Origin of the sequence: Nocardia aobensis NBRC 100429, assembly GCF_000308375.1 — a bacterium.
Taxonomy (GTDB): domain Bacteria; phylum Actinomycetota; class Actinomycetes; order Mycobacteriales; family Mycobacteriaceae; genus Nocardia; species Nocardia aobensis.
Window position 1 is genome coordinate 1 of sequence record NZ_BAFQ01000056.1, and the last position, 49,993, is coordinate 49,993.

A 49,993-nucleotide genomic window follows, 5' to 3' on the forward strand; every position below is an offset into this window, starting at 1 on the left:
ATCGCCGCACGCGCGGAGATCGACGTCTACGCAACGACATTCAACCTAACCGAGGCCGAGACACCAGCTCGGCTCGCGCATGCGACCATCCCGATTCGCCAGTTCCTCGACGAGGTACTCAGCGGCCAACGTCGCTGGATCCCCCGAGGTCAGCCCGGCATGCCGACCAACCCCCACGGCCAGCACCGCCCCGGCTGGGTTCGCCCCCTCGACCTCGACGCTGTGCTACGAGCGAACCACAAGAAAGAAGAAGCGCCGACGTCAGCGCAGCCCGTGCAATCGCCGGTAGCCACACCACGAATCCCTGAGTCCCCTGCGGCGCCCCACCGAGCGCCGAAGCCGGCGGCGCAACCACAGCCGAACGACGGCGTCGGCTGCCTGCTGATCGTCGCGGTTGCGCTCGCGGCCGTGGCGATCATCGCCTGTCTCATCTGGATATTGATCTGACCGTCGATCCCCGGTGCTGAACTACGCCGCGAAGGGTTCCCGGCACAGTCCGCACAGGATCGGACCGGCGGCGACAATCTTCTTGTGTGCGCGGATACGGCGGGGTGGATCGCACTGGCACACAAGCGGCTGCCCGTTGCGATCACCCTTCCTGCCCGCGGCCACGCCGGCATCCGAGCCGTCTCGTTCGTCGGTCTCGGAGTCTGTGCCGGCGGTGTCGGTATCGCCCGGACCGTGTTCGGGGCGCCGATGCGCGACGATCGCACGACCGAGCAGCCCCAGTTCACGCGCGTACACCCGCGCTGTCGGATCGGGCACCGTGGTCAACGACCACCCCAATCGGTCGTGCCGGGCCACGACCAGCCCGAGTTCTTCGGCCAAGGTCTTGAACTTCTTGTTGTGATAGCGGCCGTTGTCACTGGCCTCCCCGATGTCTCGGGCCTTGGCCACACCGTGCACCGCTTCATGCAGCAGAGTGCCGAGCACATTACGAGGCCCCGCAGCCAATCCTTCTGCGCCGACGAACAATTCGGGCATCCAGACCCCGGCGCGCTCCCAGCGGTCCGCGCCGAAGTGCCCGCGCCGCACCGTGCGTCCGCGGCCTTGCGACCCGGATGCCACCGCGACCACGACATCAGGCACATCCGGATTCCGGGCGCGAATGGACTCCCACACCTCATCGATCGCCGTCGCCAACGGCCCACCGATAGCCATGTCACAGACCTCCATCTCACTGCGTAAGAAGGGAACCCGGCCGAATTGCTGCGTAAGAGGGGACCGAGAACCGGTCGAAGAAGACCCCTTCATTCTACCGCGATCCCCTCCTAAGAGGTAGGCGTAATCAGTTGGCGCGCCGCAGTTTTCAGCGTCTCGGAAGCGGAGTTCGAGAGTCTGGGTATGTCGGTGCTCAGGCATATGGTGAGCAGATGGCGGGGATAAGCGAGCACGAAACCACCGCGAGCGCATGGGAACAGCGCAACGTCGGCGCAGGCCGGCAGGGGATCGCAAGCCAGCAGGCAACGGCGCTCGAGCAAGTTTGGGATGAGATCCGGTCACGTCACCCAGAAGTGCCCGAAGTTGTCATCGTGGTGGGCAGCGGTTCCCGGGGAACTCCATCTCTTCGGTTGGGTCGATTCGAGCCGCACCGCTGGCGCCACCCTGGGCGGCTCGTGGCGGAACTCTTCGTCGGCGCTGAAATCCTGGCCACCGAGCCGCGCTACATACTCGGCACTCTCCTGCATCACGCGACCCACGCGATCGCGCATACGAGAGGAGTCGTCGACACCAGCCGCGGGAACACCTACCACAACGGGAAGTTCAAGGCCCTGGCCGAAGAACTCGGACTGAGTGTGACCAGGCATCCTGTCCAAGGATGGTCGATGACAACTTTGGACGCCGAGACACTGCTGGCCTATCAGCAGTCTGTGAATCTGCTGGCCGACATGCCGCACGTGCATACCCGCATCGCGGTCCACGAGGAAGAACTCGGGCGTAGCGGGCGTCGTGCCCCGCGCAACGGCCACACCCTGACCTGTAGATGCTCACCGCCCCGACGCCTGCGTGCTTCCGAGAGGTCCTCGAGTGTAGGCCCGATCCTGTGCGGAGTGTGCCGTCAACAGTTCTTCTCCGCCGGCAACGGCGGCGCGCGACAGCGATGAAGGGCCTAGTTGGTCGCTCGATGGCTCTCGCGACCACTAGCCATGAGTAGTCTTGCGCTGTAACGGCTTTCACGCCAGGAGGGTGAGGCGATTGTCCAGTAATGTGTGGTTGCGCGTCGAAGATCGCCAAGTTGCCGACAGGTGGGTCCGTGGAAGCGAAGTGATCGCGATGCAACTCACGAGTCGAGCTGCATACCGGGACCGGCCCGAAACATACGGCGTCGGAGCAACCTGCTTCGCTCACGACAGAACCACCTTGAACCTCGCCTCCGACCTGCAGTCACGAACCGAGGCCATGTCGGTGATCCGCCGCGTCCCTGAGCTCTTGGCTAGTCCTCCGGAAATCACCGGGCTGATTTCGGTGGACGGCGCTCAGGTCCGATTCGAGGCTTTTGCGGACTGAGGCCGCCGTTCGACGGGTCGTCGCTGGCTATGGAGGCAGTCAACCGCGTGGACGATGTGGGCATCGCTATCTGTCCGAGAATCCGAACTCGGACCGAGCTGTCCAAGCGTGAATGCAACCGACGGTGCCGATGGCTTACCGAATACTCATCGCAGGTTAGTTCGCGCGGGCGAGTGCGAGCAGTACCTCACGACAAGCGAACAAGCGTCTCTGCTGCCTACCAGTGACCTCTGCCAAAATTCCGTCTTCCACTAGGTTCTTCACAACGAGATTGGCTGCCTGCACTGTCACGTTGGTCAGAGTGGCCACCGTCTTCACATCGATAATCGGGTAGCCGATTAGATACTCTGCAACTTCGACCGCGGAGCCTTTTCGCTTCGCTCGAACGCGAGCGACCAGGTTGTCTCGGACCCTTAGAAGGTTGCGAATTTGGTCAAGGCCCTCGCGTGCCTCTGCTTCGACGCCGTTGGCAAAGAAGTGGATCCACGTGTTGAAGTCGCCTGTTGCGGTGACGCGAAGCAGTTGCTCCTGATACTCGGCGCGTCGCTTTTCAAAGTATGGCGCGATGTTGAGCGCGGCCCAACGGAGCTCCTTAGCCTGCATGGCTTGCAGGATCGCCACGAGGCGACCCAGACGACCATTACCATCGCCAAACGGATGCAGAGTCTCAAACTGGTAGTGAGCCAGAGCCATACTGGCGACAAGCGGCATTCGATCGTGATTGCTTATCCAGTCTGACCATGCTGCGACTCCTGCGACCAGTTGGTCGCCAGGAGGACATGGAACAAACCGGGCCTCCTCAATCGGGCGATACCGCGCACCGATTGCTACCTGGTATGGCCGAAGGTCACCTGCATCTGGGGTGTCGCCACTGGTGCCACGAACGATGATGCGCTGAAGTTCGCCGAGGAAAGTCCGCGTGATCTTTCGCTCGACGATGTCCTGTACCGCATACTCGGTCGCTTCGACATAGTTCCGGATCTCTCGTTGCTCGTCAGACATCTGGCCGACCTCAAGGAAGTCAGCTGCCAAGACCTCCTCAAAGGAGGCGTAGGTGCCTTCAAGGGCTGAGGTGCTGCGAGCCTCGCGTCGGATGATTGGTCGGACGATGATCTGAGGGAGGGGTAGTTGGGCCACCGCCTCATCTAGGCGTCCGATGGCTGTGCCGGCCTTTGCGCTGGCGTTGATCGCAGCTCCGGACATGGGGAGGTCGTCAGGGAGGTCATCGGGCAGATACGCCCAGTAGGACCACTCTCTGCTCGTCTGAGGGTCCAAGCCAGAGATTGGGACCAGCTGCCCAATCGGAGACTCCCTGATCACATCTACGTCCACCGTTAAAGACTAGCGGTCCAAACTTGAACGACTGAAGGCGATGTATAGACACCTTTAACGTGAGTGGCGTCTTTGAAAGGTTGGGGCCCCAAACTTGAATCACAACCCTGTGAGTTAAAGCTGCGTACGTTCCGTTGGCATCCTGCGGCCATAGGGCTCTAGCGACCGTCACACGGCCTCCGGAGGTGCAGGCCGACCTCTGACGTGCAGCCCTTCTGTCTGCACGCACGCAGGCCCGGGCGAAGAACTCAACAGGCTGCGGCGCTGACGAACTGCCCTGTCTCATGAGGCAGGGCAGTCAGGCGCCGAACATCGATCGCTCAGGCGGTTGCGTCAGGCGGTTGCGTCCCACCACGCAACTACCGACTCACGGCCCCACCCGCATGATCAGTCCCGCGAGACATCACTACACGGACTGCGAACCGCGCGGCGAGATGGGGAGCAGGTAGTGCGGCGTATTGACCAGCGGCCGGCGGTCTCGCTGACGAACGATCAGGTCCACTCGCCTTATGTCCAGCGGACCGTTCGTAGGCGAAAAGTTGGAAGGGATGTTGAAGCCCTCGAAGTGCTGGTCTGTGGGTGCGAACGTGCCATCGTCGTTGAGTTTGGGAAGTTCAGATACCAAGCGTTTCAGGTGCGCTTCGGCACCCAGGATGGGGCCGAACATGCTTGTCTGTACATCCTGCGCCGACATCACAATCACGCTCCCTGACTGACCTGTGAAGCGCCGCCGGCCGACGTTCCATATGGCAGAGATTCCGCGTGATGCCATGAATGCGGTCGCCAAGTCGAGGTCGGCCAGTGATGGGGCCAGGTTCAGGAACCATTCTTTGGAGGTACCTTGTCTCCTCGCACCTTCCAGAGCGTTCCTTTTGCTCAGGTAGGTAATGATTGGGCCGTTGTACAGAGGGATATCGTTCAATCCCACCTGTGTCTCATCGATGTCGAGATTGGCGAATCCGTGCTTGGCGGCATTGTATGCGAATGCCTCGTTGAGAAGTCGTTCCGCGCAGAACTTGACCACAAGTGCGTATGCGTCGACGGCGGCCTCGAAGTCGGCTACGGGCAGGTGCATACCAGCTTCGGAAGGGGACAATCCGCCGAAAAATGCCTCTGCGACGGGGGACCGCATGTCATCACTCCAATCGGTGAGCATACGGTCGATCTTTCTCTTAAATTCCGCGTAGTTGACCTCTCCCGCCACGGCCTTCCACGGGGACTTGCACTGCGGGTCGGCGTGCGCGAAGTACAACCGCAGCAACGTCTCTGCGGCATGATGGCAGACGACAAGGGCCTCAGACCGAAGCAAACGAGCCCGGTCCGCGGCACTTGGCCCCACCTGCCCGGATACCGAAGTGGATCCGATTGTTCGATGAGAAGCGTAGAGAGGCCTTAGGTCGTCATCGGAGCAAGCCAGTAACGACAGATGTTCAAGTCGGGCAAAGAACTCGCCGGCAGGGTCTCGTGAGTAGAACAGTGCGTTCAGCTCGGACAAAACTTGCGGCGCAAGCCGGGGTGTGGAAGCTCCAGACACTGATCCCCCTTTAGACCTGTTGCCCTGGAATTTCCTGCGCTGAGTTCCTTTACCCACCCGGTCTCCTCCTGCTAGTCGCTAGTCTGCTATCGCGAGCCTCAGAAGGTCGTTACGCATACGGCCAGGCAACCACCAGCGTGAACAGCGGAGCCGACCTCGGATCATCGCTGACGAGCGGTATCCCGATGGCCGCGAAACAGGGCGCCCGGGACGCTACTGCTCGACAGCCTGCCGGATGCGGGCCCGCCGCGCTCGCATCGCCGCCAACGGCGGGCCAATGTCCATGGGCTAACCGCTCGCTCGAACGGAGTTGTCGGTGCCGGCTCGTAATGTGTGCCGTGGCCGACGGGGTCGGCTGCATGCATTCGCCTGAAGGAGGAACCGGTGCCGGCGTGGGCGTTGAAATCGGTTGGGGAAGACCGGGACTGGCTCAGCAACGACGGGTACCCAGACATACCGGGTGTGCAATACGTCTACACCAACACCGTGGGCAACCACCGTCGCGTCGCAGTCGGCGACCTGGTCGTCGTCCACGACCGTGATCTGGTCGACGGGGTTTCCGTCGTCGACCAGATAACAGCCGAACCCGACGTTCCAGTGCAGATCAAGCGCTGCCCCGAATGCGGGAAGGCATCGGTCGGGCGCCTGAAACGGGGCCCTCAACGGTTCCGCTGCGACCGGTGTTCAGCGAGGTTCGACGAATACGTCCTACGCGACGAGACGCGAACATTCTTCACCGCGCACATCGCCAACCACTGGCAGCCCATCGACGGCGCGTTGACGACCGAACGCCTCATGACCGCACGCTCGAACAACGACCGCCAAAGCTCGATCCGCCCCCTGGACGAACAAATAATTGCCCAACTCCTCGACGCGATCGCCGTCGCGCGACCCGACTTGTCGGAGACACCCCCGGTCGTTCCGGCCGCAGCGCCGACGATTATCGAGGGCGGCCGGCAGCTCACATTCGCGCGAGTTCGCAAAGGGCAGAACAAATTCCGCGACGGCTTGGTTCAACGCGACGGACTACGATGCGCCATTACCGGACGCTGTCACCCGCGGGCCTTGGAAGCAGCCCATCTGCGTCGATTCGCCGAACACGAAACCCACCGCCTCGATGAAGGCTTGCTGCTGCGAGCCGATATCCACAAACTGTTCGACGACGGTTTGATCGCCATCGATCCGACCACCATGCAGGTAGTCGTCGCGCCCGAGTTGGATACCTTCCCGGACTACAGCGCTCTGCGCGGCATCCAGGTGAAGGCACCAGAGGTCAGCAAGAAGGCGCTCACCGACCACTACAACGCTGCTGTCTCTAGCTGGGGTCTGACGGCGTAGGCCGGTGCTCAAACCTTGGGTCGGGGCCGGCGCGCCCGAGTTGGCACGCCTGATCCACAGAGGAGGAACGTATGCAGCGCAACATCTATGGGGACGATTGCGTCGATTGCAAGCGGTTCGTGGGACCGAAGCAGGGGTTCATCTACAGCCCGGGGAGCGCCAACATCGTTGTGTGCGAAGAGTGCGCGTACGCCGGCTACGGCATCCATAAGGGCTGGCTGGTGGAACTCGAACTACCTGGGCCGTCGGAGCCTCCGACTGCCTGAGATGTCCTCATCTTGGCGGGCAGATGCCCTGCGTCGGCGATATCGCGGACGCAGGGCACCATTGCGTCACGGGCAGCTTTCCGTGCCCGTTGCCGGTCCACAGGACCATCTCGACGAGACCGAGCCAGCTACCGTCGGCAACGCGAGCCCAGGCATGCAGCAAACCTGGCACGTCGTCGGTCAACCTCAAGCCGCCCGCCTTCACCTTCATTGTGATCTTGTTACGTCCGAATCCGGTGGGTGTGTCGGTAGTGATGGCTTGGCCTAGATGTACAACGACAGGTGCCGCCGGCACGACGGTGCGACGGAGCGATGGGCTGAACTCCTCCGGCCAATCTTCGAACATAGGTTCGAATACTAGACGGTCTGGCGCGCCTTTCATTGCAACCATCTTCACAGCAGATAGCCGCCAAAGGTCACGTGAGAGGGGCCCGGGTCATGGACTGGCATCGACGTGGCAGTTCGCCGGGCTAGTGCACTGTGGATGCGCAGTAGCCTTAGCCATCCGGTCGAGATCTCAGGAGGGACAGTGGGGAACAGGTCGCCGAGACCCGGCCAGTCGCTGGCGGAGAAATGCCCCGATGTCGCCGCTGAGTGGCACCCGACCCGGAATGGCTCCCTCCGCGCTATAGACCTCGCCGCCGGTTCGCACACAAAGGTGTGGTGGCTATGCTCCGACTGCGGTCATGAATGGCAAATGCCCCCGAAGGCTCGAGCCGCAGCACCGTTCAGCGGCTGTCCGCCGTGCTCGTACAAGCGAGCTGGCGACATCCTTCGCATGCCATACCCGGGGGAATCTCTGGCCGAACGACACCCCCAGGTTGCGGCCCAATGGCACCCCACAAGGAATGGCGAGCTTCAGCCCGGCGAGGTGTCGCAGGCGAGCGCTACCAAGGCGTGGTGGCTGTGTTCTGATCCCGATTGCAGGCATGAGTGGCGGACGGCAGTTGGAAACCGGACGAGCGGCAAACGCACCGGCTGCCCAAAGTGCAGTCGCCGTCGACGGAATCTGCCTGAGCCGGGCCAGTCGTTGGCCGACCTGCACCCAGATCTCGTCGCCGAGTGGCACTCGAGCAAGAATGGCGGCACTTCGCCGTCTCTGTTCAAGCCCGGGTCTATAACAAAAGTGTGGTGGCAGTGTCGCGATTGCGGCCACGAGTGGCCGGCCACCATTACGAGCCGGGCCGTGCAGGGCAGCGGGTGCAGGCCGTGCAGCTACAAGGTGCGAATTGCCCTGCGCGACAAGCCAAAACCGGGCCAAAGCTTCGTGGAGTTGCACCCGGAGATTGCCGCACAGTGGTGCGTGGAACGGAACGGTGACCTACGGCCAGAAGCTCTCAAACCTGGCAGCGACCGACTGGTCTGGTGGCGGTGCCCGGACCGAGGTCACGAATGGCAAGCGCGCATATATACGAGGACCGGCAAGGACAAGACCGGCTGTCCCGAGTGTCGAGATCTCCCCAGACCGGGGCAGTCGTTCGCCGAACGCTTCCCTGAGGTTGCAGCTCAGTGGCACCCGACGAAGAACGGAGATCGCACACCACGGGACTACAAGCACGCCAGCAAGTTCATGGCGTGGTGGAAATGTCCAGCCCAAGGGCACGTCTGGCAAGCATCGATAATCTACCGGCGGAACACTGGACCGACGAGCTGCCCCAAATGCACACTCTGGGGCAGCTCCGAGCAAGAGATCCGACTAGCGTACGAACTTCAGGCAGCGGGATGCCCGGTCGACCACGATCACCCACCGATCCCAGTTGCAGGTCGAGTCCCGGTCAGAGCCGACATTGTGATGCCCGACTACCGACTGGTCGTCGAGTACGACGGAAGTCACTATCATCACCGGCCCCAGGCACATCAGAGAGACACCAAACAGTCACAGGCCTTGATCGGTGCCGGCTGGACCGTCGTCCGCGTCCGCCACCACCCGCTCACCACGATCAACCCGTCAGATGTCGTGGTCGCCGCCGGAGCTTCGACCAAGAACATGGCTGTTGCGGTTCTTGAAAAGCTGGCGGAACTGGGTCATCGACCGGCGCACAGCGAACGCTACTGCGAAGCTTCGGAACTGTGGGCCGTAGCTGAAGCAGACGCGTGCATAACACGGCATCACGAAGTCAGCTTGTCGGCGCGATATCCAGCCGTCGCCGCTCAGTGGCACCCGACGAAGAACGGATCCGCGGATCCCGCGTTTACCAACCCCGCCTCAAAAGTCTCCGTTTGGTGGCAATGCGAGGTGTGCGACCACGAATGGCGAACGACCCCCAAACACCGAACTAACGCCGGTAGCGGCTGCCCTACGTGCGCCAGGCGGAAGCTCCGTAAGCCGGGCAGGTCGCTCGGTGACCTTCGCCCCGATCTGGTTGCCAAATTCCATCCGACCAAGAACGGCGACCTCTCGCTGTTCGACCTGAATCCCCGAGTCACAAATGTCGCGGTTTGGTGGCTTTGCGGCGACTGCGGAAACGAGTGGCAGACAAAGGATCCCCGCCGCGCAGGCTGCCGCCCCTGCGCGGCACGCCGGCGGGTCGCAGGAATAGTCAACCCCGAGCAAGGCCAGTCACTAGCCGACTTGCATCCCGTCTTAGCGCGGCAGTGGCACCCGACGAAAAACGCTGGCCTACTCCCGGCCGATGTCACTCCCCGGTCGACCAAACCGGTCTGGTGGATGTGCGAACAATGCGGAAACGAATGGAAGCGCAGCCCTGGTATCAGAGTGTCCACGGGGTCCGGGTGCCGCAAATGCTCCTCCAAAATTAGGATGCGCCGACGATCGCAGCCAGCGGCCGAGCACTCACTGGCCGCTACTCATTCCCACCTCCTGAAAGAGTGGCACCCGACGAAGAACGTCGACATCGACGCCGCCACGATCGGCGAAGGCAGTTCTCATCGCGTCTACTGGCTGTGCTCAACATGCGGCAACGAGTGGCAAGCGAGGGTCTGGACCCGAGCCAAGAAGGGATCCGGCTGCAAGCGGTGCGCCTCCCGCGCCTTGAGTGCTGCAAGGCGTGCCGTTCGCGAAGGAAACTCTCTGGCGGAGCTACATCCCGACCTTGCGGCTCAGTGGCACCCGGCCAGAAATGGAACGGTGACCCCCGAGACCATCAACGCGAGCACGCACACAAACTATTGGTGGTTGTGCGCCAGCTGTGGACATGAATGGTCGGCGAAACCGGGAAACCGTATCCGGAGCGCCTACCTCTGCCGCAATTGCAAGCAGACGCGTGCCTAGATCCAGGTGGGCCGCGCTGGTCGACTTCCTGAATCACTACAACCATGAACGGCCCCACGCCGAAGCGCCCGCGCAAGCTGGCGCCGCGCACGGTTTCAGCCGGTCAATCCGGGAGTCGGACTTCAAGGAAGTCTCGATCGGCGCGCAACCCCGACCAACTCGGGTGGCGCAGCGTCGTTGTGAACTCGCGGTAGAACACGGTGGCCACGAGGCCTGGTTCGACCCAGTACGCCGGCACCGACCCGAACTGCGGCGGCGACGCGAACGGGCTGGTCTGCCGGGCGATCTCGTCGAGGCGCGCCTGCAGGGCCCGCCGCTGCGCCATCGAGAATCCGGTGCCGACGTTGCCGACGTAGACGAGGTCCCCCGCCGGGGTGTGGGCACCGAGGATCAACGACCCGAAGACGCCGCTGCGGAGGCGGCTGCCCGGGATCCAGCCCGCGACAACGACATCCGCCGACCGGCGCAGCGGGGTCTTGATCCAGGATCGCGACCGCTGGCCGGGCCGGTAGATCGAGTCGAGGCGCTTGGACACGATGCCTTCGAGACCGTGCTCGGCCGCGGTGTCGAGCATCTGCGCGGGCGCGATGTCGGTCCAATACGGCGGAACCCGTATCAGAGTGCCGGCCAGATCCAGTTCGGCGAGCAGGTCGCGCCGCTGGACATAGGTCAGCACGGTGGTGTCGGTGTCGTCGATGACGAGGACATCGAAGACGAACAGCTGGACCGGGATCGAGGCGATCAACCCGGCCGGTGGCCGCGCGATGTGCATGCGGTGCTGCAACCGCCGGAATGACGGAATGCCGGTCGGCAACTCCGGGGCGACAATCTCTCCGTCGATGACGAGCCGTCGACCGGCCGCGGTGTCGGTCAGCGCGGCGGTCAGCTCCGGAAACGACGCCGTGGCCTCCCGTCCGTTGCGGGAATAGAGCCTGGCCTCCCCGTTGTCGAGGGTGGTAATGGCGCGCATCCCGTCCCATTTCATCTCGGTCGCCCACAGATCCGAGTTCTCGGGCGGCCGCCCCGCGGTCGCCAGCATCGGCGCCGGCACGCGTCCCACAGTCGTAGCGTACTTCCGGCAATCATCAAGCGACGGCGCGGCCCCTCCTCGTGGCACGCGGTTTGGCCAGCACTGCAGCCCCGCACGGGGTGCGTTTGCCGCATCAAGCAACCAGCTCCGCCCGCGAGGCGTCGTATCGGACATGACCACTCCGCAACCACACCCTGAGGTCGCCGAACGCTGGACTCAAGCCCGGATGCGCAACTTGCTGGCCCGTACCTTCGGGCGACCGCAGATCGCGCGCCGCAATCGGCTGCGCGCGCAGCGGGGCGGGAATCTCACTGCCCGGATGCAGTGTCCCCGGCGGGGATGAGCAGCCGCAGCGGCCACCAGTAGGGGTACGAACCCGGTGCGTCTGCGGTTTCCCCGGTCGGCGCGATGAGCGCCCGGGCATCGTCCTCGATCTCAACGATCTCGAAGACGTGATCGCTGTCTGCCAACTTCTTGACCCGGGAACCCACTTCCAGCACACGTCAAGAATACGAGACCAGACCGGACGGTCTTACAAGCGCGGGCTGGGGCGGAGTGTCTAGGAGGACGCCGCGGTGGGCCGGTGGAGCATGGGGTGCGCGGCCGTGGTGTACGTGCCGGCGACGCCGCTGCGGGACGTGGCGAGGTGCGCGACGACTTGTGTGTCATCGTCGGGTGGCGTTGGACGCTGGCGGCCGTGTCGATGTGCTTCCTCGCGTGCAGATCGCTGGGCTCGGCTGGGTCGCTGTGGTTGTCGCTCCACTCGCTCGATGCGATCACCGACCGCGAACACTTCGCGCATACCGCGACTATCCCAACAACACCGCGGCGTGAGTGTGGGGATGGATGTTCTCCGACGCTCCGGAAAGGTCATTCGTGGCTTTCTGCGACCATGGATCTGGCACGAATTTGGCACACAACGCCCCTAGGGTCTTCCGAAGGTGGTTCCATGGACTCGGCTAACCCGGTTGCTCTCGCAGACATGACCCCCGAGAATCGTCAGGTGTCGTATGAAACAGGGTTGGATCGCTACTTCCAAGCTTTGCCTCATCTTGCGATCTGGGGTCATGCTGTGATGAACCAACGAGACCGAATACTACAATCAGCAGCGGATAGTGTTAATGGTGATGACGAAAATTTCTCGTTGGTCGAATCTTTCCACAGGTCGGCAGATTCGGTGTTTTTCGTTTATGCTCTGCATCAATTGCGGGCAACAATAGTCCTCATTGCGAAATCGCTGCCTGACGAGAGAGTTAGTGAAGCTATCGGGCGTTCAGTTCAATCATTCGATGCGCAGCTGCCCTGGTTGAGGAGTGCGCGAAACATATTTGCGCACTTCGACGAGTACATTCAGGGTGCTGGTCGGATGCAGAAGGCGACGCCCGGCGCCGCGCTGAATTTTGTGCACAACACTCACCTGGGCCGAGAGAGAGGTAATCTAACTGCACGTGATTACATCCTGTCTGTAACAATTATTCCGGGAGGACCGGCGATCGAGGTCGGCGTCAATGAATCGGCACGTGCGGCGAGGGGGCTCGTAGTTGAGGTCGAGGGGATCTGTCGAGAGTTTCTTGCATCGGAATCGGTTACTAAAACTCGAAGATTCCCGGGAGAATCCCAAGACCGATAGTCGCAGCCTGGAGGATATGGCATCGGCAACCACCGTTCTGGCCGGCGTCGAGCTGCTCACCGCCGTTCGGTTCAGGCCCGGAAGCTACAGCTGGTCGCCGAGCCGTGCTCTTCGATGGGCGTCCCGAGCGCGTTCGTCTGCGACGGATGCTCCGTATCGACCGATCATCTGACGCGAGCGCCAACCTGCGAGCATCATCAGGTCCTGCTCTTGCCCGCCATTGGCGAGCCAGTTGTGTGCGAAGAAGTGCCGTAGCTGGTGTGGATGGATGTGATCGATGCCGGCAGCTTCGGCGCGGCGCTCCAGCATCTGCTGGACCCCAGACGCGGTCATCCGGCCACTTCGGCCGAGCCACAGCGCCGGATTATTTGCTGCATGTGGGTGCCGCGCTCGAATTCGCAGGTATCGGCGCAGTGCCGTCCTGGTCTTGTCGCTGAAGGGCAAAGTTCGCGGTCGCCTGCCCTTGCCGAGAACGAGGACGGTGTTCTCGGTGAAGTCGACCGCATCGAGATCGAGCGGAGCCACCTCTCCGATCCGTGGCCCGGCGTCTGTCAGAAGCCGGATGATGGCGGTATCGCGGCGGTCCTCGAAGCTGGATCCGTCGCACACCGCGAGCAGTTTCCGGAGCGCATCGATCGGCGGAACCGGAATGGGCTTTGTCGGCACGATCGGCGGGCTCAACTTCGCGTACGGATCGGTGTCGAGCAGTTCTTCGCGCAGTAGGTACTTGCAGAACTGCTGGAGGCTCCGATATTGGCGGTGCGCGAATTCGGGCGTGATTGGCTTGCCGGTGCGCTGGTTCTTCCGGGTCAGCGTGTGCTCAAGGTAGGCACCGAGGACCGAGCGGCTCAGCGACTCGGAAGTGGTCGCCAGGCCCTGGGCGACGAGGTACTCCCGGAAGTAGCGGATGTCGCGGCTGTAGGTGTCGATCGTTCCCTTGGACTTGTTCGTCTGGCGAAGCTCGCTCTGGAAGTCCTCCAGCAGTTCGTCGATGTCGTCGAAATCCGGCCCCATGAGGAGATTGTAGTTCGACAAAGTCCCTTGGTGTTTAAACGTTGTGCTGTTTGGGTACCTAGACTCTGACCCGGACTATGCGCAGGTCAGAGTGGTGAAGCGCCCCCGGCAGGAATCGAACCTGCGACCTAGGGATTAGAAGGCCCTTGCTCTATCCAACTGAGCTACGGAGGCATGGCAGCACCAAACACCATGCCCGGTTTGAGGCAGCGTGTCCAGCGAGTTGATTATAGCGAGCGTCCAGATCCATGCTGGTCGTCGACAGCGCCGTGTGCGACTGTCGGCCTCGTCACAGCGAGCGGGCCGATTCGGGGCCGGAAGGCTGTGAGGTGGGCCGCCAACTACGCTGAATAGTATGTCGTCACCGCAGGACCCGCCCGCCGATTCCGACCCCCAGGCCGTGCGGCCGGAGGCGACGGCGTTCCCGGTCCTCGCGGTGGTCGCTGTCGGTCTGACGGCCCTGGTCGCGCCGATCGTGGTCAGTCTGTCCGCGGCGCAGGCGCTGACGCTGCTCGGCATTCCCGACCCCGGACCGCTGACCACCTACGGCCTGCCCGCGGTGCGGGCGCTGGCCGATTTCTCGGCCGCGATCGCGGTCGGATCGCTGCTCTTCGCGGCGTTCCTGTGTCCGCCGCAGCGCGACGGCCTGCTGGATGTCGGCGGTTACCGGGCCCTTCGTCGCGCTGGTATCGCGGCGCTGGCCTGGGCGGTGACCTCGGCGCTGCTGGTGCCGTTGACGCTCTCGGACACCACCGGCCAGCCCGTGCGCTCGGTGTTGCGACCCGATCAGGTCTGGCATGCCATCGGCAAGGTCGACGTCGCGGGATCCTGGCGCGCCACGGCGATCATGGCGATTCTGCTCGCCATCGGCTGCCGGCTGGCGTTGCGCTGGGGCTGGACGCCCGTGTTGTTCGCCTGGTCGCTGCTGTGTCTGATTCCGGTTGCGCTGACCGGACATTCGTCGTCGGGTGGCGCCCACGACGTCGCGACGAACAGCCTGATTCTGCATCTGGTCGGCATGGCGGTGTGGGTCGGCGGCCTGTTCGCGGTACTCGCGTACGCCATGCGCGGCGGAAAATACACCGGTCTCGCCGCGCGGCGATTCTCCTCGGTGGCGACCTGTGCATTTGCGGTCGTCGCGGTCTCGGGCGTGCTCAATGCCTGGGTGCGGGTGCCGTGGGACGAACTGGTCACCACCACCTACGGCCGGCTGGTGATCGCGAAGACGGTCGCACTCTGCCTGCTCGGTGTCGCCGGATTCCTGCAGCGTCGCCGCGCCCTTCCGGCGCTGGCCGACAATCTCCGCGACCGCTCGGCCCTGATCAGTTACGCCGGCGTCGAGGTGCTGATCTTCGCGGCCACGATCGGCCTGGCCGTCGGGCTGGGCCGCACTCCGCCGCCGGATCTGAAACGGGTGCCCTCGCCCGCGGAGGTCGAACTCGGGTACAACCTCGCCGGGCAGCCGACCGCCGCCCGCATCCTGTTCGACTGGCGGTTCGACATCATGTTCGGCACGCTCGCCATTGTGCTGGCGGTGCTGTATCTGGTGGGCGTGCGGCGACTGCGCGCACGCGGCGACGCCTGGCCGATCGGCCGGACCGTGGCGTGGCTGTGCGGATGTGCGGTCCTGCTGATCGCCACCAGTTCCGGTGTGGGCCGCTACGCCCCGGCCATGTTCAGCGTGCACATGGCCCAGCACATGCTGCTGTCGATGCTGGCGCCGGTGCTGTTCGCACTGGGCGGCCCGGTGCTGCTGGCCTTGCGCGCCCTGCCCGCCGCCGGTCGCGACGCACCGCCCGGTCCGCGGGAATGGGTGCTGGCCGCGGTGCACAATCCGGTCTCTCGTTTCCTGACGCAGCCGGCCGTCGCTGCGGCGCTGTTCATCCTCGGCTTCTACGCGCTGTACCTGGGCGGCATCTTCGATGCGGTGGTCGGCGAGCACGGCGCCCACCTGGCGATGAATCTGCACTTCCTGATCTCGGGGTACCTGTTCTACTGGGTCGTTCTCGGTATCGACCCCAAACCGCGTCAGGTGCAGCCGCTCACGAAGGTCGGCATGGTGTTCGGATCGCTTCCGTTCCACGCGTTCTTCGGCGTCGCCCTGATGAGCATGACCACGGTGATGGGCGAGTGGTTCTATCGCGGACTCGGATTGAGCTGGAACACCGATCTGCTCGGCGATCAGCGCACCGGCGGCGGCCTGGCCTGGGCCAGCGGCGAGATTCCACTGGTCCTGGTGATGCTGGCCCTGCTGGTGCAGTGGTCGCGCAGCGACAACCGCACGGCCAAACGCTTCGACCGGGCCGCCGAGCGCGATCACGACGCCGCCCTCGCCGCGCACAACGCCATGTTCGCCGAACTGGCGAAACGCGACCGCGAGGTGAAACCGTGACCGAGGCGCCCGCGCGGATTCCGCGCCTTTTTCGCGCCGATATCCGGGCCGCCCGCGAGCGACTGGGTAACGACGTGCGGGTCACGCCCGTGTTCCACACCGAGGTGGCCGGTCCCGAGGGGCCGGTCAAGGTCACTCTGAAGCTCGAACATCTGCAACACGGCGGCACGTTCAAGGTGCGTGGCAGCCTGAACGCGTTGCTGCAGTCGGCGGACGACGGCCGCCCGGTGGTGATCGCCTCGGGTGGCAACGCCGGTATCGCCGCGGCGCTGGCCTGTGCGCTGCGCGGGCGCCCCTGCACCGTCGTCGTCCCGGAAACCGCACCGCACACCAAGGTCGCGGCGATGTGGGGATACGGCGCGGAAGTGCTGTGGCACGGAACGACCTATGCCGAATCCAAACGCCACGCCGACGCGGTGACCGCGGAGCGCAACGCGCTGCAACTGCACGCCTACGATCTGCCCGCGGTGGTCGCCGGGGCCGGCGTGGTCGGACTCGAGATCGAACGCCAGGTGCGCGGGCGGCCGCCGGTGCTGATGGCGGTAGGCGGCGGGGGATTGATGGCCGGTATCGCCATCGCACTCGGTCCAAGGTCGCGGGTGATCGGCGTCGAACCCAAGGGCGCGCCGACGCTGTACGCGGCGCTGTCGGCGGGGCGCCCGGTCGATGTGCCGGTCGACAGCATCGCGGCGGATGCGCTGGGTGCCACCAGGATCGGTGACATCGCACTCGACACCGCGATCCGCTATGGCGTCGGCTCGGTCCTGGTGGGCGACGATGCGATCGCGATGGCGCGTGAATATCTGTGGCGCGAATTCCGTCTGGTCGTGGAGCCGGCGGGCGCGGTGGCGCTGGCCGCCGTGCAGAGCGGGGCCTATGTCCCGGAACCCGGCGAGCGGCCGGTGATCGTGCTGTGCGGCGCCAATACGGACGTGAGCAACCTCTAGCGACGCGAATTTCGGAAACGGCGTCTGTTCACACCTGCGTGAGTTGTCCCCAGATCCGCATTCGGCACTGGTGGCGAACGGCGAAATCGGCGACGCTGAACGAGTCACGGCAGCCGAGGGCGCCACGGACGGGGACAGTCGAAACATGAAGGGGGACAACCATGTACGAGGCGAATACCGCCGTCATCGGCACCGTCGTCACACATCCGGTACGGCGGAGTCTGCCCGGTGGGGAGCAGGTGCTCAGCTTCCGGATGGCCAGCAATGCCCGCCGCTTCGATCGCGAGACCGGCGGCTGGGTGGACGGCGGCACCTTGTTCCTGACGGTGACCTGCTGGCGGCGCCTGGTGGAGGGGGTGGACGCCTCCATCCGTCGCGGCGATCCGGTCATCGCCTACGGCCAGCTGCGCACCAACGAGTACCGGACCAGGGAGGGTGTGCAACGCCACGATCTCGAGATGCGAGCCGCCGCGCTGGGTCCCGACCTGGGCCGTTGCACGGCTCCGGTGATGCGGCGGGGCGGCACGCGGAACTCCGGCCCGGACCTACACGTTGTCCCCGGAGGGGACGACGCGGTGCCCGAGGCGCCGCCGGGCGAGTCCGGCCCCGCGGCGGGCGCGGGATCGACTACCGTCGATCCGGTCTCCGCGGCGGCCGCCGACGCCGGATGACTACCGTTACCTCTGCTCCGCTCGCGCGGTCCTCCGTTTCGACCCACTGGTTCCGACACCGATAGGCTTTCCTACATGGCTGAGTTCATTTACCAGATGAAGAAAGTTCGCAAGGCGCATGGCGACAAGGTCGTCCTCGACGATGTGACCTTGAACTTCCTTCCGGGCGCCAAAATCGGCGTCGTCGGTCCGAACGGCGCCGGTAAATCGAGCGTGCTGAAGATCATGGCCGGACTGGACCAGCCCAACAACGGTGACGCGTTCCTGGCGCCCGGAGCGACGGTCGGCATCCTGCAGCAGGAGCCGCCGCTGAACGAGGAGAAGACCGTCCGCGGCAACGTGGAGGAGGGCCTCGGCGAGATCAAGGTGAAGCTGGACCGCTTCAACGAGATCGCCGAACTCATGGCCACCGACTACTCCGACGAGCTCATGGAGGAAATGGGCAAGCTGCAGGAGGACCTGGACCACGCCGACGCGTGGGATATCGACTCCCAGCTCGAGCAGGCCATGGACGCGCTGCGCTGCCCGCCGCCGGACGAGCCGGTCGGCAACCTCTCCGGTGGTGAGCGCCGCCGGGTGGCGCTGTGCAAGCTGTTGCTGAGCAAGCCGGACCTGCTGCTGCTCGACGAGCCCACCAACCACCTCGACGCCGAGAGCGTCAACTGGCTCGAACAGCATCTGGCCCAGTACCAGGGCGCGGTTCTCGCCGTCACGCACGACCGGTACTTCCTGGACAACGTCGCCGGCTGGATTCTCGAGCTCGACCGCGGCCGGGCCTACCCCTACGAGGGCAACTACTCCACCTATCTGGAGAAGAAGGCCGAACGGCTCGAGGTGCAGGGCAAGAAGGACCAGAAGCTGCAGAAGCGGCTCAAGGAGGAGCTGGCCTGGGTGCGTTCGGGCGCCAAGGCCCGCCAGGCCAAGAACAAGGCCCGTCTCGGTCGCTACGAGGAGATGGCCGCCGAAGCGGAGAAGATGCGCAAGCTGGACTTCGAGGAGATCCAGATTCCGCACGGTCCGCGCCTGGGCAACGTGGTCGTCGAGGTCGAGCATCTGGACAAGGGCTTCGGCGACCGGCAGCTGATCAAGGATCTGTCCTTCACCCTGCCGCGCAACGGCATCGTCGGCGTGATCGGGCCGAACGGTGTCGGTAAGTCGACGCTGTTCAAGACCATCGTCGGACTCGAGCAGCCCGACAGCGGCGAGGTCAAGGTCGGCGACACCGTGAAGCTGAGCTACGTCGACCAGAATCGCGCGGGTATCGATCCGAAGAAGACGGTCTGGCAGGTGGTGTCCGACGGACTCGATTACATCGAGGTCGGCAATCAGGAAATGCCGTCGCGCGCATACGTTTCCGCCTTCGGTTTCAAGGGCCCCGACCAGCAGAAGCCGGCCGGTGTGCTGTCCGGTGGTGAGCGCAACCGCTTGAACCTGGCGCTGACCCTCAAGCAGGGCGGCAACCTGATCCTGCTCGACGAGCCCACCAACGACCTCGATGTGGAAACCCTCGGCTCGCTGGAGAACGCGCTGGAGAACTTCCCCGGCTGCGCCGTGGTCATCTCCCACGACCGGTGGTTCCTCGACCGCACCTGCACCCACATCCTGGCGTGGGAAGGCGACGACTCGAATCCGGCCCAGTGGTTCTGGTTCGAGGGCAACTTCGAGGCCTACGAGGCCAACAAGGTCGAGCGCCTGGGCCCGGAGGCGGCCCGTCCGCATCGCGTTACTCACCGTAAGCTGACTCGCGACTGATCTTCCGGCTCGCGCAGTCGGCCGACCACCCGGGCGTGCGTCAATCATTCTGGGGCGCAACGTCATCGCGGCCTACCTCGGTCTCGGCGTAGGCTGCGAACACGGGCGTACCAACCGGCCCGTTCGAGGTAGCTGAGCGTCGCCGAGGGTTTAGAAGGAATCCACCCCGGCGCCTCGGCTGCCCAGCTACTCTCGACTCCGGCGTCACTTTGTTGCGGAACCGAATCCGAGGGAGTTGGCGAAAAAAATGACGGTCTCGTCCGAATTGTCCAGTAACGCGTGGGCGGAGAGTCTGCCGGAGCCGCTGCGAGGAGAACTCGCGACGCTCGAGTCGGCGTACTTCCGTCACGTGGATGCCGGCGATGTGGACTGTGCGATCACCGGAAGTTCGGCGCTGGTCTTCCGAAGGCATCTCGAACTGGGCCTGCAACGTCCCGCGGGCGCGGCGCGCGTGCGGGTCTACCACCCGGACGACGGCAGTGGCATCGGGGCGGCGGTGCAACTGGTCACCGACGATATGCGTCTGCTCGTCGAGTCGGTGGCGTCTGCCCTGACCCGCATCGGCGTCACCGTGAGCGAAGTGATCCACCCGATCTTCGAGGTGATGCGCGACGACGAGGGGCGGTTGCACTCCGCAGCACCGCACGAGGTCGACGGCAACGGCGTCACCGGCTTGCGGGAATCCTGGATTCACGTGCAGTTGCACCCGTCCACGAGCCGGGACGTGCTCGAACGTATCGAGTCCGAGGTACCCGATGTGCTCACCGACGTGCGACAGGTCATCGGCGATACCGAGGCGATGCGCGCGGTGCAGGATCGCCTCGCCCACGAGCTGATTCGTACGGCGGACGCGGGGACCTCGCCCTACCCGGTCGTCGATCTGATCGACTGTGCGCATCTGCTGGAGTGGCTGGCCGACGGGCATTTCACCCTCCTCGGCTATGCCCGCTTCCAGCGTCGCCCCGCGGCCGGAGCGGAGACGAAATCCGTTGTCGTGCCGGACAGTTGCCTCGGTGTACTGCGACCCAACGTCGGTACCGACTTCCAGGTTCCGGGCAACGGCGGCCGGCGCCCGCTGCTGATGCTCACCCAGGGGCTGGTGCCGGCGACCGTGCACCGCTCGGTCTACCCGTATTTCGTCGGCGTCGCGGAGTCCGACGCCTCGGGCACGGTCGTCGGTGAACATCTGTTCATCGGCGTGTTCACCGTCGCCGCCCTGCACGAGAACGTCCTCGACATCCCGGTGATCGCGCGGCGGGTCCGCACCGTGATCGAACAGTGCGGATTCGATCTGGAATCGTTCTCGGGCCAGGCGATGCTCGAGGTGATCCAGTCCTTCCCCCGCACCGAACTGTTCTCCTCCGATATCGACACGATGCGCCGCACCGCCAGCGCCGTGCTCAGTGTGGGGATTCGGCGACAGGTGCGGTTGTTCCTCCGCCAGGACTCCTACGGTCGCTTCGTGGCCGCCATGGTGTATCTGCCGCGCGACCGCTACACCACCCGGGTCCGACTCGAGATCCAGGACATCCTGGTGCGCGAACTGGGCGGTGAATCGATCGACTATTCGGCGCGGGTGTCCGAAAACGAGCTCGCCAGTGTGTATTTCACCGTGCATCTCCCCGAACCGGGGACACAGGTGGATACGTCCGAAACCAATCGGTTGCGGATTCAGAATCTGCTCGCCGAGGCCAGCCGCACCTGGGACGATCACCTGCGCGACGAGGTGGCCCGGTCGACGGTGCTGGATCCCGCTGTCGTGCAACGCTATGCGGCCGCGCTACCGGACGGGTACAAGGAGGATTTCGAGCCCTCCCGGGCGCTGGCCGACATCGTTCGGCTGGAGCGCCTCGGCGGCGAGGCCATCGATCAGCATCTGTATCGCAGGCCGGGTGCCGAACCCGGGTCATGGCGATTCACCCTGTACGTCGGCGGCGGTATCTCGCTGAGCCAGGTGCTGCCGCTGCTGCAGAGCCTGGGTGTGGAGGTGGTCGACGAACGGCCCTACGAGGTCGAGTTCGGCGACGGCAGGACGGCGTGGATCTACGATTTCGGCTTGCAGGCGCGTCCCGACCTGCTGCGAATGTCGTTGGACCGCAACATGGATGCCGAATTGGTGGAAACCGCCGACCGGCTCGATGTCCTCCATGCACAGGAACGCGGGCTGCGCGAGCGCTTCACCGAGGCGTTCGACGCCCTCTGGCACGGCAGGGCGGAAAGCGATCCGCTCAACGAGTTGGTGCTGCGTGCCGGACTGCAATGGCGGGCGGTATCGATTCTGCGCGCCTATTCGAAGTACTTGCAGCAGGCGGACTTTCCGTACAGTCAGGCCAATATCGCTCGCGTGCTGCTCGCCTCACCGGATATCGCGCAGCTGTTCGTCGGACTGTTCGAGGCGATGTTCGATCCGGATTCGGCCTCCTCGGACCGTGCGGACGAGTTGCGGGCCGCGGTGCGGAAACGGATCAACGAGGTCGTGAGCCTGGACGCCGACCGTATTCTGCGCGCCATTCTCGGTGTCGTCACCGCCACGCTGCGCACCAACTACTACGTGGTCGACGCCGATGGCCGGCCGCGTGACTATCTGTCGATGAAGGTTGAGCCACACGCGATTTCGGAGCTACCGCGGCCGCGGCCGCAGTTCGAGATCTTCGTGTATTCACCGCGGGTCGAGGGCGTGCACCTGCGCTTCGGCCCGGTGGCGCGCGGTGGGCTGCGGTGGTCGGATCGCCTGGAGGATTTCCGGACCGAGATTCTGGGTCTGGTGAAGGCGCAGGCGGTGAAGAACGCGGTGATCGTGCCCGTGGGCGCGAAGGGCGGATTCGTGGTGAAGCGCCCGCCCGCGCCCAGTGGCGATCCGGCGACCGACCGCCAGGCGTTGCAGAGTGAAGGGGTGGAGTGCTATCGCACCTTCATCAGCGGTCTGCTGGATGTGACCGACAATGTCGATCACGCCAGTGGCGAGGTGATTCCGCCGGCGCGGGTGGTGCGCCGCGACGGTGACGACACCTATCTCGTGGTCGCGGCGGACAAGGGGACGGCGACCTTCTCCGATATCGCAAACGACGTCGCCAAACAATACGGTTTCTGGTTGGGTGATGCGTTCGCGTCGGGTGGTTCGGCGGGGTATGACCACAAGGCGATGGGGATTACCGCGAAGGGTGCGTGGGAGAGTGTCAAGCGGCATTTCGCGGAGATGAATGTCGATACCCAGCGTGAGGAGTTCACGGTGGTGGGTGTCGGGGATATGTCGGGGGATGTGTTCGGTAACGGGATGTTGTTGTCGGAGCATATTCGGTTGGTGGCGGCGTTCGATCATCGGCATATTTTCATCGATCCGGATCCGGTGGCGGGGTCGTCGTTCGCGGAGCGGAAGCGGTTGTTCGGGTTGGCGCGGTCGTCGTGGGCGGACTACGACACCTCGCTGATCAGCGAAGGCGGCGGTATCTGGGATCGCACCGTGAAGGCCGTGCCGGTGAGCCCGCAGATCCGGCGCGCTCTGGGTCTCGACGAGGACGTCGTATCACTGTCGCCGCCGGACATGATCCGGGCCATTCTGCGGGCGCCGGTGCAATTGCTGTGGAACGGTGGAATCGGTACCTATATCAAGGCCAGTACCGAGTCGAACGGCGATGTCGGCGACAAGTCCAACGACGCTGTGCGCGTGAATGCGAGTGATCTGCGCGTGCGCGTCATCGGCGAGGGCGGCAACCTCGGCGTCACCGCATTGGGACGGATCGAATTCTGCAAACTCGGTGGCAAATGCAATACCGACGCCCTCGACAATTCCGCCGGCGTCGACTGCTCGGACCACGAGGTCAATATCAAGGTGCTGCTGGACGGGGTCGTCTCCGCCGGTGAACTGCCGGTCGGCGATCGCAACCCGCTGCTGTCCTCGATGACCGACGACGTTTCGGACATGGTGTTGCGGGACAACGTTTCCCAGAATTACCTGATGGGGATGTCGCGCACCGAGGCGCCGCGCATGCTCAACGTGCATATGCGGGTGATCGAGGATCTGGAACAGCGGCGGGGTCTGGATCGGGAACTGGAAGCCCTGCCCTCGACGAAGGAGCTCGCTCGTCGCGCGGAGGCCGGGACCGGTCTCACCTCGCCGGAACTGGCGAACCTCCTGGCACACGTGAAGTTGTCGCTGAAGGCCGATCTCCTCGACAGCGATCTGCCCGACAGCGCGTACTTCGCCGCGCGGCTGCCGAAATACTTCCCGTCGGCGTTGCGCCAGCGATTCGGCGGTGCCATCAAACGTCACCGGCTGCGCCGCGAGATCGTCACCACCATGGTGGTGAACGAGATGGTCGACCTCGGTGGCATCACCTACGCGCACCGGCTCAACGAGGAAATCGGCGCCAGCGCAACCGATGTGGTGCGCGCCTTCGCGGCCACCAGCCAGATCTTCGACCTGCATTCGCTGTGGCAGCGCATTCGCGCCGCCGACGTGCCGACGGCGGTGAAGGACGAATTGGAGCTGGAAACCAAGCGCACCCTGGACCGCGCGTCGCGCTGGTTGCTGAGCAACCGTCCGCAGCCGGTCGCGGTCGGCGCCGAAATCCACCGCTACAGCGGTCCGGTCCGCGAACTCGCGCCGAAGGTCCCGGGATGGTTGCGCGGCCATCACCTCGACACATTGACCGAAGCCTCCGCCGAGATCGTCTCGCGTGGCGTACCGGAGGATCTGGCCACCGAGGTCTTCGGTCTGCTCAACCTGTTCCCGCTGCTCGACGTCGTCGATATCGCGGATATCACCGACCGCAGTGGCGAAGAGGTCGGTGCGCTCTACTACGCGCTCAACGAGCACCTCAAGATCGATTGGCTGCTGCAGGCCGTGAGCCATCTGGAGCGCGGCGATCGCTGGCACGCCTTGGCCCGGCTCGCCCTGCGCGACGATATGTACGGGTCGCTGCGGTCGCTCACCCTCGACGTGCTGTCCGCGGGTGATCCGGAGGAGACCGCGGAGGAGAAGATCGCGTACTGGGAGTCGAAGAACCAGTCCCGGCTCGGCCGCGCGCGGGCGGCGCTGTCGGAACTGTTCGCCTCCGGAGCACACGATCTGGCGACGCTCTCGGTCGCGGCGCGGCAGGTCCGCAGCATGGTCAGCGGTGTGGGGGCGCAGTCGGAGGTGCCTCGCTGAACGGCGGTCGAGCCCCGAACCTGCATACTGGTTAGCCGAAGCGGTCCCGACATCGGAGTCGCACGCCGCTTCGGCTTGCTCGTCCGCCCGCGCAGGCACGCCGCACGATGCGCGCGGGCGGAATCCGATCGGAGGTGAACAGCGTGACCAGTGTCGGCTCGGTGAACGGGGCCCTGAAGGCAGGAGGCACCGTCGTCCTGCCCAAGCGTTTCCACGCGAAGGTCGATGTCCGGTGGTCGGATATGGACGTCTTCCAGCACATCAACCATGCCCGCATGGTGACATTGCTCGAGGAGGCGCGTATTCCGTGGCTGTTCGAGGGGGAGCGGCCCACCGCGGGGCTGCGTACCGGCTGTGTCCTGGCCGACCTGCACGTTCGCTACCGCGGCCAACTCCGGCACGAGGACACGCCGCTGGATGTGGCTATGTGGATCGAACAGCTGCGCGCGGTCGATTTCACCATCGGCTACGAGGTCCGCGCGAACGGCGTGGCACTGGATTCACCGCCGGCCGTGCTCGCCAGCACCCAGATCGCGGCCTTCGATATCGACACCCAGCGGCTGCGCCGGCTCACCGACGAGGAGCGCGAATATCTGAGCCTGTGGCGGGCCGAATAGCGGCGACGACACCCGAGGACGACATCGGTTCGATGCTGCGCATATCCGATCCCGCCGAGCGGGAGAACCTCGCGACCTTTCTCACCCACGCGATCCGGCTGGATCCGACTGCCGTCGTGCGGTTGCATCGCCGCGGCGACCGCTACGTCACCGCGTGGGCGGCAACCGGATTCGAGGTCTTGGCCGCGCGCACGGTGGTCGGCGAACTGGACGTCGTGGACGTCACGGTCGCCGGTGACGCCGCGTTGTCCGGACTCGAACGGCCCGCCGCCGACGGGCGCATCGAGGTGGGGTATTCGATGGATTCGGCCTGGCGCACCGCTTTGCCACCGGCTGTGGGTTTCGCGCATATCGACGATGTTCCGGCCCGGAGCCTGGTCGAACTCGCCGAACGCGGTGCCCGGGTGGCAGCCGAACACGGTGCCGGCCACGGTCCGCCGGCCTCGCTGCTGGAGCAGACGGTGCTGACCGTCACCGGCGGCGACGAGCGCGTCGAGGTCCCGATGCGCGTCGTCTTCGCGCTCACCGCAATGGATTTCATTCCGCACGCAGGCGGCGAAGCCGACTCTCGCCGCATCGCGCCCGCTGAGACCGTGCGGGTGCGGGCAACCCGCAGCTGGCTGCGGCTCGACGCGCGTTACGGCTCGGTCGCTCGTCGCCGCAGTGGGCCGCTGCTGGCCGGGTGATCGGCGCCCGGTAGTTCACTTCCCTTCCGCCACAGCGGTTTTCCACCACGCGACGGTGCCCGCCGCGACCTCCGGCAGTGGCGTCGGCGCCAGGCCGAGCAGTCGCTCACTGTGGGTGGAATCGAGTCTGAAGGGCCGCTCGAACTGGTAGTTCATCTCTGCCAGCTCCCGCATCATCGAGCTCACGATGCCGGCCGTGCGCAGTGTCCAGCCGGGCAGCGCAACAACTTTCGGCATCGGCATCCGAGCGGCCTCGGCCAGCGCGGCCACCAGTTCGCGCATCGTGACCGCCGGGGCGGTCGGGGCGTGCAGGAAGGTGTTCCACAGGGTGCTGTCGGCGGCCGCCCGGATCATGGCCGCGGCGAGATCGGGCATATAGGTGAACGAATGCGGTAGATCGGCCTTGCCGAAGATCTGAACGGTCTTGCCCGCCAGGATATTCGGCACCATCCGGTCACCGGCGTGCGAGGTGCGCACATGCGGCCCGATGAAATCGGAGGCGGCCACGCTGACCGTCGGCGTCGGCGATGCCTCGCGAGCGCGCAGGAGGTGCACCCGGATCGCCGGTTTGCCGAAATCCGCAGTGCGGGGCATTTTTTCGGTCATCGGCCGGTCGACCGGGCCGTAGGAGTACAGGCTCTCCGGAAACACGACGACTGCCCCGGTGCGCCCCGCGACGTCCAGGATCATCTGTTCGGCGCCGGGCAGTTCCGCCCGCCAGGTCCGCGCGGAGTATTGCGAGGCGTGGATGCAGTGGTAGATCGCGGCGGCACCGTCGACCGCGGCGGCAAGCTGGTGGCGATCGTTGACGTCCACCGAGCGTCGCTCGACGAGCGGATGGTCCGGACCGCTGCCCGACCGGGTCAGGATGCGGACCGTCGACCCGGTGGCGGCGAGTTGTTCGGCGATCGTGGTGCCGACGGGTCCGGCTCCGGTGACGACATGTAGATCCGACATAGTGGGCTCCAATCACTTTCGAGAGCACCGCTCTTGTGCTCGCAGACGAGTGTGCCTCACATCCGTGAATATTTCAAGAGCAGCGCTCACGATTGTGATCGGCGCGCTGTTTCAGGGTCAGGCAGCGCCCTCGCCCAGGTACTGCAACCACACCGGATCCAGATCCGAGGTGGTCGACAGCAATCGCCAATGCGGCCCGGTCGGCGAGACCAGGGGGTGCATGAGCGTCCAGCCCAACTCGCTCAGGAGTTTGTCGGCCTTGCGGTGATTACAGGGAGCGCAGGAGGCTACGCAGTTCTCCCAGGAATGCGCGCCCCCGCGACTGCGTGGAATGACATGGTCGATGGTTTCGGCCTTTCCGCCGCAGTACGCGCAGCGATAACGATCCCGGTGCATGAGAGCCGCGCGGGTCATGGGGACCCGGGCGCGGTAGGGGACTCGCACGTAGTTGCGCAGCCGGATCACCGACGGCAGCGCGACCGAGGCGCCGGCGGAGTGGACGACCGGGCCCTCGGGATTGTGATGAACGGTATCGGCCTTGTCGCAGACCAGTAGCACGATGGCCCGCCGGGCGGGCAGTGCTGTCAGTGGCTCGTAGGTGGCATTCAGAAGCAGTACCCGGCTCTTGGACCAGGCGGTAGCTGCGGATTCGGTGTTTCGGTGCGTGATCGCACCCGGGGACGAATGTCCCGGTGACGCGGACGGATGTCCCGGAGAGGAATATGCGGAGAGGATATGCAGCGGAGTAGCCCCCGACCCACGATTGTGGACATCGGCGGGCTGGAGTTGTCGGTGCGTTCTCGCCTCGTGTGACCGGGCGCCGTGCCGCTGCTTCATGGATGGACCCCGAATTCTGCTAGGTCGGTTCGTGTGCTGATCGGCAGACACTGTCACCAAGTTGACCACGGAACGTGCCCGTGTGCACAGTGATTTCGGTGCCGAAATTCGGGCCGGGTGCGCGGATCGCCGGTGGTCGACGCGGTGCGGCTCGGTATCCGCTGCCCGGATACCGGTGTCGGAGGCGATTATCTGCCGTGTGGCCGTCCCCGCGGCGACCGTCGTCTGAACGTCGCGTGATCCGCCGGTGACCGTCGGGCGGCTGCCGCACGGGTGGGCCGTCCGCGGGCGGTGCGGGCACAATGGTGGGCGGATACGGGCAGGCGAGCAGATCGAGAGGGTCGATGACTTCCGGCGAACAGACGGCGACATCGTTCTACGAGGCGGTCGGCGGGGCGGAAACGTTCCGGCGGATCGTCGCGGCGTTCTATCGGGAGGTGGCCGCCGACGAGATCCTGCGGCCGATGTATCCGGAGCAGGACCTCGGCCCGGCCGAGCGCCGGCTGCGCATGTTCCTCGAACAGTACTGGGGCGGCCCGCGCACCTATTCCGACGAACGCGGACATCCCCGGCTGCGCATGCGGCATATGCCGTTCAGTATCGGACCGCTCCAGCGTGATGCGTGGTTGCGCTGTATGCACATCGCGATTGCCGAGATCGAGCCGGACGTTCTCGACGACGAACATCGGCGTGCGTTGCTCGACTACTTGGAGATGGCCGCGAATTCGCTCATGAATTCCCCCATGTGAGCCGGGCCGGGATTCGACTGTGACAGCGTCATCGGCCGGCGGACGGGCTGAGCTCGCGGCAGTGGGGGACGCCGCGGGGCATACGGAGGAATCGGCGCCACCCTGGTGGCGTTCGGCGGTGTTCTATCAGATCTATCCGCGCTCGTTCGCCGATGCTTCCGGCGACGGTGTCGGTGATCTCGCCGGCGTGCGCGACCGGCTCGGCTATCTGGAACTGCTGGGCGTCGACGCGCTGTGGATCTGTCCGGTGATGCGTTCACCGATGGCAGACGGTGGATACGACGTCAGCGATCCGCGCGATATCGACCCGCTGTTCGGCGACCTCGCGACCATGGACGAGCTGATCGCCGCAGCCCACGAGCGCGGCATCCGGGTGACGATGGATCTGGTGCCCAACCACACCAGCGACCGCCATCCGTGGTTCGCGGCCGCGGTGGCGGCCGCCCCCGGCAGCGCCGAGCGGGCCCGCTACCTCTTCAGCGACGGTCGCGGGTCCGACGGCTCGCAACCGCCCAACAACTGGCCCAGCATCTTCGGCGGTCCGGCGTGGACGCGCATCACCGAGCCCGACGGGACGCCGGGGCAGTGGTATCTGCATCTGTTCGCACCGGAACAACCGGATCTGAACTGGGACAATCCGGAGGTCGTCGCCGATTTCGAGCAGACCATGCGGTTCTGGCTCGATCGCGGCGTCGACGGTTTCCGCATCGATGTGGCACACGGCATGGCCAAACCGCCCGGACTGCCCGATATGGATCCGGTCGTGGTGGCAGCGGTGGGACTCTCCGCCGACCCGTCGGCCACCCATTCGGCCGACCCGTCGGTCACCCATCTCGCGGACGCCGACGCGAAGTTGCTGGTGCACGACGACAGCGATCCGCGTTTCAACAATCCGGGGGTCCACGACATCCACCGGCGGCTGCGCAAGGTGGTCGACGAGTACCCGGACGCGGTGTCCATCGGTGAGGTGTGGGTCGAGGACAACGTCCGGTTCGGCGAGTACGTGCGCCCGGACGAACTTCACCTCGCCTTCAACTTCCGGCTTGCCGAGACACCGTTCGACGCGGTGAGAATTCGTGCGGCAGTGGAGAATTCGCTGGAATCGGTAGCGCGCGTCGGGGCCATCCCGACGTGGACGCTGTCCAATCACGATATCGAGCGGGAGGTGACCCGCTACGGCGGCGGCGCGTCCGGCATCGCCCGTGCACGCGCGATGATCATGCTCGAACTCGCGCTTCCCGGGGCGGCTTTCGTCTACAACGGCGCCGAATTGGGGCTGCCCAATGTCGACGACCTGCCCGAGGAGGTGCTGCAGGACCCGGTCTGGGAACGCTCCGGCCACACCGAACGCGGGCGTGACGGCTGCCGGGTGCCGATTCCGTGGGAGGGGACCGATCCGCCCTTCGGATTCAGCGCCGGTCCCGACTCCTGGCTGCCCATTCCGGCGGAATGGGCCGATCGGACCGTGGCGGCGCAACGCGAATCGCCCGACTCGACGCTGTCGCTGTATCGGGACGCTCTCCGAGTACGCGGTACCCGAGCCGAATTCGACGGCGACACGGTCGACTGGCTCGACGCGCCGGAGGACTGTCTCGCCTTCCGCCGGCCGGGTGGACTGATCTGTGTGCTCAACGCCTCCGCGGCTCCGATCGCGCTGCCCCCGGGCACGATGCTGCTGGCGAGCGCGCCGCCGCACGGTGCCCTGCTCGCACCGGACTCGACGGCCTGGTTGGTGTGACACGGGCGGCTCGGCGCGGACCGGCAAACCACGATCGTCTACCGTTGAGCTGTGAGCATTCTCGAAACAGTGCTGATCTTTCTCGGCATCCCGCTGGTGATCTACGCGGTGATCGCCGGATTGTCGTTCCTCGGCAAACCGCTGCCCGGTGAGAAGCCGGTCCACTACGACCTCGGGAAGAAGTGGACCGCGGAGCCGGTGCTGTGGAGCGCGACCGATGAGGTGACCGCATTCGGTCACGGTGTCGCTGAGTCGGCGCATGGACATCATGCGGCCATCGAATCCGCTGGGGCAGATCTGATCGGAGGCCGGGCAAGTGGCAACTTCTAATTGGCCTGTGGTGGACCCGTCCACCCTGCCGCACGGGTACGCCATCACCCCCAGCGGGCGGGTATCCGGCGTGCACGAAGCCGGTGACGTGTTCAAGGAAGCGCCGTTCAACGACCATGAGCGGCTGCTGATGGACAACACCCTCACCGAGGCGACTCGCAGCACCAAGGTCCGGTTCAACATCTACATCGGCGATCTGGGCGCGGATGCCGCCGCCGGCGCCGACGCGGTGTTCCCGTCGACTCCCGAGGCGGCGCGTTCGGTGCTCATCGCCGTCTCGCCCAACGACAAGGCGGTCGAGGTTCGATCCGGTCGCGACGTCGCCGACCGTGTGAACGACCGGGTCTGCCAGCTCGGGGTCACCGCGGCGCTCGCGTCGCTGCGGCAGGGACAGCTCATCGACGGACTCGTCTCCGCGGTCCGCGTGATGGCGTCCGCGATCGGCCGCCCGAGCTGATTCGTCCGCACTGATCGGCACGCTCGCGCCGGTTCGCATCAGGGCCACGCACCCCTTCCCGGAACAGCCGGGAGGGGGTGCGGCTGTCTACGGACGACCCGAAATACGCTGTGAGCGTAAGTGAGCTCGCCCCGCCCGGCGGCAGCCGTAGGCTCACCACATGGCCGAGTACCCGAAACTGCATTCGCTCCCCGGCGGACGTGCGGACGAGTCTGCGCCCTCGACCCGGGCGGATGGCCCGGACGTCCCGGCGACACCGGCCGAGCCTGGCCCCCGACCCCAGCGAGACGTGCTGCGATCGGTGCCGTCGCGCCCAGATCGGCCTCGCGAACCCCGCGCCGCCCGGGAACCGCTGTGGCGTGAGGTACTCGGAGAACGGTTGCGCGAATTGCGCCGGGACCACGGCGAGACGCTGACCGAAACGGCGGGCCGGGCCGGGATTTCACCGCAGTACCTGTCCGAGATCGAACGCGGGCGCAAGGAACCGTCGAGCGAGATGATCGCCGCCCTCGCCGGAGCGCTCGGCACCACCTTGGGCGAACTGACCGCGGAGATCGCCGCCGACCTGCTGCGCGTCACCCGCCTCGCCCCGGTGCGCCCGCTGGCCGCCCGTCCACCGTTCGGTCCCACCATGCTCGCCCGCGCCGCCTGAGCGCGCACCACGCCTCACGGAGATCGCCTGCGCCGCCGCGATCCGTCGCTCGGCTGTGAATTACTCTCCTGCGCTGTCGGATCCGCTCAGCTGCGAGCGCCGAGGATGGTGTCGGCCAATCCGTATTCCACCGCTGCCTGCGCGGTGAACACCCGGTCGCGATCGGTGTCGTGCCGTAGGGTCGCGACTTCCTGACCGGTGTGGCGAGACAGGATCGTCTCGATTTCGGCGCGCATCCGGACGAGTTCGTCGGCCTGGATGATGAGATCGGGTATCGCGCCCTGTCCGCGCGTCGCCGGCTGATGCAGGACGGCGCGCGCATGCGGCAGCATCGCCCGCCGACCGTCGGCGCCGCCGGCCAGCAGCACCGCACCGACCGCGATGGCCTGGCCGACACAGGTGGTCGCCACCTGCGACGAGATGTGCTGCATGGTGTCGTAGATCGCGAGCATCGCCGACAGATCGCCGCCCTCGCAGTTGATGTAGAGGTTGATCTCCTGGCCCGCGCTCTCCGCGTCCAGATGCAGCATCTGCGCGATCAGCGCATTCGCCACCCCTGAATCGATCGGGGTGCCGAGGTAGACGATCCGCTCGGTGAGCAGGTGCGAATAGACGTCCATGATCCGCTCGCCGCGCGGGTGCTGCGCGATGACATTGGGAATGGTGTAGCTGGTCATGATGTGCCCCTATGCTTTCCCGGCCGAGATTCCGATGCGCTGGCGTTGCGGGATGACCTGGTCGAAGGAGTCGACGATGTGGTCGATGAAGCCGTACTCCCGGGCCTCGGTCGCGGTGAACCAGCGGTCGTGCAGCGAGTCCTCGTAGATGCGGTCGAACGGCTGCCCGGTGTCCTCGGCGATGAGTCCGAGCACGGTGTTCACCGTGTGGCGCAGATCGTCGGCCTGCACCTCCACCTCGCCCGCGCTGCCGCCGATGCCCGCCGACCCCTGATGCATGAGGATGCGGGCGTGCGGCAAGGCGTAGCGTTTGCCCCGGGTGCCTGCGGACAGCAGGAATTGCCCGGCGCTGCAAGCCAATCCGAGTGCCAGCGTGGAAACCTCGCAGGGCACCAGCCGCATCACGTCGCGGATCGCCAGCATCGAGGGCACCGAGCCGCCGGGGGAGTGGATCCACAGCGAAATGCCGGCGTCGGGGTTCTCGGCTGCCAGGGTCAGCAGCTGGGTGGTCAATAGGGTGCCGTTGTCGTCGTCGAGTCCACCGTCGAGTACGAGCACGCGCCGGGCGAGTAACTGCTCGCGCGACCGACGGTCGAACAGCGGAGTCGTGTTGTCGTGAGCCATGAAGCCACCGTGCCCGATCGGCGGGGGCGACGGCGGCTGTCGCTGCCGTGAGCAGATCCGCTCACAGCAGCGAACTTCTTGACCTCAACCGCTCTCGAGGTCCAAAGATGATCATCATGAACACGACGGACCAGAATCCGCTAATCGAGGACAACAGTGTCGACCATGCCGAGGACCGGGTGGCGATCGAGGCGCTCATCGCGAATGTCGAGACCGCGTTCAATACCAACGACGCCGAACTGATGGTGCGGGATGTGGCCCGTAATGCGGTGCTGGGCAACGCGGCCGGCATGCTCCTGCACGGCCGCGACGCGACGCTCGCCGCGAGCCGGGACGGATTGGCGGGATTCCTGAAAGACCAGTACGTGCGCTACGAGCTCCTCGGCATAACGTTCCTGCGGGCGGATGTCGCCATCGCGCACAAGGCCGCACGGGCGGTGACCGCCGATGGCGCGCCGATCGATGTCGACCCGGCGATGGTCGCGCTGTATGTGCTGACCAAGGAGGATGGCCGTTGGTGGATCGCGGCGCGGCACAACACACCGGTGCCTCGGCAGTGAACCGCGTCGCTTCGCGGTCCGGCGTTACGGCGCCCACCGATCGGTAGGCGCCGCAAGCAGACTCAGGCGGTGTCGGCGGCGCGGGCACGCAGCGAGCGTTCGATTCCCGCCTTACCCTCGATCACCAAGCGGCGCAAAGCCGGCGGGTGTTCATCGGCGAGGAACTTGTCGGCCACGGCCACGGCCTCCTCGCTGATGGCCCAGTGCGGATAGAGGCCGACGACGACGGTCTGTGCGACCTCGCTGGAGCGGCGCTCCCACACCGAGGCGATCTCGTCGAAGTAGCGCTGCACATACGGCGTGAGCAGTTCACCCTGCCCGACCGGCGCGAAGCCGCCGACGATCGCGCGGGCGGTGATGTTCGGGACGGAGTCGTCGTCCATCACGGTGCGCCAGGCCTTTTCCTTGACCTCGGCCTGGGGGCGGGCGGTGGCGGCCGCGGCCGCCTGGCGCCGGCCGGCGGCGGTGGGATCGCGCTCGAGTTCCGCGTCGATGACCGGGGTATCGGTGCTCTCGGCGTCGAGCTGACCGGCCGCCGCCAGCGCGCCCACGATCCGCCAGCGCAGATCGGTGTCCACCGCGAGGCCGGGCAGCGCGGCCGCGGCGGGGTCGGAATCCAGCAGCAGGGTGCCCAGCACCTCACTGTGCCACGGTGACAGGCGCGCGCCGGTGAGGGCGTTGACGAAGGCCAGCTGATGGTCCGAACCCGGTTCGGCCGCCCGGGCCAGTTCGAGGAGACGATCGGCGAAGGCCGGCCATCCGGTCTGATCGGCCCACTCGGGGTCGGCGTAGCTCGCCAGGGCGGTCTGCGCCTGCATCAGAAGCCGTTGTACGACACCGATTTCGGTTTCGGCGCCGATTCCGCGCTGCACCAGCGCCACGAAATCCCGGGCCCGCATCTCCGCCTGTCGGGTCATTTCCCATGCCGCCGACCAGCACAGCGTGCGAGGCAGGGATTCGGCGATATCGGCGATCCGCGCGATCACGGTGTCCAGTGACTGCGGATCCAGGCGCAGCGAGCAGTAGGTCAGGTCGTCGTCGTTCACCAGCACGAGCCGGCCCCGCTCGACACCCACGAGCTCGGCGACCTCGGTGCGCTCGGCGGCGTCGAGATCGAGCTCGACGCGCTTGGTGCGCACCAGTTTTCCGTCCCGGTCGTCGTAGACGCCGATGGCCAGGCGATGGACGCGGTACTCGCCGGCACCGGGTTCCGCGCCGCCCTGCACGACCGCGAATCGGGTGAACGTCCCGTCGGCGTCGACCTCGAAGTCGGGGCGCAGCGTATTCAGGCCGGTGGTCTTGAGCCACTGCGCGCCCCAGCCGGAAAGGTCACGCCCGGAGGACTTTTCGAGCGCACCGACCAGATCGTCGAAGGTGGCGTTACCGAAGGCGTGTGCGGCGAAGTAGTCCCGCAGCCCGGCCAGGAACGGCTCCAGCCCGACGTAGGCCACCAACTGCTTGAGCACCGAGGCGCCCTTGGCGTAGGTGATGCCGTCGAAGTTGACCTCCACGGCCGCCAGATCGGGGATGTCGGCGGCGATGGGATGGGTGGAGGGCAGCTGATCCTGCCGGTACGCCCACGACTTCTCCACATTGGCGAAAGTCGTCCAGGCGCCGGTGTATTCGGTGGCCTCGGCCTGGCACAGGACCGAGGCGAAGGTGGCGAAGGATTCGTTCAGCCACAGATCGTCCCACCACTTCATGGTGACGAGATCGCCGAACCACATGTGCGCCATCTCGTGCAGCACGGTCTCGGCGCGACGTTCGTAGGAGGCGCGGGTGACCTTGGACCGGAAGACGTAGTCCTCGAGGAACGTCACCGCGCCCGCGTTCTCCATGGCGCCGGCGTTGAACTCGGGAACGAACAGCTGGTCGTACTTCCCGAAGACGTACGGGACGCCGAAGTTGCGGTGGTAGAACGCGAAGCCCTGTTTGGTCTCGGTGAAAAGCCGTTCCGCGTCCATGAATTCGGCGAGCGAGGCGCGGCAGTAGATGCCGAGCGGGATCGTGGACTGATCGTCGGTGTACACATCGATCCACTTGGCGTACGGCCCGGCGATCAGCGCGACCAGATAGGTGCTCATCCGCGGCGTCGTGGCGAAGGTGTGCTCGACCACCTCGCCGACCGTGCGGGTGGCGGTCGCGGCGCCGTTGGAGATCACCTCCCAGTCGGCGGGCGCGGTGACCGTCATGTCGTAGGTCGCCTTGAGGTCGGGTTGGTCGAAGCAGGCGAACATCCGCTTGGCGTCGGCGGTTTCGAACTGCGAGTACAGATAGACCTTGTCGTCGGTCGGATCGACGAAGCGGTGCAAACCCTCGCCCGTATGCGAGTACACGCAGTCGGCCTCGACCACCAGGACGTTGTTCTCGGCCAGCTCGGTCAGGGTGAGACCCTCGGACTCGTCGTAGCCCGAAATGTCGAGTTCGGTGCCGTTGAGAACGGCCGAACGCACACCGGCGGCGACGATATCGATGAAGGTCTGCGCGCCCGGAGTGGCGGTGAACGTGACGGTGGAGCGCGAGAAGAACGTCTCGCCGGCGGTGGCCGCGGGACCGGTCGGCTGTCCGGTGAGGTCGAGTTCGACGCGATAGTTCTCCACACTGATCGTCGCGGCCCGCGCGATGGCTTGTTCGCGGGTGAGGTTCGGTGCAGACAAGGAGACTCCTTCGCTCGGACCGGTCGTGTGGACCACGCTGCGGATGCAGTCGCTGACGGTGCCCAGAATGCCACGTTCGCGCCCGCACGGCTGGGCCGACCGTGCATCCGCACCCCGTGCGAGACGAAACGCCGCGCGCCGCGCCACCGAGCGTCCGGTGCCGCCGGGGCGCTCGGTAGGCTGGGCGTTCGTGTGCGGCGGACAGCGAAGCGAGGAGGGCCGGTGAAGCACATTCACGCCGGTAAGGTGCGCGATCTCTACGAGGACGGGGAATCGCTGATTCTGGTCGCCTCCGATCGGGTCTCGGTCTACGACGTGGTGCTGCCGACGCCGATTCCGGACAAGGGGGCGCTGCTCACCCAGCTGTCGAACTGGTGGTTCGACTACTTCTCCGATGTGCCCAACCACGTGCTCTCGACCACCGACGTCCCGGACGAATTCGCCGGGCGCGCGGTGCGCGTGCGACCGCTGAAGATGGTGCAGGTGGAGTGCATCGCCCGCGGCTACCTGGTCGGTTCCGGCCTGCAGGAGTACCGGCGGACCGGCGCGGTCTCGGGGGTGACGCTGCCCGCCGGGCTACGGGAGGGAGACAAACTTCCCGAGCCGATCTTCACCCCGACCACCAAGGCGTCCGCGGGACACGACGAGCCGATCACGTTCGACGATGTGGTGAATCAAGAGGGTCGCGATGTCGCTGAGAAGTTGCGCGACCTGACCCTGCAGATCTACACCCGCGGCGCCGAGCACGCCGCGGGGCGCGGTGTGATCATCGCCGACACGAAGGTCGAATTCGGCTGGGACGGAGATGTTCTCACCCTCGGTGACGAGGTTCTGACCTCCGACTCGTCGCGGTTCTGGCCGGCCGACGAATGGGAGCCGGGCCGGGCGCAGCGCTCGTTCGACAAGCAGTTCGTCCGCGACTGGGCGACCTCCACCGGCTGGGACAAGGAGCCGCCCGGCCCCGAGATCCCCGCCGATGTCGTGGCCGTCACCCGCGAGAAATACATGGATGCCTACCAGCGCATCACGGGCAACACCTGGGCGTGAGTGCGGTCGGTCACGGTCGAAGCGATTGCGCCGCAGAAGCTTTCGCTGACGGCGGCCCCGGCGCGCCCGGCTACGAGGCGCGCAGCTTCGCCGCGCGCAGCCTGAGGTAGTCGCGCTCGGGCGTACTCGTGGTCAGGTGTGCTGCCGCCGTATAGGACTCGATCGCCGCCGCACGGTCGCCCGCCATCTCGGACAGGTGTCCCCGCACCGCCTCGAGTCGATGGTTGCCACGCAGGCGATCCGCCAGCGCGTTCGCCGATTCCAGCCCGGCTGCGGGCCCGTGCACCATGGCCACCGCCACCGCGCGATTCAGACTCACCATCGGATTGTCCGACAGTCGCTCGAAGATGTTGTACAGCAGGAGAATTCGCTCCCAGTCCGTCGCCGCGGCGCTCGGTGCCCGGGTATGCAGTGCGGCGATGGCGGCTTGGACGCGGTAGGGGCCGTCGAGTCCGGCCTCGACCGCCGCCGTCGCCAGCCGCATTCCCTCCCGGGCGCGGGCGCGGTCCCAGCGGGTGCGGTCCTGTTCGGCCAGCGGAATCAATTCGCCACTGGGACCCAGGCGTGCCGCGCGGCGGGCGTCGGTGAGCAGCATCAGCGCGAGCAGCCCCGTGACCTCCGGATCGCCCGGAAGCAGGCGGTGAACCTTGCGGGTCAGGCGAATCGCCTCCGCCGCCAGATCGGTGCGGTACAAGTGGGAGCCGCCGGTCGCGGTGTGCCCCTCGGTGAACATCACGTAGAGCACGTGCAGTACCGGCCCGAGCCGTGGGCCCCATTCTTCCGGGGTGACGGCGGACTCGGCGAACGGGCGCGGCAGTGCGGCGAGCCGCTTCTTCGCCCGCGAAATACGTTGCGCCATGGTTGTTTCCGGCAGCAGGAAGGCTCGGGCGATCTCCTCGGTGGTGAGACCGCCCACCGCGCGCAGCGTCACCGCGATCGCACTGGCCGGCGACAACGCGGGATGGCAGCACAGCAGCAGCAACGTCAACGTGTCGTCGGCGGCCGAATCGGTATCGGCGGGCGGCACGTCCTGCAGGGCAGCCGTCGTCTCGCGGGAGCGGCGTGCGATCTCCGAACGCACCGAGTCGATCAGTCGCCGCTGCGCGACCTGGAGCAGCCAGGCCCGCGGATTGTCCGGATAGCCCTTGTCCGGCCACTGGGTGACCGCGGCGAGCATCGCCTCCTGCACCGCGTCCTCGGCCGCGTCGAAATCGCCGTAGCGGCGCACCAGCATTCCCAGCACGCCCGGCGCGACCTCCCGCAGGAGCAGCGCGACCTCCTGCGCGGAGTCGTCGCGCTCCGACGGCTGCCCGCCTGGGACGGCCGGTACCTGTGATCCGGGCATGGCGCGGCGGATCAGGCCTCGGTCGCCGGGGCGTCCATCACCGCGCGCACCTCGATGTATTCACCGATCGGGGCGCCGCCCGGGCCCGGCGCGGCCGATGCCTGCGCGGCGATCTCCAGCGCCCGGTCGGCGCTGTCCACATCGACGATCCAGTAGCCCGCCAGGAATTCCTTGGTCTCCGGGAACGGGCCGTCGGTGACCACCGGCGCGGACCGCCCGTCGGCGCTGACGATACGGGCCTGATCCGGGAAGGCCAGACCCTGGGCATCGACCAGCTCACCCGATTCGCGCAGTGCCGCGCCGAGCGCGCGCTGGAATTCGATATGGGCCGCGATGTCCTCCGGCGGCCACTCGCCGATCGGAGTTTCGCAGTGCGCGGCAGGGCGGTAGGTCTTGAGCAGCATGTATTTCACGATGATCTCCTCGGATCGCCGGCGCGCCAGCGCGGCGCGCTCACGATCGGGTCGGTGCCGACCGCGGCTTCTAGACCTACCTCGGCTGTGATCGTGATCACAAATCTGTGGTCGTATCGGCGAGCGCGTCCGGATTCACCGGTTCGCCGCCGAGGATCAGCTCCTTGATCCGATCGGTGACATCCCAGACGTTGACGTTCATCCCCGCCAGCACTCGATTGCCCTGATCCAGCCAGAACGCGACGAATTCGCGGCTCGCCGCGTCGCCGCGAACCACCACGGAGGTCGTCGCATCCGGTGCGACGAAACCGGTGTACTCCATGCCGAGGTCGTACTGGTCGGTGAAGAAGTACGGCAGCCGGTCGTAGGTGGCGGGCCGGTCGAGCATCGTCAGCGCCGCCACGGCCGGCTGGTTGAGGGCGGTGGCCCAGTGTTCGACCCGCACTCGCTGCCCGAGCACCGGATGCTGCTGGTCGGCGATATCGCCGGCCGCGACGATATCCGGATCGCTGCTGGCCAGACTTTCGTCCACCAGCACGCCGCCCTCGACCGCGAGCCCCGCGTCGGCGGCCAGTTCGATATTCGGCCGCGCGCCGACCGCGATCAGCACCGCATCGGCGTCCACGACCGTGTCGTCGGAGAGGCGGACTCCGGTGGCCTTCCCGTCGGCGGTGACGATCTCGGCCGCCTTCACACCGCAGCGCAGATCGACGCCGTGCGCGCGGTGCAATTCGCCGAAGACCGCGCCCATCTCGTCGCCGAGAGCGGCCTGCAGCGGCACCGCGCCGACCTCCAGCACGGTCACCTCGAGACCGGCGGTCCGGGCGGCCGCCGTGACCTCCAGCCCGATCCAGCCCGCGCCGATGACTACCAGCCGCCGCGCCGAGCCGAACAATGAGATCAGCGCATCGGACTGCCCGATGGTGCGCAACATGTACACGCCCTCGGCATCGGCGCCGGGAATCGGCAGCCGGCGCGGGCGCGATCCGGTGGCCAGGGCGAGTTTGTCGTACGGCCGGGTCGAACCATCCGGCAGCGCAACCGTTTTCGACGTGCGGTCGATGGCCGTGACGGCGGTGCCGAGCAGCAGCTCGACATCGTGATCGCGATACCACTGCTCGGGATGCACGGTGAAATCGGCGAGCGACTTCTTGCCGAGCAGATGCTCCTTCGACAGTGGCGGCCGCTCGTAGGGGAGTTGCGCCTCCTCGGCGATCAACGTGATCGCGCCGTCGAACTCGTTGTCGCGCAACGACTCCGCCAGCTTCGCGGCGGCCAGACCGCCGCCGACGATGACGAACCTGGAATCTGTGGGCATGGGGAAACCTCCGGGCAGCGGGCAACCAGGGTCGTATCCGACCCTACTGTGCGATGCCGCGGCGATCGGGAAGTATCGCCAACTTCGCGGCGTTGACCAATGCTGAGGACGGGTGGCGTGCGGCCTCCCCACTGTTTCTTCGAAGGGACGAAATGTGAGCGATCAGACGACCACCGCCGGTTCCAGGGACCGCGTCGATTTCTGGTTCGATCCGCTGTGCCCGTGGTGCTGGATCACCTCGCGCTGGATTCTGGAGGTCGAGAAGGTCCGCGATATCGATACGCGCTTCCACGTGATGAGCCTGGCCGTGCTCAACGAGGGCCGTGACGACCTTCCCGAGCGCTACGTCGAAATGATGAAATCGGCGTGGGGGCCGGTCCGGGTGGCCATCGCCGCGGCCGAGCAACACGGTGAGAAAGTGCTCTCACCGCTGTACACCGCGATGGGCACCCGCATCCACAATCGCCGGGAGGAGTACGAGCGCGAGAACCAGGCCGACAGCCTGGCCGCGGTCGTCGCTGACGCTCTCGCCGAGGTCGGGCTGCCCGCCGAACTGGCCGAGGCCGCCACCAGCACCGAGTACGACGAGGCGCTGCGCAAGAGCCACCACGCCGGAATGGACAAGGTCGGGCCGGACGTCGGCACGCCGACCATCCACATCAACGACACCGCCTTCTTCGGCCCGGTGCTGTCGCGGATTCCGCGCGGCGAGGACGCGGGGAAGGTGTGGGACGGGGCGGTCGCACTGGCGTCCTATCCGCACTTCTTCGAACTCAAGCGGACCCGCAACGAGGACCCGCAGTTCGACTAGTGGATGAACGGCACGGGGCGCAGCACGCCCCGTGCCGGACGTGCGGCTACCGCGGCGGCAGCCCCGGAATTTCGCCGTATCCGGGGTAGCTGCCCGTCTGAGTGGGCGGTCCGGCCGGCGGCATCGGCTGCGGCGGGACGGCCGGTGGCGGATACGGCGGAGGCGTCGCCGTCATCGGTGGTGGCGGCGGACCGCTCGGCCGCAGGAACATCCGCCCGTGCCGGCTGCGATCGCGCAGCGCCCACATCCGCCACGTCAGCACCGGATGCGAGGCCATGGCGTTGACCACCCAGACGAAGAAGCCCTTGTCCTGTGGCGCGCGGTCGGCCATCTCGTCGAAATCGACCAGCGAGTTCAGATATTTGCCGCCCGCAAGGGTTCTCATCGCTCCGGGGGCGCCGAGATGCCGGTTGCAGAAGCCGTGATTGTCGGCGGTGTACTCCTGTGCGCGAATCAGCGAATTGCCGATGATCGGCAGGAACGGCACGAGGAACATGCCCAGCTGGCGCCAGTACGACACATGGCCGGCCGCGATATGGCCGACCTCGTGGCCGATGATGAAGGCCAGCGCGTCGGGGTCACGGGCCTGGCCGCCGATCTCGAACAGATCGCTGTAGACGACCACGTAGCGGCGGAACCCGTGCCCCGAGGCGAAGGCGTTGATCTGCCCGTTGCCCAGCACCACGTAGGCATCCGGGACGGTCGCCATGCCGAAGCGCGCGGCCGCCTCGACCACCAACCGGTATCCCTCCGGGAACTGGGTGGGCGACATCTTCACCGCATTGAGCCGCTGCATCGAATAGTTGGTGCCGCGGCCGAACCACAGCAGCAGCGGCGCGAGGATCAGCAGCAGGACGTAGTAGTTCACCGCACCGACGAGCAGGAACAGCAGCGCGATCAGATAACCGGTGACGGTGGCCAGAATCACCACGATCAGCAGCGGGATCTCCCAGCTGTGCCGGGCCGGCATCCCCCAGGGAGACAGTCCGCGCGTCGGCTGGAACGGCGGGACGTGCGGCGGCGAAAACGGTTGCTGCGGACCCCATCCCGGCGGTCCCAGCCGAGGATCCCACCCCGCCATACCGGTCACCGGATTCCACCCCGGTCCGCGCCCCTGCTGTGGTGACTGATCGGCCCACTGATCTTCGGACTGCATGGGCTGAACTCTATAGAGGATCGGAGAACCACCCCATGTGGAGCGAAAGCGCCCACCTGACAGAATCTCAGCCATGCGCGTATACCTGGGTGCCGACCATGCCGGCTTCGAATTGAAGAACCAAGTAAAGGATCATCTGACGCAGGCCGGTCACGACGTGGTCGACTGTGGAGCCCACGAGTACGACGCCGTCGACGACTATCCGGCCTTCTGCATCGACGCCGCTCGCCGCGTCGTCGCCGACCCGGGCAGCCTCGGCATCGTGTTCGGCGGCAGCGGTAACGGTGAGCAGATCGCCGCGAACAAGGTTCCCGGCGCGCGCTGTGCGCTGGCCTGGAGCGTGGAGACCGCGAAACTGGCTCGTGAGCACAACAATGCGCAGCTCATGGGTATCGGCGGCCGGATGCACAGCACCGAGGAGGCCTTCGCCATCATCGACGCGTTCCTGGCGACGCCGTGGTCGGACGAGGCGCGGCATCAGCGGCGCATCGACATCATCGCCGAATACGAGAAGTCCGGTCAGCCGCCGGCGGTGCAGAGCTAGCAGGCATCGAGCGGGCCGGGCCACGCGCCCGGCCCGTCCGGCCGCATGCGGGCCGGTGTGAGCGGAACGGAATTCGGGAGATGCCTGAGGGACATACGCTGCATCGCCTGGCGAAGCTGCATCAGCAGCGCTTCGCCGGCGGTGTCGTGCGGGTTTCCAGCCCGCAGGGGCGCTTCGCCGATGGTGCCGCCCTGGTCGACGGAGCCACCCTGACCAAGGCCGAGGCGTGGGGTAAACATCTTCTGCACCACTATGATTCGGGTCTGATCGTCCATGTGCATCTCGGTCTCTACGGCACCTTCACCGAATCGCCCGCGCCGCTGAGCGATCCGGTCGGCCAGGTGCGGATGCGGATGATCGGCGCCGGTAAGTCCGCGGCCACGCTGTACGGGACCGATCTGCGTGGTCCGACCGCGTGCGAGGTCCTGCACGCACCGGAGGCCGACGTCCTCACCGCCCGGCTCGGCCCTGATCCGCTGCGGCGCGACGCCGATCCCGATCGGGCGGCGCAGCGGATCCGCCGTTCGAACCGGTCCATCGCGGCGCTGCTGATGGACCAGTCGGTGGTGGCGGGTGTGGGCAATGTCTATCGAGCGGAAGTGCTGTTCCGGCACGGCATTTCACCGCAACGTCCCGGCCGCGCCGTTACGGCCGGGGAGTGGGATGCGCTGTGGGCGGATCTCGTCGCGTTGATGAAGGTCGGCGTGCGCAAGGGCGCCATCGTGGTGGTGCGCCCCGAACACGACCGCGGCGCGCCGTCGTATGCGGTCGGCAAACCGCGCACCTACGTCTATCGCCGAGCCGGTGAGCCCTGCCGGATCTGTGCGACCACCGTCGCGCATGCCGTGCTCGAGGGGCGAAACCTGTTCTGGTGCCCCACCTGTCAGCCGGCCTGAGTCGCCGGTATCGCCGCGGCGCGCCGCCGGAGCAGACGCGTGAGCGCGAGTCCGAGCAGCGCGACGGCGACGAGGACGTAGGTGTTGCCCAGTAGGTGCTGCCACCAGTTCCAGGTGAGCTCCCGGTCGCCACCGCCCGGCACCAGCACCTGTCCGATGAGGAACGGTGCGGTGACGGCGGCGATCGCGCCGGCCACCGCCGCGGCGGATCTGCTGGTGGACCACAACGCGGCGGTCACCAGCGCGGGTGCCACCCACACCCAGTGATGAGTCCACGACACCGGCGAAACCAGCAGCAGCACAGCGGCATTCACGAGCAGCGCGGCAACCGAGAGCCTCGTGATCGCGGGGGCGTTCCCGGGTGTGATCGGGGCGGCGGCGGTGCGCTCGGCGCGGAAGAGCAGGTACATCGCGACCGCGCCGGCGGCGGCGACGGCGAGCCCGAGACCCAGCCACACCGCCGCGGCCGCGGATTCGGGCAGGCCGAGCCGGTAGATCATGCCTTTGAGGGACTGGTTGCCGGCGTAGTAGGGCGCCCCGATGCGACCGGTGTCGACGATCGCGTGCAGCCAGTACTGCGTGGATGTCCGCGGGAACAGTACGAATCCGGCGAGCACCACTCCCGCGGCGGTCGCCGCCGCCGTTCCCGCCGCTTTCCAGTCCCGGCGAATCAGCAGATAGAGCACGAAGGCCGCCGGGGTCAGTTTCGTGACGGCGGCGATGCCGATCAGCACGCCGCGGGGCCAGCGCGGCTTCTCGGTCAGGCAGTCCAGCGCGACCGCGGCCATCAGAATGATGTTGATCTGCCCGAACCACAGTGTCGTGTGCACCGGCTCGAGCGCCGCCATCGCGATGACGACGGGGGTGATCAGAGTCGCTTTCGACCGCGGGTTCAGCTCGGGCCGGACCCGGGAGAGCACCAGCCAGATCGTCACCCACAGACAGGCCAGCGAACTGGCCGTCACCGCGACCTCCGCGAGCCAGAGCGGCATCACGGCCAGCGGAGTCATCAGCAGCGCTGCCGACGGGGGATAGGTGAACGGCAGGTCGGTGTGGCCGGCGACCGGTAGCGGCGGCCCGTACAGTGCGCCGTGGTGCAACCAGGCCAGGGTGTCGACCCGATACACCTGCAGATCGAGGAAACCGTGCAACGCCGAGATGAGCAGGGCAGCCGACACCGAGAGTAGAAGTCCGATCAGGATCGGGATGCGGGGGAAATATCTCGTATCGTCGGAATGCTGTTGGCGCAGCAGCTGACGCCGCTCCGCCCGCACCGTGATCATGAAGCTGAGACCGACCTTTCGATGTTCGCCGTTCGGCGCTCGGGCGCGGCGAACCACGTCGTGTAGAACAGGGAGATCACGGCCGCCAGTGCGGCCAGGACCGCGAGTCCGGACGGCAACGGATGGGCGGCCATGGTCTCTGCGAGGAAACGATAGGACAGCAGCAGCCCCGCGAAAACCCCGGCGCCGAGGGTCACCATGTGAATCCGTTTGCTGTCCCAGCCACGATCGGGTTCGCGCAGTGCCGATTCCACCGTGAGGGACAGGACCGCACCCGCCACCAGATCGCAGCCGTAGTGGTAGCCGAAGCCGAGCGTCGCCAGCAGCGTGCACACCAGCCATACCGCACCGCCCCAGCGCAGCCACCGCGGCCCGGTGCGCGAATGCACGAACAGTGCTGTGGCCCAAGCGGTGTGCATCGACGGCATGCAGTTGCGGGCGGTGCCGGCGTCGAAGAGCATCGGCGCCGGGGTGCCGGTGATCGCCGGCACCGTGTGCGGCCAGTCGCCGATCTGCAGGCCGTGGCCCAGCGGGCCGTAGGCGAAGACCGGGCCGACCACGGGAAACAGCACGTAGACGAGCGGCCCGACGATGCCCAGTACCAGGAAGGTGCGCAACAGATTGTGCCGTGGCCACGGCCTCGTCGTCACATTGCGCAGCTGCCACACCGCGACCACCACGGCGGCCGCCGGCAATTGGATGTACACCGCGTGCAACACGGTCGACGGGACCGGGCCCGCCGCGTCCAGGAGGCTGCCGACGACCCACGCCGGATCTCCCAGTGCGCGATCGGCATATTGCACGTACTGATCCAGTACGCGCGGACCGGCGGAGATGCTCACCAGCAGCCAGGTGTCGGCGAGCTTCGACGCCATGATCAGCAACACACCGAATGCGATGGCGCGCAGGGCGATCCGCCGTCGCCGGCCACGCCACCGAGCGACGGTCAGCACGAGCGCGGTCAAGACCAGCGTCGGGCCGGTTCCGATCGAGAGGTGCCAGTGGCACAGCGCCTGCACGCCGAGCACCAGCAGGTCCAGTACCGCGGCCGACGCGAGGCTGATGACGCGCACGCGCGCGGGCACGCCGACGCACGCGAGGCCCAGGCCCGCCCAGGTGACGAACGCCGATTGCGGGTCGGCCGCGTAATCGGCGAGGAGACTACGAAAGGGCCCGAGGGCGCCGTGCGCGGATGCCCACACCTGGGCGACGGTGAGCAGGACCACAGCGCCGACGACTGCGGCAGCGGCTCCTGCTCGGGGCTTTTTCCCACCCCCGGATAACGACGACGAGGGAACTACCCTCGCCTCGTGGTCGATCAACACTGAAGATCGATAACACAACGTAAACGGAGGCGCAACTTCCGGTTACCGGAAAGCTAAAAACCTCCGTCGAATCCGCCGAAGTCGCCTCCGTCGAAACCGCCACCGCCGTCGAAGAAGCCGCCCCCGTCGAAGCCGCCGCCGTCGTAGCCGCCACCCTGGTCGTAGCCGCCACCCTGGTCGTAGCCGCCGCCGTCGTATCCGGCGGTGTCGTATCCGCCCTGGTCCCCGCCGTCGAAGCCCTGCCCGGCATCCTGGCCCGCATCGAATCCGGCGTCATAGCCTGCGCCGTAACCGTTTTCGAAACCGGCCGCGCCGTAGCCGACGCCGTGCATACCGCCGAACAGCGCATCGAACAGCAGCACCGAGCCGACGCCCCAGGCGCCGGCCACCAGCGCGGTCTTCCACCACGGCTCGGAATACCAGCCGGCCGGGACCGGACGCCCGGCGACCCGGCCGCCCGGATAGTAGTTCGGAGTTTGCGGAGAAGGCGTCGGCGACGCTTCGATGCTGCGGCCGTCGAAGTCGACGGTGCGGTCCTCGGTGACGCGTCCGGCGGACCGCTGTCCGTCCAGTTCGGGGACCGGTGGGCCGGGATCGAGATTCATCGCGGTGCGGGCCGCGCGCACGTAGTACAGGCCCTCGATCGCGGTTTCCTTGGCCAGCCGAGCCTGGGTGACGGTCGTGGCCTGATCGATCTGCGATCCGGCGGCGTTGAGTCGTTCACCCGCATCCGCCAGCGCCTGCTTGGAGGCCTGGTCGGTCCCCGTGAGGTTGTAGACCTGGCCGCCGAGGCGTTCGATCAACCGGCGTGCGTCGGCCTTCGCGTCGGCGAGTTGGTTGTTGTCCCGGGTGCGTTGGTTCGAGCGCCCCGCGACCATCATCGCGACACACGCGATCAGGACGACGACCAGAAGGATCAGCAGCAGCCACACATCGACCAGAGTACGCGTCGGCGGTTTGCCCGAGGCTTGCTCTCAGCCCGCGACGGCGGCGTCGTAGGCGAGTCGGGCGGCGTCGTAACCGCCCGGCTCGCCGCCGGAATCGCCGAGCTCGGAAAGTGCGAACTGCCGCTTGCCGGCCGTTTTGGCCGAGTACATCGCCCGGTCCGCGCTGCGCAGCAGATCGGAGAAGTCGCACGGTCGCCCGGGTGGGGAGAAGGCGGTGCCGACGCTCGCGGACACCGGCACCGGTCCGGCATCGGTCGGCACCGGATCGTGCAGGGCGGTCAGCACGCGCATCGCCACCTCGGCGAGGGTGTTGCGCCGGGCGGGCAGGGCGAGGACGAATTCGTCTCCGCCGTAGCGGCATACGACCGTTTCGTCCGGGCAGGCCGCGCGCAGCCGCCGCGAGATCTCCACCAGCACCTCGTCGCCGACGGAATGGCCGTAGCCGTCGTTGATCTGCTTGAAGTCGTCCAGGTCGATCAGCAGCAGGCCCACGCCGCGGGTGTGGTCGGTGGCCATCACACGCACGCGTTCCTGCAACAGGGAGCGGTTGGCGAGGTCGGTGAGTGCGTCGTGGGTCGCCTCGTGCCGCAGCCGGTTCTGCAGCGCCGCGATCTCCTGTACGCGCACGGAGACCGCTGCCGTCAGATTGCGCTCCTGCTGAGCGAGGGCGCGTTGCTGCAGGGCCTCGGCATAGCTGTCGATGGCATGGCTGGCCACGAACGGCCACCGGGTCGCCACCAGGGAGCCGGGTTCACCCGGCGCGAAGCCCAGCAGGGCTCTGGTGGCGGGGGCGAGCATGCGGGTGCGATCGAAGGGCGCCTCGGCCAGCCGTCGCCCGATCGCGCGGGCGGCCGGAACCGGAAACGGTTCGGACTGTGCAAGATTCAACAATTCGTCGACGATGGCCGCGAACACCTGCTCGAGGTGTTCGGGCTCGACTGTCAGCCCGCTGCCGGCATAGACGGCACGAACCCAGTCCCGTGTCGTCGCCGCGACGTTCGCGGCGGTCTGCGTGTCGAGTTCGGCAGGCATCGCCGATCACCTCGCGCAGACGTCGTCGACGCCGGCGCTCCGGCCGGTCACGCCCTCCGGAACGCGCTCACTGCTTCGCGGTCGAGTACACCTTCGGCGCACGCTCACCGCCCCCTTTCCAGATACCCCCGTCCGGCAAAAAGGATCCTAGCAAGCCACTCGGCACCGAAAAACGCTGTTTTACAACCTGTTCCGATAAGTCACGAATGGCGATCGGCAGTGTGATCGACTCCGGGCCTGCGGCGTTACACCTTGCCTCAGCGTGTCGCTCGCGGCGTGTTGCGGGGGATGTTCACTCCTGAGTGCGCAGGACTTCGTGAAACGTTCTTATCGCAGGCCAGGGGCCTTGACGCGGGATCCCGGTCCGCGCGGTGGCGGCGAGCCGCCGGTGACGAGTATCACAGCAGGTTGCGAGAGTCCGGTCGGGGGGTGAGTGGCGCGATATCTCGTGGGCGCGATGCGCCACTTCGGCATCGCCGCGCTCGAAGTTCCGTCGTCGAAGTTTGCTGTCCAATCGCTACGGGCCTGCTCCGGGGGGGAGTTCGGCGCGCCGGTGAGCAGCCCGGTGGACGCGCCGGGCGAAAACCGGGTGTGCGATTGGCATTCCGGAAGTGAAGTTCGGTACAGTCCTACACGCAGACGACATCGTGGCGATCCCATTGGTGTCGTATGCCTGCGGGTGTAGTTCAATGGTAGAACCTCAGCCTTCCAAGCTGATGGTGCGGGTTCGATTCCCGTCACCCGCTCCGAGGTGGGGATTGTCGGCAATTCCCGGCCGCCGGATCCCGTCCATCGGGAGGCGCCAGCGCAACCGCTGGACGGAAACGGGATGTAGCGCAGCTTGGTAGCGCATCCGCTTTGGGAGCGGAGGGTCGCAGGTTCAAATCCTGTCATCCCGACCACAGATGACCGGGAATTTCCGCTCGGTCGTGGGCGCTGAACGAACAAGGGTCGCGTTCTGCGGCCGACCGGACGATCGCAACCGTACCCGGGTCCCGACAAGACGGTATTTCCGAAAGGAATGCTGACTATGGCGTGGATCGTGCTGGTGCTGTCCGGAGTCTTCGAAGCCGTCTGGGCCACCGCGCTGGGAAAGTCACACGGCTTCACCCGCCTCGTGCCGTCGCTGGTCTTCGCGGCCGCGCTCGTCGCCTCGATGTCGGGTCTCGCCTATGCCATGCGCACACTGCCCGTGGGCACCTCATACGCGGTGTGGGTGGGCATCGGGGCCGCGCTCACCGTGCTGTACGCGATGATGACCGGTGCCGAGCAGGCCTCGCTGGTGAAGATCGTATTGCTGCTGCTGATCGTCGCCGGGGTGGTGGGCCTGAAGGTGACCGGTTAGCCGCTCGAATCGGCCTGTCCCACGCCGAGCGGTATCCGCGGCGACATTCGCCGCGGATACCGCCACGTCGGCCACGCTCGACTCCGCCGGGTAACCCGCGTACCCCCGGCTGCCGATGTGCGTGTTATCGGCTGTGACGCGCCGGCCGGGCGGAGCCGGCCGAATGCGATTGCGCGTGAACGCGTTTCGTTCCAC

General features: G+C 66.3%; 43 protein-coding genes, 3 tRNA genes, 1 pseudogene and 1 riboswitch. Of the genes and pseudogenes, 26 read left to right on the forward strand and 21 right to left on the reverse strand.

The window, feature by feature from the left end; genetic code table 11:
* Positions 1-447: pseudogene (locus RJ03_RS07180) on the forward strand (hypothetical protein); the annotation flags it as partial.
* Positions 448-468: 21 nt separating this feature from the next.
* Here RJ03_RS07180 and RJ03_RS07185 read toward each other — a convergent pair.
* Positions 469-1,161 carry a hypothetical protein gene (locus RJ03_RS07185; RefSeq protein WP_036499376.1) on the reverse strand — a complete coding sequence of 231 codons (693 nt, stop codon included), beginning with the start codon at positions 1,159-1,161 and terminating at the stop codon, positions 469-471.
* Positions 1,162-1,373: 212 nt separating this feature from the next.
* Between RJ03_RS07185 and RJ03_RS07190 the strand changes: the two genes are divergently transcribed.
* Complete coding sequence (locus RJ03_RS07190; protein WP_157163364.1) at positions 1,374-2,105, forward strand: hypothetical protein; 732 nt, start codon at positions 1,374-1,376, stop codon at positions 2,103-2,105.
* A gap of 559 nt (positions 2,106-2,664) precedes the next feature.
* Here the strand turns inward: RJ03_RS07190 and RJ03_RS07200 are convergent.
* Both RJ03_RS07200 and RJ03_RS07205 read right to left on the reverse strand, forming a co-directional pair.
* Positions 2,665-3,711, reverse strand: coding sequence for a Fic family protein (locus RJ03_RS07200; RefSeq protein WP_051024420.1), 1,047 nt, complete (start codon positions 3,709-3,711; stop codon positions 2,665-2,667).
* Positions 3,712-4,246: 535 nt separating this feature from the next.
* Entirely contained in the window at positions 4,247-5,044 is a 798-nt protein-coding gene (locus RJ03_RS07205) for a hypothetical protein (protein ID WP_157163365.1), read from the reverse strand.
* Between the two features lie 714 nt (positions 5,045-5,758).
* On the opposite strand from RJ03_RS07205, the gene RJ03_RS07210 reads away from it, so the two are divergent.
* Together RJ03_RS07210 and RJ03_RS07215 are read left to right on the forward strand one after the other, a co-directional pair.
* Positions 5,759-6,712, forward strand: coding sequence for an HNH endonuclease (locus tag RJ03_RS07210; protein ID WP_157163366.1), 954 nt, complete (start codon positions 5,759-5,761; stop codon positions 6,710-6,712).
* Between the two features lie 71 nt (positions 6,713-6,783).
* The gene (locus RJ03_RS07215; RefSeq protein ID WP_036499312.1) at positions 6,784-6,978 is read left to right on the forward strand and encodes a hypothetical protein; all 195 of its coding nucleotides are present in this window, start codon (positions 6,784-6,786) and stop codon (positions 6,976-6,978) included.
* Between the two features lie 7 nt (positions 6,979-6,985).
* On the opposite strand, the gene RJ03_RS07220 is transcribed toward RJ03_RS07215, so the two are convergent.
* Complete coding sequence (locus tag RJ03_RS07220) at positions 6,986-7,324, reverse strand: hypothetical protein (RefSeq protein WP_245552206.1); 339 nt, start codon at positions 7,322-7,324, stop codon at positions 6,986-6,988.
* 138 nt (positions 7,325-7,462) lie between these two features.
* Between RJ03_RS07220 and RJ03_RS39010 the strand changes: the two genes are divergently transcribed.
* A complete protein-coding gene (locus RJ03_RS39010; protein WP_083870649.1) occupies positions 7,463-10,210 on the forward strand; it encodes a zinc-ribbon domain-containing protein in 2,748 nt (915 codons plus the stop codon).
* 103 nt (positions 10,211-10,313) lie between these two features.
* Here RJ03_RS39010 and ligD read toward each other — a convergent pair whose 3' ends face one another.
* On the reverse strand, positions 10,314-11,270 hold the full coding sequence (gene ligD / locus RJ03_RS07225) for a non-homologous end-joining DNA ligase (protein ID WP_306304666.1): 957 nt from the start codon (positions 11,268-11,270) through the stop codon (positions 10,314-10,316).
* A 278-nt stretch (positions 11,271-11,548) separates the two neighbouring features.
* Positions 11,549-11,740: a hypothetical protein gene (locus RJ03_RS07230; RefSeq protein ID WP_036499314.1), complete on the reverse strand. Its 192-nt coding sequence runs from the start codon at positions 11,738-11,740 to the stop codon at positions 11,549-11,551.
* Between the two features lie 449 nt (positions 11,741-12,189).
* Between RJ03_RS07230 and RJ03_RS37000 the strand changes: the two genes are divergently transcribed.
* Positions 12,190-12,870 carry a hypothetical protein gene (locus tag RJ03_RS37000; RefSeq protein WP_157163367.1) on the forward strand — a complete coding sequence of 227 codons (681 nt, stop codon included), beginning with the start codon at positions 12,190-12,192 and terminating at the stop codon, positions 12,868-12,870.
* An 84-nt stretch (positions 12,871-12,954) separates the two neighbouring features.
* Here RJ03_RS37000 and RJ03_RS07235 read toward each other — a convergent pair whose 3' ends face one another.
* Together RJ03_RS07235 and RJ03_RS07240 are read right to left on the reverse strand one after the other, a co-directional pair.
* A complete protein-coding gene (locus RJ03_RS07235) occupies positions 12,955-13,884 on the reverse strand; it encodes a tyrosine-type recombinase/integrase (RefSeq protein WP_036499316.1) in 930 nt (309 codons plus the stop codon).
* 100 nt (positions 13,885-13,984) lie between these two features.
* Positions 13,985-14,058 (reverse strand) — tRNA-Arg (locus RJ03_RS07240).
* Between the two features lie 181 nt (positions 14,059-14,239).
* Here RJ03_RS07240 and RJ03_RS07245 point away from each other — a divergent pair.
* The 7 genes from RJ03_RS07245 to RJ03_RS07275 all read left to right on the forward strand — a co-directional run bounded on the left by RJ03_RS07245 (position 14,240) and on the right by RJ03_RS07275 (position 26,098).
* On the forward strand, positions 14,240-16,276 hold the full coding sequence (locus RJ03_RS07245; RefSeq protein ID WP_036499319.1) for a bifunctional copper resistance protein CopD/cytochrome c oxidase assembly protein: 2,037 nt from the start codon (positions 14,240-14,242) through the stop codon (positions 16,274-16,276).
* Positions 16,273-17,223: a threonine/serine dehydratase gene (locus tag RJ03_RS07250; protein ID WP_036499322.1), complete on the forward strand. Its 951-nt coding sequence runs from the start codon at positions 16,273-16,275 to the stop codon at positions 17,221-17,223. Before RJ03_RS07245 ends, RJ03_RS07250 begins: the two co-directional genes overlap by 4 nt.
* Positions 17,224-17,384: 161 nt before the next feature.
* Positions 17,385-17,894, forward strand: coding sequence for a single-stranded DNA-binding protein (locus RJ03_RS07255; protein ID WP_083870650.1), 510 nt, complete (start codon positions 17,385-17,387; stop codon positions 17,892-17,894).
* A gap of 75 nt (positions 17,895-17,969) precedes the next feature.
* Positions 17,970-19,646, forward strand: coding sequence for an energy-dependent translational throttle protein EttA (gene ettA / locus RJ03_RS07260; RefSeq protein ID WP_036499326.1), 1,677 nt, complete (start codon positions 17,970-17,972; stop codon positions 19,644-19,646).
* A gap of 247 nt (positions 19,647-19,893) precedes the next feature.
* The gene (locus tag RJ03_RS07265) at positions 19,894-24,795 is read left to right on the forward strand and encodes an NAD-glutamate dehydrogenase (RefSeq protein ID WP_036499328.1); all 4,902 of its coding nucleotides are present in this window, start codon (positions 19,894-19,896) and stop codon (positions 24,793-24,795) included.
* Positions 24,796-24,938: 143 nt separating this feature from the next.
* The gene (locus RJ03_RS07270) at positions 24,939-25,412 is read left to right on the forward strand and encodes an acyl-CoA thioesterase (RefSeq protein WP_444543645.1); all 474 of its coding nucleotides are present in this window, start codon (positions 24,939-24,941) and stop codon (positions 25,410-25,412) included.
* A 32-nt stretch (positions 25,413-25,444) separates the two neighbouring features.
* Entirely contained in the window at positions 25,445-26,098 is a 654-nt protein-coding gene (locus tag RJ03_RS07275; protein WP_036499392.1) for a DUF8185 domain-containing protein, read from the forward strand.
* 15 nt (positions 26,099-26,113) lie between these two features.
* Here the strand turns inward: RJ03_RS07275 and RJ03_RS07280 are convergent, their stop codons facing one another.
* Positions 26,114-27,055, reverse strand: coding sequence for an NAD-dependent epimerase/dehydratase family protein (locus tag RJ03_RS07280; RefSeq protein ID WP_036499330.1), 942 nt, complete (start codon positions 27,053-27,055; stop codon positions 26,114-26,116).
* 117 nt (positions 27,056-27,172) lie between these two features.
* Entirely contained in the window at positions 27,173-27,892 is a 720-nt protein-coding gene (locus RJ03_RS07285; protein ID WP_174372269.1) for an HNH endonuclease, read from the reverse strand.
* A gap of 344 nt (positions 27,893-28,236) precedes the next feature.
* Here RJ03_RS07285 and RJ03_RS07290 point away from each other — a divergent pair, with 344 nt between their 5' ends.
* The 5 genes from RJ03_RS07290 to RJ03_RS07310 all read left to right on the forward strand — a co-directional run bounded on the left by RJ03_RS07290 (position 28,237) and on the right by RJ03_RS07310 (position 31,818).
* Entirely contained in the window at positions 28,237-28,641 is a 405-nt protein-coding gene (locus RJ03_RS07290; protein WP_030512691.1) for a globin, read from the forward strand.
* 61 nt (positions 28,642-28,702) lie between these two features.
* Positions 28,703-30,379, forward strand: coding sequence for a glycoside hydrolase family 13 protein (locus RJ03_RS07295; protein ID WP_036499336.1), 1,677 nt, complete (start codon positions 28,703-28,705; stop codon positions 30,377-30,379).
* Between the two features lie 51 nt (positions 30,380-30,430).
* On the forward strand, positions 30,431-30,709 hold the full coding sequence (gene ctaJ / locus RJ03_RS07300; RefSeq protein WP_036499339.1) for an aa3-type cytochrome oxidase subunit CtaJ: 279 nt from the start codon (positions 30,431-30,433) through the stop codon (positions 30,707-30,709).
* 10 nt (positions 30,710-30,719) lie between these two features.
* Positions 30,720-31,166 (forward strand): DUF5130 family protein, encoded by a 447-nt coding sequence (locus RJ03_RS07305; RefSeq protein WP_086007201.1) that lies wholly within the window; start codon positions 30,720-30,722, stop codon positions 31,164-31,166.
* A gap of 301 nt (positions 31,167-31,467) precedes the next feature.
* Positions 31,468-31,818 carry a helix-turn-helix domain-containing protein gene (locus RJ03_RS07310; protein WP_245552207.1) on the forward strand — a complete coding sequence of 117 codons (351 nt, stop codon included), beginning with the start codon at positions 31,468-31,470 and terminating at the stop codon, positions 31,816-31,818.
* Between the two features lie 86 nt (positions 31,819-31,904).
* Here the strand turns inward: RJ03_RS07310 and RJ03_RS07315 are convergent, their stop codons facing one another.
* Both RJ03_RS07315 and RJ03_RS07320 read right to left on the reverse strand, forming a co-directional pair.
* Positions 31,905-32,495: a ClpP family protease gene (locus tag RJ03_RS07315; protein ID WP_036499345.1), complete on the reverse strand. Its 591-nt coding sequence runs from the start codon at positions 32,493-32,495 to the stop codon at positions 31,905-31,907.
* 9 nt (positions 32,496-32,504) lie between these two features.
* Positions 32,505-33,119, reverse strand: a complete 615-nt coding sequence (locus tag RJ03_RS07320) for a ClpP family protease (RefSeq protein ID WP_036499347.1) — start codon at positions 33,117-33,119, stop codon at positions 32,505-32,507.
* A 116-nt stretch (positions 33,120-33,235) separates the two neighbouring features.
* Here RJ03_RS07320 and RJ03_RS07325 point away from each other — a divergent pair, with 116 nt between their 5' ends.
* Positions 33,236-33,679, forward strand: a complete 444-nt coding sequence (locus tag RJ03_RS07325) for an SgcJ/EcaC family oxidoreductase (RefSeq protein WP_036499400.1) — start codon at positions 33,236-33,238, stop codon at positions 33,677-33,679.
* Positions 33,680-33,741: 62 nt separating this feature from the next.
* Here the strand turns inward: RJ03_RS07325 and pepN are convergent, their stop codons facing one another.
* Positions 33,742-36,336 carry an aminopeptidase N gene (pepN, locus tag RJ03_RS07330; RefSeq protein WP_036499402.1) on the reverse strand — a complete coding sequence of 865 codons (2,595 nt, stop codon included), beginning with the start codon at positions 36,334-36,336 and terminating at the stop codon, positions 33,742-33,744.
* A 222-nt stretch (positions 36,337-36,558) separates the two neighbouring features.
* Here pepN and RJ03_RS07335 point away from each other — a divergent pair, with 222 nt between their 5' ends.
* A complete protein-coding gene (locus tag RJ03_RS07335; protein WP_036499349.1) occupies positions 36,559-37,383 on the forward strand; it encodes a phosphoribosylaminoimidazolesuccinocarboxamide synthase in 825 nt (274 codons plus the stop codon).
* A gap of 70 nt (positions 37,384-37,453) precedes the next feature.
* Here the strand turns inward: RJ03_RS07335 and RJ03_RS07340 are convergent, their stop codons facing one another.
* The 3 genes from RJ03_RS07340 to RJ03_RS07350 all read right to left on the reverse strand — a co-directional run bounded on the left by RJ03_RS07340 (position 37,454) and on the right by RJ03_RS07350 (position 40,459).
* Positions 37,454-38,728: an RNA polymerase sigma factor gene (locus tag RJ03_RS07340; RefSeq protein ID WP_051024419.1), complete on the reverse strand. Its 1,275-nt coding sequence runs from the start codon at positions 38,726-38,728 to the stop codon at positions 37,454-37,456.
* Positions 38,729-38,739: 11 nt separating this feature from the next.
* A complete protein-coding gene (locus RJ03_RS07345) occupies positions 38,740-39,141 on the reverse strand; it encodes a YciI family protein (RefSeq protein WP_036499351.1) in 402 nt (133 codons plus the stop codon).
* Between the two features lie 97 nt (positions 39,142-39,238).
* Positions 39,239-40,459, reverse strand: coding sequence for an NAD(P)/FAD-dependent oxidoreductase (locus RJ03_RS07350; RefSeq protein ID WP_036499353.1), 1,221 nt, complete (start codon positions 40,457-40,459; stop codon positions 39,239-39,241).
* A gap of 154 nt (positions 40,460-40,613) precedes the next feature.
* Here RJ03_RS07350 and RJ03_RS07355 point away from each other — a divergent pair, with 154 nt between their 5' ends.
* Entirely contained in the window at positions 40,614-41,270 is a 657-nt protein-coding gene (locus tag RJ03_RS07355; protein ID WP_036499355.1) for a mycothiol-dependent nitroreductase Rv2466c family protein, read from the forward strand.
* Between the two features lie 46 nt (positions 41,271-41,316).
* Here RJ03_RS07355 and RJ03_RS07360 read toward each other — a convergent pair whose 3' ends face one another.
* On the reverse strand, positions 41,317-42,351 hold the full coding sequence (locus RJ03_RS07360) for a M48 family metallopeptidase (protein WP_083870655.1): 1,035 nt from the start codon (positions 42,349-42,351) through the stop codon (positions 41,317-41,319).
* Between the two features lie 148 nt (positions 42,352-42,499).
* Between RJ03_RS07360 and RJ03_RS07365 the strand changes: the two genes are divergently transcribed.
* Both RJ03_RS07365 and RJ03_RS07370 read left to right on the forward strand, forming a co-directional pair.
* The gene (locus RJ03_RS07365) at positions 42,500-42,970 is read left to right on the forward strand and encodes a ribose-5-phosphate isomerase (RefSeq protein ID WP_036499357.1); all 471 of its coding nucleotides are present in this window, start codon (positions 42,500-42,502) and stop codon (positions 42,968-42,970) included.
* 80 nt (positions 42,971-43,050) lie between these two features.
* The gene (locus RJ03_RS07370; RefSeq protein ID WP_036499361.1) at positions 43,051-43,866 is read left to right on the forward strand and encodes an Fpg/Nei family DNA glycosylase; all 816 of its coding nucleotides are present in this window, start codon (positions 43,051-43,053) and stop codon (positions 43,864-43,866) included.
* Here the strand turns inward: RJ03_RS07370 and RJ03_RS07375 are convergent.
* The 4 genes from RJ03_RS07375 to RJ03_RS07390 are packed head-to-tail and all read right to left on the reverse strand — an operon-like array spanning position 43,854 to position 48,453.
* Positions 43,854-45,149, reverse strand: coding sequence for a glycosyltransferase family 87 protein (locus tag RJ03_RS07375; RefSeq protein ID WP_083870653.1), 1,296 nt, complete (start codon positions 45,147-45,149; stop codon positions 43,854-43,856). The genes RJ03_RS07370 and RJ03_RS07375 overlap by 13 nt on opposite strands.
* A complete protein-coding gene (locus RJ03_RS07380) occupies positions 45,146-46,474 on the reverse strand; it encodes a phosphatase PAP2 family protein (protein ID WP_083870654.1) in 1,329 nt (442 codons plus the stop codon). The genes RJ03_RS07375 and RJ03_RS07380 overlap by 4 nt, the downstream gene beginning before the upstream one ends.
* Positions 46,475-46,527: 53 nt before the next feature.
* Positions 46,528-47,415 (reverse strand): GA module-containing protein, encoded by an 888-nt coding sequence (locus tag RJ03_RS07385; protein WP_036499367.1) that lies wholly within the window; start codon positions 47,413-47,415, stop codon positions 46,528-46,530.
* Between the two features lie 33 nt (positions 47,416-47,448).
* Positions 47,449-48,453: a GGDEF domain-containing protein gene (locus tag RJ03_RS07390; RefSeq protein WP_036499371.1), complete on the reverse strand. Its 1,005-nt coding sequence runs from the start codon at positions 48,451-48,453 to the stop codon at positions 47,449-47,451.
* A gap of 675 nt (positions 48,454-49,128) precedes the next feature.
* Between RJ03_RS07390 and RJ03_RS07395 the strand changes: the two genes are divergently transcribed.
* From RJ03_RS07395 to RJ03_RS07405, 3 genes are all read left to right on the forward strand, one after another.
* Positions 49,129-49,199 (forward strand) — tRNA-Gly (locus RJ03_RS07395).
* A gap of 79 nt (positions 49,200-49,278) precedes the next feature.
* Positions 49,279-49,355: transfer RNA gene (locus RJ03_RS07400), tRNA-Pro, on the forward strand.
* A gap of 43 nt (positions 49,356-49,398) precedes the next feature.
* Positions 49,399-49,466, forward strand: a riboswitch (guanidine-III (ykkC-III) riboswitch).
* A 17-nt stretch (positions 49,467-49,483) separates the two neighbouring features.
* Positions 49,484-49,798, forward strand: a complete 315-nt coding sequence (locus RJ03_RS07405) for a DMT family transporter (protein ID WP_036499373.1) — start codon at positions 49,484-49,486, stop codon at positions 49,796-49,798.
* The last annotated feature ends 195 nt before the right edge of the window (positions 49,799-49,993 follow it).

Excerpts from the sequence above, each read along its gene's own strand:
- RJ03_RS07370 (WP_036499361.1), top strand. The coding sequence starts at position 43,051 with ATGCCTGAGGGACATACGCTGCATCGCCTGGCGAAGCTGCATCAGCAG.
- RJ03_RS07285 (WP_174372269.1), bottom strand. The coding sequence starts at position 27,892 with ATGAAGCAGCGGCACGGCGCCCGGTCACACGAGGCGAGAACGCACCGA.
- RJ03_RS07235 (WP_036499316.1), bottom strand. The coding sequence starts at position 13,884 with ATGGGGCCGGATTTCGACGACATCGACGAACTGCTGGAGGACTTCCAG.
- RJ03_RS07375 (WP_083870653.1), bottom strand. The coding sequence starts at position 45,149 with ATGATCACGGTGCGGGCGGAGCGGCGTCAGCTGCTGCGCCAACAGCAT.
- RJ03_RS07390 (WP_036499371.1), bottom strand. The coding sequence starts at position 48,453 with ATGCCTGCCGAACTCGACACGCAGACCGCCGCGAACGTCGCGGCGACG.
- ettA (WP_036499326.1), top strand. The coding sequence starts at position 17,970 with ATGGCTGAGTTCATTTACCAGATGAAGAAAGTTCGCAAGGCGCATGGC.
- RJ03_RS07245 (WP_036499319.1), top strand. The coding sequence starts at position 14,240 with ATGTCGTCACCGCAGGACCCGCCCGCCGATTCCGACCCCCAGGCCGTG.
- RJ03_RS07315 (WP_036499345.1), bottom strand. The coding sequence starts at position 32,495 with ATGACCAGCTACACCATTCCCAATGTCATCGCGCAGCACCCGCGCGGC.
- RJ03_RS37000 (WP_157163367.1), top strand. The coding sequence starts at position 12,190 with ATGGACTCGGCTAACCCGGTTGCTCTCGCAGACATGACCCCCGAGAAT.
- RJ03_RS07275 (WP_036499392.1), top strand. The coding sequence starts at position 25,445 with ATGCTGCGCATATCCGATCCCGCCGAGCGGGAGAACCTCGCGACCTTT.
- RJ03_RS07220 (WP_245552206.1), bottom strand. The coding sequence starts at position 7,324 with ATGTTCGAAGATTGGCCGGAGGAGTTCAGCCCATCGCTCCGTCGCACC.
- RJ03_RS07185 (WP_036499376.1), bottom strand. The coding sequence starts at position 1,161 with ATGGCTATCGGTGGGCCGTTGGCGACGGCGATCGATGAGGTGTGGGAG.
- RJ03_RS07365 (WP_036499357.1), top strand. The coding sequence starts at position 42,500 with ATGCGCGTATACCTGGGTGCCGACCATGCCGGCTTCGAATTGAAGAAC.
- RJ03_RS07190 (WP_157163364.1), top strand. The coding sequence starts at position 1,374 with ATGGCGGGGATAAGCGAGCACGAAACCACCGCGAGCGCATGGGAACAG.
- RJ03_RS07265 (WP_036499328.1), top strand. The coding sequence starts at position 19,894 with ATGACGGTCTCGTCCGAATTGTCCAGTAACGCGTGGGCGGAGAGTCTG.
- RJ03_RS07325 (WP_036499400.1), top strand. The coding sequence starts at position 33,236 with ATGAACACGACGGACCAGAATCCGCTAATCGAGGACAACAGTGTCGAC.
- RJ03_RS07340 (WP_051024419.1), bottom strand. The coding sequence starts at position 38,728 with ATGCCCGGATCACAGGTACCGGCCGTCCCAGGCGGGCAGCCGTCGGAG.
- RJ03_RS07350 (WP_036499353.1), bottom strand. The coding sequence starts at position 40,459 with ATGCCCACAGATTCCAGGTTCGTCATCGTCGGCGGCGGTCTGGCCGCC.
- RJ03_RS07405 (WP_036499373.1), top strand. The coding sequence starts at position 49,484 with ATGGCGTGGATCGTGCTGGTGCTGTCCGGAGTCTTCGAAGCCGTCTGG.
- RJ03_RS07280 (WP_036499330.1), bottom strand. The coding sequence starts at position 27,055 with ATGTCGGATCTACATGTCGTCACCGGAGCCGGACCCGTCGGCACCACG.
- RJ03_RS07360 (WP_083870655.1), bottom strand. The coding sequence starts at position 42,351 with ATGGCGGGGTGGGATCCTCGGCTGGGACCGCCGGGATGGGGTCCGCAG.
- RJ03_RS07215 (WP_036499312.1), top strand. The coding sequence starts at position 6,784 with ATGCAGCGCAACATCTATGGGGACGATTGCGTCGATTGCAAGCGGTTC.
- RJ03_RS07200 (WP_051024420.1), bottom strand. The coding sequence starts at position 3,711 with ATGTCCGGAGCTGCGATCAACGCCAGCGCAAAGGCCGGCACAGCCATC.
- RJ03_RS39010 (WP_083870649.1), top strand. The coding sequence starts at position 7,463 with ATGCGCAGTAGCCTTAGCCATCCGGTCGAGATCTCAGGAGGGACAGTG.
- RJ03_RS07255 (WP_083870650.1), top strand. The coding sequence starts at position 17,385 with ATGTACGAGGCGAATACCGCCGTCATCGGCACCGTCGTCACACATCCG.
- RJ03_RS07320 (WP_036499347.1), bottom strand. The coding sequence starts at position 33,119 with ATGGCTCACGACAACACGACTCCGCTGTTCGACCGTCGGTCGCGCGAG.
- RJ03_RS07290 (WP_030512691.1), top strand. The coding sequence starts at position 28,237 with ATGACTTCCGGCGAACAGACGGCGACATCGTTCTACGAGGCGGTCGGC.